Origin of the sequence: Spiroplasma monobiae MQ-1 (assembly GCF_002865545.1) — a bacterium.
In the GTDB taxonomy this organism is placed as follows: domain Bacteria; phylum Bacillota_I; class Bacilli_A; order Mycoplasmatales; family Mycoplasmataceae; genus Spiroplasma_A; species Spiroplasma_A monobiae.
The window spans coordinates 807,401-865,071 of the sequence record NZ_CP025543.1; the positions used below are offsets into that span (position 1 = coordinate 807,401).

General features: G+C 29.8%; 59 protein-coding genes and 1 pseudogene (2 of these 60 running past the window's edge). 2 read left to right on the forward strand and 58 right to left on the reverse strand.

The genetic code is table 4. From position 1 onward, the window contains the following. The 24 genes and pseudogenes from rpsE to SMONO_RS03935 form a co-directional block, all read right to left on the reverse strand. Nucleotides 1-85: the start of a 30S ribosomal protein S5 gene (gene rpsE / locus SMONO_RS03820; RefSeq protein ID WP_101781021.1), read on the reverse strand. Its footprint begins 572 nt before the window's first position; 85 of the gene's 657 nt are visible here — the first part of the coding sequence; the start codon lies at nucleotides 83-85; its stop codon lies beyond the left edge, outside the window. A 17-nt stretch (nucleotides 86-102) separates the two neighbouring features. Further along, nucleotides 103-453 (reverse strand): 50S ribosomal protein L18, encoded by a 351-nt coding sequence (gene rplR, locus SMONO_RS03825; protein ID WP_101781022.1) that lies wholly within the window; start codon nucleotides 451-453, stop codon nucleotides 103-105. 23 nt (nucleotides 454-476) lie between these two features. Further along, complete coding sequence (gene rplF / locus SMONO_RS03830) at nucleotides 477-1,019, reverse strand: 50S ribosomal protein L6 (protein WP_101781023.1); 543 nt, start codon at nucleotides 1,017-1,019, stop codon at nucleotides 477-479. A 16-nt stretch (nucleotides 1,020-1,035) separates the two neighbouring features. Continuing rightward, nucleotides 1,036-1,425 carry a 30S ribosomal protein S8 gene (gene rpsH, locus SMONO_RS03835; RefSeq protein ID WP_101781024.1) on the reverse strand — a complete coding sequence of 130 codons (390 nt, stop codon included), beginning with the start codon at nucleotides 1,423-1,425 and terminating at the stop codon, nucleotides 1,036-1,038. Nucleotides 1,426-1,443: 18 nt separating this feature from the next. After that, nucleotides 1,444-1,629: a type Z 30S ribosomal protein S14 gene (locus SMONO_RS03840; RefSeq protein ID WP_020834740.1), complete on the reverse strand. Its 186-nt coding sequence runs from the start codon at nucleotides 1,627-1,629 to the stop codon at nucleotides 1,444-1,446. A 19-nt stretch (nucleotides 1,630-1,648) separates the two neighbouring features. Then, complete coding sequence (gene rplE / locus SMONO_RS03845) at nucleotides 1,649-2,188, reverse strand: 50S ribosomal protein L5 (RefSeq protein WP_169918219.1); 540 nt, start codon at nucleotides 2,186-2,188, stop codon at nucleotides 1,649-1,651. Nucleotides 2,189-2,220: 32 nt separating this feature from the next. Further along, nucleotides 2,221-2,538 (reverse strand): 50S ribosomal protein L24, encoded by a 318-nt coding sequence (gene rplX, locus SMONO_RS03850; protein WP_101781026.1) that lies wholly within the window; start codon nucleotides 2,536-2,538, stop codon nucleotides 2,221-2,223. Nucleotides 2,539-2,552: 14 nt separating this feature from the next. Further along, nucleotides 2,553-2,921, reverse strand: a complete 369-nt coding sequence (gene rplN / locus SMONO_RS03855) for a 50S ribosomal protein L14 (RefSeq protein WP_101781027.1) — start codon at nucleotides 2,919-2,921, stop codon at nucleotides 2,553-2,555. A gap of 18 nt (nucleotides 2,922-2,939) precedes the next feature. Beyond that, the gene (gene rpsQ / locus SMONO_RS03860) at nucleotides 2,940-3,197 is read right to left on the reverse strand and encodes a 30S ribosomal protein S17 (protein ID WP_101781028.1); all 258 of its coding nucleotides are present in this window, start codon (nucleotides 3,195-3,197) and stop codon (nucleotides 2,940-2,942) included. A 533-nt stretch (nucleotides 3,198-3,730) separates the two neighbouring features. Continuing rightward, nucleotides 3,731-4,111, reverse strand: a pseudogene (gene rpmC, locus SMONO_RS04395) (50S ribosomal protein L29); the annotation flags it as partial. Between the two features lie 20 nt (nucleotides 4,112-4,131). After that, nucleotides 4,132-4,545: a 50S ribosomal protein L16 gene (gene rplP, locus SMONO_RS03870; RefSeq protein WP_100917037.1), complete on the reverse strand. Its 414-nt coding sequence runs from the start codon at nucleotides 4,543-4,545 to the stop codon at nucleotides 4,132-4,134. Nucleotides 4,546-4,547: 2 nt separating this feature from the next. Beyond that, the gene (gene rpsC / locus SMONO_RS03875; RefSeq protein WP_101781030.1) at nucleotides 4,548-5,258 is read right to left on the reverse strand and encodes a 30S ribosomal protein S3; all 711 of its coding nucleotides are present in this window, start codon (nucleotides 5,256-5,258) and stop codon (nucleotides 4,548-4,550) included. Nucleotides 5,259-5,274: 16 nt separating this feature from the next. Beyond that, on the reverse strand, nucleotides 5,275-5,610 hold the full coding sequence (gene rplV / locus SMONO_RS03880) for a 50S ribosomal protein L22 (RefSeq protein ID WP_101781031.1): 336 nt from the start codon (nucleotides 5,608-5,610) through the stop codon (nucleotides 5,275-5,277). A gap of 26 nt (nucleotides 5,611-5,636) precedes the next feature. Further along, a complete protein-coding gene (rpsS, locus tag SMONO_RS03885) occupies nucleotides 5,637-5,906 on the reverse strand; it encodes a 30S ribosomal protein S19 (RefSeq protein WP_020836709.1) in 270 nt (89 codons plus the stop codon). A gap of 14 nt (nucleotides 5,907-5,920) precedes the next feature. Next, the gene (gene rplB / locus SMONO_RS03890) at nucleotides 5,921-6,763 is read right to left on the reverse strand and encodes a 50S ribosomal protein L2 (protein WP_101781032.1); all 843 of its coding nucleotides are present in this window, start codon (nucleotides 6,761-6,763) and stop codon (nucleotides 5,921-5,923) included. 59 nt (nucleotides 6,764-6,822) lie between these two features. After that, on the reverse strand, nucleotides 6,823-7,107 hold the full coding sequence (gene rplW / locus SMONO_RS03895; RefSeq protein WP_101781033.1) for a 50S ribosomal protein L23: 285 nt from the start codon (nucleotides 7,105-7,107) through the stop codon (nucleotides 6,823-6,825). Then, nucleotides 7,107-7,733, reverse strand: a complete 627-nt coding sequence (rplD, locus tag SMONO_RS03900) for a 50S ribosomal protein L4 (RefSeq protein WP_101781034.1) — start codon at nucleotides 7,731-7,733, stop codon at nucleotides 7,107-7,109. The genes rplW and rplD overlap by 1 nt, the downstream gene beginning before the upstream one ends. 20 nt (nucleotides 7,734-7,753) lie before the next feature. Continuing rightward, on the reverse strand, nucleotides 7,754-8,479 hold the full coding sequence (gene rplC, locus SMONO_RS03905) for a 50S ribosomal protein L3 (protein ID WP_101781035.1): 726 nt from the start codon (nucleotides 8,477-8,479) through the stop codon (nucleotides 7,754-7,756). 52 nt (nucleotides 8,480-8,531) lie between these two features. Continuing rightward, nucleotides 8,532-8,840 carry a 30S ribosomal protein S10 gene (rpsJ, locus tag SMONO_RS03910; RefSeq protein WP_020834754.1) on the reverse strand — a complete coding sequence of 103 codons (309 nt, stop codon included), beginning with the start codon at nucleotides 8,838-8,840 and terminating at the stop codon, nucleotides 8,532-8,534. Nucleotides 8,841-8,990: 150 nt separating this feature from the next. Continuing rightward, nucleotides 8,991-13,949 (reverse strand): ABC transporter permease, encoded by a 4,959-nt coding sequence (locus tag SMONO_RS03915; RefSeq protein ID WP_101781036.1) that lies wholly within the window; start codon nucleotides 13,947-13,949, stop codon nucleotides 8,991-8,993. 41 nt (nucleotides 13,950-13,990) lie between these two features. Next, nucleotides 13,991-14,719: a hypothetical protein gene (locus SMONO_RS03920; protein WP_101781037.1), complete on the reverse strand. Its 729-nt coding sequence runs from the start codon at nucleotides 14,717-14,719 to the stop codon at nucleotides 13,991-13,993. A gap of 70 nt (nucleotides 14,720-14,789) precedes the next feature. Beyond that, complete coding sequence (locus tag SMONO_RS03925) at nucleotides 14,790-15,803, reverse strand: acyltransferase family protein (protein ID WP_101781038.1); 1,014 nt, start codon at nucleotides 15,801-15,803, stop codon at nucleotides 14,790-14,792. A gap of 39 nt (nucleotides 15,804-15,842) precedes the next feature. Further along, entirely contained in the window at nucleotides 15,843-18,518 is a 2,676-nt protein-coding gene (gene alaS / locus SMONO_RS03930) for an alanine--tRNA ligase (RefSeq protein WP_101781039.1), read from the reverse strand. Between the two features lie 52 nt (nucleotides 18,519-18,570). Further along, nucleotides 18,571-18,831, reverse strand: a complete 261-nt coding sequence (locus tag SMONO_RS03935; protein ID WP_101781040.1) for a hypothetical protein — start codon at nucleotides 18,829-18,831, stop codon at nucleotides 18,571-18,573. A gap of 128 nt (nucleotides 18,832-18,959) precedes the next feature. On the opposite strand from SMONO_RS03935, the gene SMONO_RS03940 reads away from it, so the two are divergent. Continuing rightward, nucleotides 18,960-19,832 carry a Cof-type HAD-IIB family hydrolase gene (locus SMONO_RS03940; protein ID WP_101781041.1) on the forward strand — a complete coding sequence of 291 codons (873 nt, stop codon included), beginning with the start codon at nucleotides 18,960-18,962 and terminating at the stop codon, nucleotides 19,830-19,832. Between the two features lie 22 nt (nucleotides 19,833-19,854). Here the strand turns inward: SMONO_RS03940 and pepF are convergent, their stop codons facing one another. From pepF to SMONO_RS03980, 8 genes are all read right to left on the reverse strand, one after another. Beyond that, nucleotides 19,855-21,633, reverse strand: coding sequence for an oligoendopeptidase F (gene pepF, locus SMONO_RS03945; protein WP_101781042.1), 1,779 nt, complete (start codon nucleotides 21,631-21,633; stop codon nucleotides 19,855-19,857). Between the two features lie 47 nt (nucleotides 21,634-21,680). Then, nucleotides 21,681-23,018 (reverse strand): M17 family metallopeptidase, encoded by a 1,338-nt coding sequence (locus SMONO_RS03950; RefSeq protein ID WP_101781043.1) that lies wholly within the window; start codon nucleotides 23,016-23,018, stop codon nucleotides 21,681-21,683. A gap of 46 nt (nucleotides 23,019-23,064) precedes the next feature. Further along, nucleotides 23,065-23,652: a GIY-YIG nuclease family protein gene (locus tag SMONO_RS03955; RefSeq protein WP_101781044.1), complete on the reverse strand. Its 588-nt coding sequence runs from the start codon at nucleotides 23,650-23,652 to the stop codon at nucleotides 23,065-23,067. Between the two features lie 74 nt (nucleotides 23,653-23,726). Further along, nucleotides 23,727-24,914 (reverse strand): elongation factor Tu, encoded by a 1,188-nt coding sequence (gene tuf, locus SMONO_RS03960; RefSeq protein WP_101781045.1) that lies wholly within the window; start codon nucleotides 24,912-24,914, stop codon nucleotides 23,727-23,729. A gap of 115 nt (nucleotides 24,915-25,029) precedes the next feature. Further along, nucleotides 25,030-27,099 (reverse strand): elongation factor G, encoded by a 2,070-nt coding sequence (gene fusA / locus SMONO_RS03965; protein WP_101781046.1) that lies wholly within the window; start codon nucleotides 27,097-27,099, stop codon nucleotides 25,030-25,032. Nucleotides 27,100-27,122: 23 nt separating this feature from the next. Beyond that, nucleotides 27,123-27,590: a 30S ribosomal protein S7 gene (gene rpsG, locus SMONO_RS03970; protein WP_101781047.1), complete on the reverse strand. Its 468-nt coding sequence runs from the start codon at nucleotides 27,588-27,590 to the stop codon at nucleotides 27,123-27,125. A 51-nt stretch (nucleotides 27,591-27,641) separates the two neighbouring features. Beyond that, nucleotides 27,642-28,061, reverse strand: a complete 420-nt coding sequence (gene rpsL, locus SMONO_RS03975; RefSeq protein ID WP_101781048.1) for a 30S ribosomal protein S12 — start codon at nucleotides 28,059-28,061, stop codon at nucleotides 27,642-27,644. 109 nt (nucleotides 28,062-28,170) lie between these two features. Then, nucleotides 28,171-28,929, reverse strand: coding sequence for a hypothetical protein (locus tag SMONO_RS03980; protein WP_101781049.1), 759 nt, complete (start codon nucleotides 28,927-28,929; stop codon nucleotides 28,171-28,173). 83 nt (nucleotides 28,930-29,012) lie between these two features. Here SMONO_RS03980 and SMONO_RS03985 point away from each other — a divergent pair, with 83 nt between their 5' ends. Next, nucleotides 29,013-30,146, forward strand: coding sequence for a hypothetical protein (locus SMONO_RS03985; RefSeq protein ID WP_101781050.1), 1,134 nt, complete (start codon nucleotides 29,013-29,015; stop codon nucleotides 30,144-30,146). Between the two features lie 23 nt (nucleotides 30,147-30,169). Here the strand turns inward: SMONO_RS03985 and SMONO_RS03990 are convergent, their stop codons facing one another. The 26 genes from SMONO_RS03990 to SMONO_RS04110 all read right to left on the reverse strand — a co-directional run. Continuing rightward, complete coding sequence (locus tag SMONO_RS03990) at nucleotides 30,170-30,364, reverse strand: hypothetical protein (protein ID WP_101781051.1); 195 nt, start codon at nucleotides 30,362-30,364, stop codon at nucleotides 30,170-30,172. Nucleotides 30,365-30,425: 61 nt separating this feature from the next. Beyond that, nucleotides 30,426-31,121 (reverse strand): PD-(D/E)XK nuclease family protein, encoded by a 696-nt coding sequence (locus SMONO_RS03995; RefSeq protein ID WP_101781052.1) that lies wholly within the window; start codon nucleotides 31,119-31,121, stop codon nucleotides 30,426-30,428. 41 nt (nucleotides 31,122-31,162) lie between these two features. Further along, nucleotides 31,163-33,808 (reverse strand): hypothetical protein, encoded by a 2,646-nt coding sequence (locus SMONO_RS04000; RefSeq protein WP_101781053.1) that lies wholly within the window; start codon nucleotides 33,806-33,808, stop codon nucleotides 31,163-31,165. A 12-nt stretch (nucleotides 33,809-33,820) separates the two neighbouring features. Beyond that, nucleotides 33,821-35,929, reverse strand: coding sequence for a hypothetical protein (locus SMONO_RS04005; RefSeq protein WP_101781054.1), 2,109 nt, complete (start codon nucleotides 35,927-35,929; stop codon nucleotides 33,821-33,823). A gap of 317 nt (nucleotides 35,930-36,246) precedes the next feature. Continuing rightward, nucleotides 36,247-37,545 carry a hypothetical protein gene (locus tag SMONO_RS04010; protein WP_101781055.1) on the reverse strand — a complete coding sequence of 433 codons (1,299 nt, stop codon included), beginning with the start codon at nucleotides 37,543-37,545 and terminating at the stop codon, nucleotides 36,247-36,249. A 1-nt stretch (nucleotide 37,546) separates the two neighbouring features. Next, nucleotides 37,547-38,374 carry a peptide chain release factor N(5)-glutamine methyltransferase gene (prmC, locus tag SMONO_RS04015; protein ID WP_101781056.1) on the reverse strand — a complete coding sequence of 276 codons (828 nt, stop codon included), beginning with the start codon at nucleotides 38,372-38,374 and terminating at the stop codon, nucleotides 37,547-37,549. 2 nt (nucleotides 38,375-38,376) lie between these two features. Then, nucleotides 38,377-39,462: a peptide chain release factor 1 gene (gene prfA / locus SMONO_RS04020; RefSeq protein ID WP_101781057.1), complete on the reverse strand. Its 1,086-nt coding sequence runs from the start codon at nucleotides 39,460-39,462 to the stop codon at nucleotides 38,377-38,379. A gap of 9 nt (nucleotides 39,463-39,471) precedes the next feature. Continuing rightward, nucleotides 39,472-40,074, reverse strand: a complete 603-nt coding sequence (locus tag SMONO_RS04025; protein WP_101781058.1) for a thymidine kinase — start codon at nucleotides 40,072-40,074, stop codon at nucleotides 39,472-39,474. Nucleotides 40,075-40,086: 12 nt separating this feature from the next. Continuing rightward, nucleotides 40,087-41,034: a DHH family phosphoesterase gene (locus tag SMONO_RS04030; RefSeq protein WP_101781059.1), complete on the reverse strand. Its 948-nt coding sequence runs from the start codon at nucleotides 41,032-41,034 to the stop codon at nucleotides 40,087-40,089. A gap of 8 nt (nucleotides 41,035-41,042) precedes the next feature. Beyond that, complete coding sequence (locus SMONO_RS04035) at nucleotides 41,043-42,893, reverse strand: hypothetical protein (RefSeq protein ID WP_101781060.1); 1,851 nt, start codon at nucleotides 42,891-42,893, stop codon at nucleotides 41,043-41,045. A gap of 88 nt (nucleotides 42,894-42,981) precedes the next feature. Next, nucleotides 42,982-43,272: a 50S ribosomal protein L31 gene (rpmE, locus tag SMONO_RS04040; protein WP_101781061.1), complete on the reverse strand. Its 291-nt coding sequence runs from the start codon at nucleotides 43,270-43,272 to the stop codon at nucleotides 42,982-42,984. A 108-nt stretch (nucleotides 43,273-43,380) separates the two neighbouring features. Further along, nucleotides 43,381-44,862 (reverse strand): NCS2 family permease, encoded by a 1,482-nt coding sequence (locus SMONO_RS04045; protein ID WP_101781062.1) that lies wholly within the window; start codon nucleotides 44,860-44,862, stop codon nucleotides 43,381-43,383. A gap of 140 nt (nucleotides 44,863-45,002) precedes the next feature. Further along, complete coding sequence (locus SMONO_RS04050; RefSeq protein ID WP_101781063.1) at nucleotides 45,003-45,833, reverse strand: SPE_1075/MLC_0560 family membrane protein; 831 nt, start codon at nucleotides 45,831-45,833, stop codon at nucleotides 45,003-45,005. 47 nt (nucleotides 45,834-45,880) lie between these two features. Continuing rightward, the gene (locus SMONO_RS04285; RefSeq protein ID WP_158637913.1) at nucleotides 45,881-46,054 is read right to left on the reverse strand and encodes a helix-turn-helix domain-containing protein; all 174 of its coding nucleotides are present in this window, start codon (nucleotides 46,052-46,054) and stop codon (nucleotides 45,881-45,883) included. Nucleotides 46,055-46,092: 38 nt separating this feature from the next. Beyond that, a complete protein-coding gene (gene fba, locus SMONO_RS04055) occupies nucleotides 46,093-46,986 on the reverse strand; it encodes a class II fructose-1,6-bisphosphate aldolase (protein ID WP_101781064.1) in 894 nt (297 codons plus the stop codon). A gap of 130 nt (nucleotides 46,987-47,116) precedes the next feature. Further along, on the reverse strand, nucleotides 47,117-48,709 hold the full coding sequence (locus SMONO_RS04060; protein ID WP_101781065.1) for a CTP synthase: 1,593 nt from the start codon (nucleotides 48,707-48,709) through the stop codon (nucleotides 47,117-47,119). A 63-nt stretch (nucleotides 48,710-48,772) separates the two neighbouring features. Next, on the reverse strand, nucleotides 48,773-49,237 hold the full coding sequence (gene rpoE / locus SMONO_RS04325; RefSeq protein WP_211277582.1) for a DNA-directed RNA polymerase subunit delta: 465 nt from the start codon (nucleotides 49,235-49,237) through the stop codon (nucleotides 48,773-48,775). Between the two features lie 19 nt (nucleotides 49,238-49,256). Further along, complete coding sequence (locus tag SMONO_RS04070; protein WP_101781066.1) at nucleotides 49,257-50,447, reverse strand: HD domain-containing protein; 1,191 nt, start codon at nucleotides 50,445-50,447, stop codon at nucleotides 49,257-49,259. 12 nt (nucleotides 50,448-50,459) lie between these two features. Beyond that, a complete protein-coding gene (gene gltX, locus SMONO_RS04075) occupies nucleotides 50,460-51,887 on the reverse strand; it encodes a glutamate--tRNA ligase (protein WP_101781067.1) in 1,428 nt (475 codons plus the stop codon). A gap of 1 nt (nucleotide 51,888) precedes the next feature. Then, nucleotides 51,889-52,362, reverse strand: coding sequence for a 2-C-methyl-D-erythritol 2,4-cyclodiphosphate synthase (gene ispF / locus SMONO_RS04080; RefSeq protein WP_101781068.1), 474 nt, complete (start codon nucleotides 52,360-52,362; stop codon nucleotides 51,889-51,891). A gap of 75 nt (nucleotides 52,363-52,437) precedes the next feature. Beyond that, the gene (gene ychF, locus SMONO_RS04085; RefSeq protein WP_101781069.1) at nucleotides 52,438-53,535 is read right to left on the reverse strand and encodes a redox-regulated ATPase YchF; all 1,098 of its coding nucleotides are present in this window, start codon (nucleotides 53,533-53,535) and stop codon (nucleotides 52,438-52,440) included. Nucleotide 53,536: 1 nt separating this feature from the next. Then, nucleotides 53,537-53,722: a DUF951 family protein gene (locus SMONO_RS04405; RefSeq protein ID WP_101781070.1), complete on the reverse strand. Its 186-nt coding sequence runs from the start codon at nucleotides 53,720-53,722 to the stop codon at nucleotides 53,537-53,539. After that, on the reverse strand, nucleotides 53,712-54,584 hold the full coding sequence (locus SMONO_RS04095) for a ParB/RepB/Spo0J family partition protein (RefSeq protein WP_101781071.1): 873 nt from the start codon (nucleotides 54,582-54,584) through the stop codon (nucleotides 53,712-53,714). Before SMONO_RS04095 ends, SMONO_RS04405 begins: the two co-directional genes overlap by 11 nt. Continuing rightward, nucleotides 54,571-55,344 (reverse strand): ParA family protein, encoded by a 774-nt coding sequence (locus SMONO_RS04100; RefSeq protein WP_101781072.1) that lies wholly within the window; start codon nucleotides 55,342-55,344, stop codon nucleotides 54,571-54,573. Before SMONO_RS04100 ends, SMONO_RS04095 begins: the two co-directional genes overlap by 14 nt. Before the next feature lie 40 nt (nucleotides 55,345-55,384). Then, entirely contained in the window at nucleotides 55,385-56,080 is a 696-nt protein-coding gene (gene rsmG, locus SMONO_RS04105) for a 16S rRNA (guanine(527)-N(7))-methyltransferase RsmG (protein ID WP_101781073.1), read from the reverse strand. A gap of 40 nt (nucleotides 56,081-56,120) precedes the next feature. Further along, nucleotides 56,121-57,671: the 3' portion of an APC family permease gene (locus SMONO_RS04110; RefSeq protein ID WP_101781074.1), read on the reverse strand. Its footprint extends 27 nt past the window's final position; only the last 1,551 of its 1,578 coding nucleotides appear in the window; its start codon lies off the right edge, out of view; the stop codon is at nucleotides 56,121-56,123.

Below are 57,671 nucleotides of genomic sequence, written 5' to 3' on the forward strand. Positions count from 1 at the left end.
TTGTTCTGTCTTGGTTGTTTGCTTCAACTTTTGAATCTGCTTTTGGAGCTGATTCAGCGTTAACAACTTTTGTTTCTTCTGCCATTTTTTCCTATCTCCTTCTTAGAATTTCATACCATTTTCTTTTGCAGATTCTGCAAAAGCTTTTACTTTACCATGGAATAAATATCCACCTCTATCAAATACTACATCAGTGATTTTTTTACTTTTTGCTTTTTCAGCAATATCTTTACCTACAGCTTTAGCTGCATCGATATTACGTCCGTTTTTTAATCCCATTTTGATTGAAGATGATGATACTAATGTAACACCAGTTACGTCATCAATTATTTGAGCATAGAAGTATGAGTTTGATTTAAATACATTTAATCTTGGTCTAGCACTTGTTCCAGACACTTTATTTCTAACTCTATAGTGTCTTCTTTTTCTTGCTTCTGCTTTAGTGTATTTCATATTTACTTCTCCTTAGCAACAGCCTACTTACCAGCTGCTTTACCTTCTTTTCTAATGATTTTCTCATCTTTGTATTTAACCCCTTTACCTTTATAAGGTTCAGGTCTTCTGTATGCTCTAATATTTGCCGCTACTTCTCCAACTAATTGTTTATCAATTCCTGATATCTTAATTTCAGTTGGTTTTGGGATTTCTACAGTAATTCCTTTTGGAACTTCGTATTCCACTGGGTGTGAAAACCCTAGTGATAGGTTGATTTTGTTACCTGCTAATGCAGCTCTGTAACCAACCCCAACAATTTCAAGTTCTTTAACAAAACCATCACTAACCCCAGTTAACATACCTTGAATTAATGAGTTTGTTGTTCCATGTAATTGTTTTGTGTGTTTATTTTCATTTTGTCTTAAAGTTTTTAGTTCTGCACCTTCAACTTTGATTTCGATTAATGGACTAAAAGCTTGAGTTAATTCACCTTTTGATCCTTTTATAGTTACAACGTTATTTGCTTCAACTTTTACTTCTACCCCAGCAGGAATTGCTAATATTCTGTTTCCTATACGTGACATATATTAATTCCTCCTATTATCAAACAAATGCCAGAACTTCTCCACCGATGTTTTGGTGACGAGCTTCTTTATCTGTCATGATTCCGTTTGAAGTTGAAACGATTGCAATACCTAACCCATTTAATACTTGAGGTAAGTCGTGAGAATTTGAGTAAACTCTTAATCCTGGTTTTGAAATTCTTTTTAATCCTTTAATAACTCTAATTTTCCCTTTGTATTTTAAGCTTATAGTAATGTCTTTCTTAAAGTCATCTGCAACTTTGAAGTCTTCGATGAAACCTTCTTTTTTAAGAATGTTTGCTATTTCTAATTTTACTTTGCTTCCTGGAATTAGAACTTCTTTGTGATAACGTTGGTTAGCATTTCTAATTCTAGTAAGCATATCTGCGATTACATCTGTTGTCATAATTTCTTTTTCCTTTCACTATCATGAAGCTTTCTTAATACCAGGGATTTGTCCTTTGTATGCTAGATCTCTGAAGCATACACGACATAGATTAAATTTTCTCAAAACTGAATGAGGTCTACCACAATTTCCACAACGTGTGTATTCTCTAACTTTGAATTTTTGGACTTTTGCTTGTTTTACTTTTAGTGATTTTTTTGCCATTTTATCCTATTCTCCTCAATTACTTAACGAAAGGCATTCCTATTTTTTGTAGTAATGCAAATGATTCGTCCTTGTTAGTTGCTGTTGTAACGATTGTTATGTCCATCCCACGAACTTTTTTTACTTTATCATAATCAATTTCTGGGAAGATAATTTGTTCTTTAATACCCATTGTGTAGTTTCCTTGTTTATCAAAACTAGTTTTAGGTACCCCTCTAAAGTCACGCACACGTGGTAACGCAACTGATATTAATTTGTCTAAGAATTCATACATTCTTTTACCTCTTAAAGTAACTTTTGCTCCAATTGGCATACCTTCACGCAATTTGAACACAGCTAAAGATTTTTTAGCTTTAGTTACTAGAGGTTTTTGACCTGTGATTTGTTGTAATTCAAGAACTGCATCGTCTAATTTCTTAGTATCGTGTACAGCTTCTCCAATTCCCATGTTGATAACTACTTTTGTGATTTTTGGAACTTGCATGATTGATTTATATTGCTTTTCTTTAAATAATTCTGGGATGATTTTATCTTTATATTGTTTTTCTAATCTATTAATATTTGCTTTTGCCATACTAACTTATCCCTTTCCTATTTAACTTCTGTTCCAGATTTTTTAGCAATTCTAACTTTTTTTCCATCTGCAATTTTGTATCCAACTCTTGTAGCGTTATCTTTCGCTTTTGGATCAACAAGTGAAACGTTTGAAGCATCGATTGATGCAGGAATTTCTCTAATTCCACCTTCTTGATCAGTTTGTGAAGGTTTTGCATGTTTAATTGCTACGATTCCTTCAACGTAAACTCTTTTTTTATCTTTTGATAATTTAACTACTGGTCCAACTTTACCTTTGTGACTTCCGGCGATAACTTTTACAACATCTCCTCTTAAGATTTTTGATTTATTCATAAAAGCTTCCCTTCCTATAACACTTCAGGAGCTAGAGATGCTATTTTAGCAAATCCAGCGTCCTTTACTTCACGTGCGATTGGACCAAAGATACGAGTACCTCTTGGTGATTTATCATCTTTGATGATTACTGCTGCGTTTTCTGAAAACTTAATGTATGTTCCATCAGCTCTTCTTAAACCTCTAACAGTTCTAACAATAACAGCTTTAATAACCTGTCCTTTTTTAACAGCTCCACCAGGTGATGCTGATTTAACAGTTGCAACAACAATATCTCCAATGTTTGTGAACTTTCTAACACTTCCACCTAAATTACGTATAACTAAAATTTCTTTAGCACCTGAGTTATCAGCGACTTTTAATCTTGATTCATTTTGTATCATTCTGTTGTACCTCTGAAATTAGATAATTGCTTTTTCAACAACTCTAACAAGTCTAAAGTTTTTAGTTTTACTCATTGGGCGAGTTTCCATAATTTCAACTCTGTCTCCCATTTGAGCTTGTGAATTTTCATCGTGTGCTTTGTATTTTTTTGAATACTTAACACGTTTTTTGTAAATTGGGTGGTTTTTGTATGTTTCAACTAAAACAGTGATAGTTTTATCCATTTTGTCTGAAACTACTCTACCAGTGTAAGTTTTTCTTAAATTTCTTTCCATGGTTATTTAGCTCCTTTTGTTGTTGTAGATTTTGCTGCTTTTTTTTCTGCTAGTTTTTTGTTAGCTTCTTCGATTTGTTTTTTAGCTTCTTCAGCGTTTGATCCGAATGTATATGTTTTAGCATCTTTTGGTTTCCCAGTAAGTTTTAAATCAATACCTTCGATATCTTCACCTTTAGCTACACCAACTTTCATAGGTTTTACTTCAACACCTTTAAGTGCTTCTTTTCCTTTTCCGGTTGCTTTTGCTTCACCAGCCTCTACTGCTTTCACAGTAGTTTTTGGTGCTGCAGGTTTTTTAACTTCAGCAGTAGTTTTACCTGCTGCTTTAGGAGCAGCTTTTGGTGCTGCTTCTGCTTTAGGAGCAGCTTCTTTTTTAGGAGCTGCTGCTTTAGTTGTAGTTGATTTAGCTGCTGCTTTTGGTGCTGCTGCTTTTTCTTCTACTTTTGCTTCAGCTTTTGGTGCTGCTGCTTTAGTTGTAGTTGCTTTAGGAGCAGCTTCTTTTTTAGGAGCAGCTTCTAATTCTACAGGAGCTTCAGTTGATTCTGAAGTTGCATTTTGCATTGCTGCCATAATTGCATCTTCTGAAACACCTGTGTCTGCTCCGAATTGTTCTTGTTGAAGTTTTTCAATCATTTCTTTGTGTTTTTGACGAACTTCTTTTCCAGCTTTTTCAGCTTCTGAAACAGCTTTTGAGTAATCTGCTTTAATAGTTTTATTAACATCTTCTCCAGCTTTTTTTCTTTCACTCAATAACATTTCAATTCTTGCTATGTCTTTTTTAAGTGAAGGAATTCTGTGAGTTTGTTCTAAACTACCTACTGCAGCTTGGAATTTTAGTGCGAATAATTCAGCACGACGATCTTCACCAAGTTTGATTAAATCTTCAACTGATTTTGTTCTTAATTCCATCATGAAGTCAACTGCTTTAGACATTATTCATCACCTCTCTTAACGATTTTACAACGCACAGGTAATTTGTGCATTGCTAGACGTAAGGCTTCACGAGCAACTTCTTCTGAAACTCCGCCAATTTCAAACATAAATTGACCAGTTTTAACTACTGCCACTCATTCTTCAGGAGATCCTTTACCTGAACCCATACGTACTTCTAATGGTTTTTTAGTTTTAGCCATGTGAGGGAATATTCTAATTCAAACTTTTCCAAAACGTTTCATATAACGTGTCATAGCAATACGAGCTGCCTCAATTTGTCTTGAAGTAATTCAAGCACCATCTAAAGACATTAATCCGTATTCACCAAACGCTATAAATTTTCCACCTTTTGCTTTTCCTTCATAACTCACTCTGTGAGGACGACGGAATTTAACTCTTTTGGGCATTAACATAACTATTTAACCTCCCTTGGTGTTCTTTGTTGAGGTTTTTTATCCTCAATAACTTTTGAATTGTTTTGATTTTGTTTTCCAATAATTTCCCCGTGGTTAATTCAAACTTTAACCCCGATTTGTCCATATGTAGTTCTTGCTTCATATAGAGCATAATCGATATCACTTCTTAAAGTTGATAATGGCACTGAACCTTCTAGGTATCCTTCAGTACGAGCCATCTCAACTCCTCCAAGTCTTCCAGAAACTGAAGTTTTAATCCCTTTAGCTCCTGCTTTTAATGCTTTTCTAATTGCTAATTTTTGTACAGTTCTAAATGATGCACGGTTTGTAATTTGTTCACCGATAAATGTTGCAACTAATTTTGCATCAACATCTGGGTTTTTAATTTCTATTACTTTGACTTTTACATCAGCTTTTCTGTCTTTGATTGTTTTTCTTACTGTTAAAACGATATTTTCAACATTTTTACCTTCTTGTCCAAGAACGATTGCTGGACGAGCAGAACGAATTACTAGAGTGATTTCTTTTTTAGTTCTTTCGATTTCAACTTTTGAAATTGCTGCGTTTCTTAATTGTTTTTCAACAGCTTTTCTAATTTTGATATCTTGGTGTAATCACTTAACATATTCACCTTTTTCAGCGTATCAACGGTTATCTCAACCTCTAATAACACCTATACGTAAAACGTTTGGAGATACTTTTTGTCCCATACTCTATAATTCCTTCCTATCTTTCGTCGCTAACCACGATTGTAATGTGGCTAGTTCTTTTTAAAATTTCATATGCTCTACCATGAGCTCTTGGTCTAAAACGTTTTAATGTTGGTCCTTCGTTAACGAAGATTGTTTTAACAAATAATTGGTCAGCTTCCATACCGTTGTTGTTAACGGCATTTGCTACAGCTGAGTTTAATAATTTTAATACTGGTTCTGAAGATCTTTTGTCTTGGTTTTGAAGAATTGCTACAGCTTCTGATATTTTTTTTGTTCTGATAGAGTCGGCTACTAGTCTAACTTTTCTAGGTGATATTCTAATCATTGTTAATTTTGCTTTTGCTTCCATATTTTGAAACTCCTATTTCCTAATGATTATTTTTTCTTTTTCTTGTCATCACCGTGTCCACCAAACTTACGTGTTGGTGAAAATTCTCCTAATTTGTGACCTACCATATCTTCTGTAACATAAACTGGGATAAATTCTTTTCCGTTGTAAACTCCAAATGTGTGACCAACGAAACTTGGAAAGATTGTTGAACGACGTGATCAAGTTTTAATTGTTTCTTTTTTTTCACCTAATGCTTCTACTTTTTTAATTAAGTAGTCATCAGCAAAAGGTCCTTTTTTTAATGATCTAGACATTTATTCAAATCCTCCTATTTGTTATCGTTTCTTCTTCTTACTATTAATTTAGTAGAAGCTTTCTTTTTATCACGTGTTTTAACACCAAGAGCTTTTTTACCTCATGGTGTTAATGGAGCTTTACGCCCGATTGGAGCACGACCTTCTCCCCCTCCGTGAGGGTGATCGATTGGGTTCATAACTGACCCACGAACTGTTGGTCTAATTCCTCTTCAACGGTTTCTTCCAGCTTTTCCTCAGTTTACTAAGTTGTATTCTTCATTTCCTACTTCACCTATTGTTGCATAACATTCGGCAAGCACTTTTCTAACTTCTCCTGAACCTAAACGTAAAGTGATGTATTTTCCATCTTCATCTTTACCTAAGATTTGTACTGAACTTCCTGCACTACGTGCGATTTGTCCACCTTTTCCTGGTCTTAATTCAACGTTGTGAATTAATGTTCCTTCAGGAATGTTTTTCATTGGTGCTGCATTACCAATTTTGATATCTGCATTTTCACCAGCAATAATTTCTTGTCCTACTTGCATACCTTTTGCAAATAAGATGTATCTTTTTTCTCCATCGATATAGTTAACTAAACAGATAAATGAGTTTCTGTTTGGGTCATATTCGATAGTTGCAATTTTTCCGGCAATATCTAATTTATTACGTTTGAAATCAATGATACGATATTTTCTTTTGTGTCCTCCACCTTTATGGCGAGTAGTTATTTGACCGTGATTATTTCTTCCAGCCTTTTCATTTAGTTTTGAAACCAATGAACCTTCAGGCTTTGAAGTTGTAAGGATACTATAATCTAAGCTGGTCATGTTTCTACGACCATTGGTCGTAGGCTTATATTTTTTGATTGGCATAATATATCCTCCTGTTTTCGCCTAATCTTGTTTCTTTCTTAGTGATTAATTTCTTAATTCTATAAGTCTGATAAGATATCTAATGTTTCTCCATCTTTCAATACGATGATGGCTTTTTTGAAACCTGCTGTTTTACCAACAAATTTTCCCATTCTTTTATCTTTTCCATCATAGTTCATAGTTCTAACATCCTTAACTTTGACTTGGAAAATTTCTTCGAATGTTTTTTTAATTAATGTTTTGTTTGCTTTTTTATCAACAACAAATGTGTACGCACCATTTTGTTGACCTAAGTAAGTCTTTTCAGTTAACAAAGGTTTTTTAATAACTTGTGTTAAATGCATTATGCATACACCTCCTCGATTTTGTTTACAGTATCTTCAGTAACAACTAATTTAGTTGCATTTAATAAATCAAAGATGTTCATTTTTTGGAAGTCTAATGTTTTAACTCCTGGAATGTTTCCTGCTGATTTAACAACTAATTCTTCGTGTTCTTTAGTTACTATTAATGTTTTTTGATCTTCAACTTTAATGTTTTTCATAATTGCTAACATTTCTTTTGTTGAAGGTTTTGAGAATGCAAATTTGTCTAATACAACTAAGTTTGCTTCTTTTGCTTTAATACTTAAAGCACTTCTGATAGCTAATTGTCTAACTTTTTTATTAACCGCTTTTTTGTAGTTAATGTTTGGTGTAGGACCAAAAGTTACTCCCCCACCTCTTCATTGTGGAGCTCTAATAGAACCTTGACGGGCACGTCCTGTACCTTTTTGTCTTCAAGGTTTTCTACCTCCACCACGAACTTCAGCTCTAGTTTTTGTTTTTCTTGTTCCTTGTCTTAATGCAGCTTGTTGTGAAACAACTGTATCAAAGATTGCTTGTTGATGAGGTTCAATACCTCAAACTTTATCGTTTAATGTAATTTCTTTAAGAGATGTTCCCTTAACATCTAAAACTTGTGCTTTCATGTTAAATTGTATCCTCCTAATTATTCAGCTGCAGGAGCTGTTTCTTCTACCACTGGAGCTGGAGTTGGTTCAACTACAGCTTTAGTAGCAGTGTTTCTTGATAACAATGAAACTGCTTCTTGCGCTTTTCTACCTTTAACGTTTTGTTTAATTACAACAAAGCCTTTTCTTGGACCAGGAACTGATCCTTTAACTAAAACTAAATTTCTTTCAGTATCGATTTTTATTACTTCTAAGTTTTGGATTGTCACTTGTTCATGTCCCATGTGACCTGCCATTTTTTTAGATTTGAAGATTCTGTTGATAATTGCTCCCATTGATCCAATACCTCTGTGGTATCCTGACCCGTGACCCATAGGTCCTCTTGAGTAATTATGTCTTTTGATTGCTCCTGCAAATCCTTTACCTTTTGATATACCTGTAACGTCCACAAATTCACCAGCGTTGAATACGTCGGCTGCATTAAATGATGCACCTATTTCGTATCCTTCCATATCTCTGATTTCTTTTACGAAGCGCTTAGGTTCTGAGTTAACTTTTTTAAATTGACCCATATCTGGTTTATTTAATAAGTTAGCTCTTTTATTGATTGTTCCCAATTTTAGTGCTTGGTATCCATCTTTTTCAACTGATTTTACTTGTAAAACTGTATTTGGTTCTACTGCAATAACAGTAACTGGAATTAATTTACCGTTTTCACTAAAGATTTGAGTCATCTCTAACTTACGTCCTAAGATTCCTTTCATGATATTTCCTCCTGTATTTTTTTATGTTGTTCATGTATATCTTGATTGTTTACTATAATTTAATTTCGATGTTAACACCAGTAGGCAATTGAACTCTTGTTAATGAGTCCATTGTTTTAGGTGTTGGTTCAACTATCTCAAGTATTCTTTTATGTGTTCTCATTTCGAACTGCTCTCTACTATCTTTGTATTTATGAGTAGCTCTTAATATTGTAATAATTTGTTTTTCTGTTGGTAATGGAATAGGTCCACGAACTTTAGCTCCAGTTGACTCAGCTGCTTCAATAATTTTAGCAATTGATTGGTCAACAATAGCGTGATCGTAACCTTTAAGTTTGATTTTAATTTTTTGTTGAGCCATTTGGTCCTCCTTCAACATTGACAACCCTTTTCAGTGTGTTGTCTTAATGAACACAAGATGTACATGCCTTTCAATTATCACACAACGATATTTAAAAAGCAAGGAAATAAATAAAAAAATCAACTTTTTAGTCGATTTAGTTATTTATAATTATTTCATCAATGAAACGGGTGATTCTTTTCTTATTTTATAAGTTGTAATTAATATAGAAGTTATATAACTGGTTACAACCATTATAGTTGAAGCTAATAATGCTCATCAACTTAATCCCAAAGGAATTGAACCAACATTATTTTTAATGAATATTCCAGATACAGTCACTAGTACTGCACTACCTGAAATTCCTAATATCATAGCAATTCCAGCAAGTATTGTTAATGTTCCAAATGAATATTTGATAACTTTTCAGTTTGAATATCCAAGAGATTTCATAACAACCATAAATTTTCTATATTGATTTACATATAAATCTGTAATTATTATCATCGATAAAGTTGCTGTAATAACAATAACAACAATAAATGCTAGAGCTATTGTTAATACTAGATTTGCAATTTGATTTATTAATGCCTTTTGTTCGGAAAGGAACTCAACATTTTTCATTTCTAAAGTATCGTAGTATTGACTTCCACCACTAAGGGTATATTCTCCAGTTCTAACAGATTTAGAAAATGATGCTTGACTAGTTAGGAAGTAAGGCTCTTTTGATTGAGACATAATTCCACTAAACCAGCTATTTGGTTTATAAGTTTTTTGCTCATCATTACCTCAAATTTGATCTTCTATTGATCTTCGATTTTCATCTACCAAATCCTTAGGACTATTTCAATTATATGTATCTATTTTCTTATCCCCCACCATATAACTTCCAGCTTTTTCATATTCATAAACATAGTTATAAGGTGTGTATTTACTTGTTGAATAACCATGAACCAAATTAGTAAGTCCTTGATCTGCTAAAATAATGTTGCTCCCATAAACATCAACAGTAGAAACAGGAACTAAATTTATATCAGAAATTGCAAACTTCATGTCAATATCTCTATCGATAAATCCAGGTTTTGATTCTAATAAATTTTGTCTTAGGAAAGAGTTGTTTCAAGAAAGTAAGTTACCTAACTCAGAGCCAACTTCCGCTTCTTCTGGTTTATATGTTTCATCATAAGTCAATGAATAAGGTCTTATTCAAATATAATCACCATCATATTTAGAATTCATAGCTCTATTTCAATCTTCTTTTATTTTTTGAGGGACTTTGTTTGAACCAACCACACCATGTCAACCCTGTTTTCCCCCTTTTTCAGACCCTTTTGATAGTGCCGTTAAGTCTTTTTCGTATTTTGATGGTATAAACATTAATAAGTTATCATATCCATAGTAAGGTCTAATTACACCAGTACCAGAAGAAATATCAGCAAAAGCCATAGCCATATCTGACAATTCTATAACATTTTTTGTTCCTTGTAATGTCATATCCTTTTCACCTAAATAATTATATGTATTTGCAAATGTAAACTTAGAAGTATCTAAACTTGAAGGATCCAAATAATTTTCAATACTTCATTCTTTCGTTTTGCTTGTAGAATTCTTTGAATTAATGATTGCTCAATCATTATCATCATAAACTCAAGCACTATTAGGTATATCAACACCATCACTTGACATAACAAATCTTTTAGCTTTGAAACTACCAATAGGTATTGAGTTTCCTTTTGACTTATTTAATACAAACTTTGCTTGGTCATTCATAGTTACTGGTATATTCAAAGTTCCAGTTCCTTTAGAATAAAGTTTGAAACCACCATCAGTCACTATATCTTCTGCGATTTCCTCCCCGTTTAATAGAAGGCTTAAATCTTTTATATTTTTGTCGCTTAAAAACATTTTTTTAGCATCTGATTTTAAGTTGTATGCCTTTTGATTGGATTGAATTCCAGTCAATAGCATATCTTTTGCTTCGGTCGTGAATTCTGTATTTGTATAGAAATCATCTTCTCCTGGTACATAATTAGAAAATGTTCAACCGAAAGTATATTGATTATATCTGTTTTCACTTTTGCTCAAGAAACTCTTCACATAACTAGGTGTTTGACTTAATATAGCAGCCATTATAGCTTCTTTTCATCCATCACTCTCTTCACTGCTTATTTCACCAGGGAAAATTGCACTTAATATTGGGGGCAACCCCTTAGAAAGAACAGCTGATAAATCATCAACTTTTGATATTCTATCTTGAGCGGTTTTGTTGCTATTATCATGTATCACATATTCCAATATTCTTTGAATATCTGCCATACTAATTGCTCTACCCAAAGTTTGAGGAATATTATTACCAAAAATATAACCTATCATTTTTAATAATGAATCACTTGATAATTTATCTAATGCTCAGTCAAATTGTTTAGTATCTTTATTATAGAAGAACTTTGGAATTATTGAATAATCGTTAATTCCTGTTACATCAGTTACCGATGTGCTCATATAATTAGTTTCTCCAAAGCTTCCAGTAACATTATTTAAGAATTGATCATAATAATCGACTCCATTTCAAGCTGATAAACTTGTTTTAGATAAAGGAGAGTTACCTATTGGTTCTAAATTTTCAATTTTGTTAGCATATTTAACATTTTTATAATATGAGGTAACAGCAGTATTAACCATTCCAGGAATAGACATTGATGATGTTATTAATAAAGAGGAAATTAAAATTGTAAATGTAGATATTAGAGTTGGTTTCATACCACTTATTGCCAACTCTATACTAAATTTAGTTGTAAATTTAGTATTTTTAGTCATTTTAAGTTTAAGATTATCAATTCATTGAATTCTCTTTACAGTCTCTTTTTTATTTATAATTTCTAAAACTGGTCTATTTATTAATAAAATTGCAGTTATATAAGAAACTATTATTGTAAATCCACCGAACAGCAACATTAAAGCTCCCAGTGATCAACCATTAAATCTAGCTTGATTGTATGCCCCGCCAGTATAAGAAAGGAAAAGTCTACAAAATGATTCTTGAGCATATCCTCCAATAAACCAAGATAAAGGAACTACAAACAATAACAATATTAGCCCGTATGAAATATATGAAAAAGCTATTTGACTATTTTTAGTACCCAAAGCCTTCATAATACCTATTTCTCCAGCATTAAATTGAATAGTTTTTTTAATAGCTATTAACATTGTTGTTAAACAAATTGCCAAAATAACTATACAAACCACATATGAAACAGAAGAAAAAGTTTTTAAAACCATTGGAGTTAGTTCTCAATTCATAGATAAAGCACTACCCTTATAACTTGTAAAATCTTTATTTACTTGAGAAATATTTCCATTACCATTAAGTGTAATATTTTTTAAATCCTCTTTTATATTATCTGTTTTATCAAAATTTAATGAGTTAAAAAGGCTTATATTTTTTTCAACAGCATTTTTGTCATTAACAGTTAAAAACCTGTAAACATTTGTTGTTGTTACCTTCGCCTCATTTGTTGTAAGTATTTTTTCAACAATATTTCTATTAACATAAACAATTGCACCCTTTTTGTTATTGGGGAAAGGAACTGTTAAATCAGCTATTGGAAAGTTTGTATAAGGGTCCGCCGCAAAACCAGATACAGTTAAATTCGCATCACCTATTTTTATGTTTGAGCCTATTTTTATACCGTTTGCCTTTGCATATTGAGGGTTTAGTAATACTTCATTTCTTGTTCTAGGCTTATTACCTTCATAAACAGTCATGTTTCCTTCTGTTCATTCGTCCATAAGTATCATTCTGTAATGTTTTTCTGAAGAGTTATCTGAGTAAATAGATTCAATTCTTGAATAAACATTTACACTTGAAGCAATTCCAAGTAATTTTTGTCTTATAAAGTATGTAGATGCTATATCTGCATTTTCTCAATTATATTGATCTTTTTTAATAAATCCCTTTTTATCTTTTAGTTCATTTTCTAAAAATCTTCCTGTATCAATTATCTTTAATCCATCTGCAGGAACTATTTTTCCATTAGATTCAAAATGAGCTAATTGACCATTTGCGCCAGTTTCATAAAAGCTTTTATCTTTTTCGGGAGACGCACCAAATAATCATTTATAAAGAGTTTTTGCATTCTTGTTATCTGGGTTTGATTCATTTAGTTGGCTCTTAATTTCGAAATTAGTTTTTACAGCTTCTTGTCCTTGTTCAAAACTTTCTGCAATTGCATTTTCCATATGATATTGAACATAATCATGAATCATTTTATTTATTTGTATAACTATTGAAAGAAAAGCCAAATCCATATAGGTATTTAACTCTCTATCAAAGTCAGACAATCCATCATAATTAAAGTTATCTACTTTAATATTTTTTTCCGAAATTTGATTATTTTTAACCATTATTCCAAACATAGAATTTTGACCAGATATATCTTTAATACTTTCAACAAAACTCTTTTTTAATTCTGATATTGTGTATAGAGAAAATTCAGAAATTTGTTTTGCCAAATAAGATTGAGATTCATCAGTATAAATTTTTAAGGGGGGTAGATTTCTTTCAAAACCTTCACTATCTTCTTCTAAAAATTGACTTCAATAGTTAGTTTTATTTTTATTAGATCCTTTAGAATCCATTCCATAAGCATTAAAATATCTAGCTTCCTCACCAGAACCAATTTCGATTTTATAATCAAATCAAGACTTGTTGTAATCTTCTTTATTTATAAGTTTTGTAAATTCATTTTTGAAATCTTCAGACTCAAAAACGTTTGTTATAAATGTTTTATTTTCTGGATCAGAGGCACTTGAAACATTTACATTATAAGTTAATGTTCCGTCACTACTTTCAATATATTCGTTAGATATAAAATCCATTATAGGTACCATTGTTTTGGAATTTAGTGCATTTGATGTTTCTAAAGATTTTTCATCATAAAAGTCAAACTTATCTACTTTTTCCATAGTTCTATTGTATTCACTGGTCATTCTGTCATTTATTGAATTTGTAACACTCAAAATAAGTGATGCAAAAAAACCTAAAATAACTATTAATGTAAATTGCGTTTTATATCTAAATACACCTTTAATTCCTTGTTTTATCAACAAGAAAAAATTACTTTTTTTCATTTTTTTCCTTCTCTTTTCTAATTATTTATTTATTTTAAAAATTAAAAAAGTTCAGGAGGTGTATTTCCTTTTTTGATTGTTTTAAGTTCTTCAGACTCGATATTGCTAATCAATATAATTTTATCTTTTCAAGTTTTTTCAATAGACTCTATTTTTAGGTTGGCTTGAGCCATTTTTTGCATTAATTTTTTAATTATAAAGCTTAAGACGATTGATTTTTTATAAATTTTTTCAATAAAGACTCTATTTGAAGTGAATACAATTTTCATTATTGAATAAATAAATAGACAAGAAACTATGTAACCAACTGCATATAGAAACAATATATTTATTAATAACATTAAGCAAAAAAACGCTATGTTAAAATAATCAAAATTTAAGTATTTGTATAATTGATTTTTATTTCATCATTCAATTTCTCCAGCCAATTTATCTGTATAAGATAGTGAACTGTATGTTGAAATTATAGAAATGGTAAACAAAGCTAAAATTGTAAACATTGTAATATAAAATCTAAAATTTCTATTTAACGAGTTAATATTTTCTAAGTTACCTTTTGACAATTCAAAATTATAATCTTCTGCATGCTTTAAAAATTTTGAAGAGAATGCAGTTACGAAATAAAATGATATTAATATTAGTATTACATTTATGAATAATGAAATAGATACAACAACAGTTTTATTTTCAAATAAGTTTTGAATTGGAAATGACAAAAAAATTATTGTAAAAAATATTATTAAATTTTTATTTTCCCTAATTTTTTTCATACTTTTTTTATCTTTCTCACTTAAAAATAATTATAATTTAAAAAAAAAAAAAAAAGCACAAAATTTAAATTTAAAATGCGTTTATTTGTGCCTTCATTTTATTTAAAGTTATTTTATACAGTATGTCTGTATTTTTTATTACTCACTCCACGGGATATAAAAGCAAAAACGATATAAATAAAGTAACTGCAAAATCTATTGTTGAAATTAATAGAAAATTAAATTCATTAGATGTAGTTATTCCTATAGTAAATAATTTTATTAAATCAATTAAAGATCAGTGTATAAAATAAATTGGAATAGACAGTCTACCAAGAAATAGTAAAAATTTATTATCCTTTATATTAAGTTTATTAAAAAGATAAAAAATTGAAATAGCACTAAAAACTGAACTAAAATTGCTATTGCCGAAAAATGTGTTTTTACCTGGACCAACCAATATAATTATTAATGTGTTTATAATCATGATACTACTCAATCAAACCCAAGCAAGTAAATTAAGTAAGTCAAAATTTTTAAATTTTAAACTATTAGAATGTAACTTCAATCAGCCACCAAACATATAAACCATGGTTAAGTAAAAAATATTAGATAATGAGAAATTTTTATAATATTGTAAATAAACAACTAAAAACATAAATATAAGATACAAAACAAATATGTATGATAAAGAAATTCACTTATTTGTTCTTTTCAAAAACCTATTAATACCAAAAGAAATTAAGTATACAAACAATAATGCTCATATGTATCACATATTTATTGTTCCATGATGTATTAGTCAACCGTTTTTGCCATATCTACTTTCAAAACCATCAACAACCGCTATAAAAGCGTATTCCAACAATAAGTTTAAAGCAATGACAATAAAAAGATAATAAAATATTGTTATTATAAGTCTTGAAATGTTGGGGGATTTTTTATCCACCATCATATAACCAGATATAAGACCAAAAACAAGGACACCACTACCTATTATTGGAGAAAAAACAGAAAAAACATAAGAAGAGTCAATTCTTGTGTGATATAAAACAACAGTTATACACATTATAAACCTTAGCAATTCAATATTTGTTTTTCTCATAAGTGTCCTTAATTGGGATTAGTACCCCTAATGTATTTTTTAAACTATTTTTCCTTGAGCGAAGGTATTATTACCCCCACCTTTCACTTCATGTTTTCCATTATTTTTAAATATATCAATAGCTTTGTTTTCATTTGAAATATTTTCACTGACAGAAACTATAAATACTTTATCTTTTGTATTTGCAAATTTGATTACTAAATTTTCAAATTTATTTTGTAATTTATCTGAAAGAGCTTTTAAACCTTTCATTTCAAGATCATTTATTTCAACATCTATTAAATTAATACCATTTGATTCTACCGGCTCTAATTGTGAGTATTTGGCCAAACTTTCCTCTATCAATATATCTTCAACTTCTTTTTGATAAAGTTTAAATGAATTTTTTAAGTCATTTACTTTTTCTTTTATGCTAATTAGATTATCTTTTGTTACTTCCATAGAAATAATTGAATTGATTTCATTTTCAATGAAGTCATTCTTAACTCTGGTTTTAAAGTTATTGAATTTATCTATAATTGAAGATATTTCTGTTTTCTGTTTTCTAAATTGCTCATTTAAATAATTTGCAACTTCCTTATGACTTGTAACGGCATGATACCTAAATACACCACTACCTTTTGATTCAACACTTGTTATTAATAGATCTTCTATGTCCCTTGTATTTTCAACATGCGTTCCACCACAAAGTTCACATGAAAAAGTTCCAAATTTAATAACTCTTACTGTTCCACCATATTTCTCAGTAAATAAAGCTAAAGCATTGTGTTTTTCAATGGCCTCATCAAGCGAACAGTAAATCACTTCTCTTGGTATTGATTTTCTTATTTCTCTTGCTATTGCATTATGAATTTTATCCAACTCTTCTTGGCTTGGTAATCTGTTGTAAGAAATATCAATTCTTAAACCATTTTCATCATTATAACTACCACTTTGTAGAGCATCTTTTCCAAGCACTTCTTGAATTCCAGCTTGTAAAATATGAGTACCTGAATGATTTTTCATTGTGTAGAAACGTTTTTCACCATTAATCTCTGCATTTACTGTATCTAATACATTTAAAGTTCCATTCACTTGTACCTTGTGAATGTGTTGCCCATTTGGTCCTGTTTGTACATCTATAACCAAATGGCGATTTTCGTTTTTATCAACCAAATAACCATTGTCCGATGCTTGACCTCCCTTTTCTGCATAAAAAGGAGTTTTTTCTAAAGTTACAAACACAACTTTATCACTAGCTGATTTCAATTCTATTTCATCTTCAAATATGAAGTTAACTTTTGTTTGAATTTCTTCAACATCGTAACCAACAAATTCACTTTCAACTTTTAATCCAGTCAATATGGCCGATTGTTTATTTCATGCCTTATCATCTTTTCTTGAGTTTCTTGCGATTTCTTTTGTTTGTTCTAATAAAGTTTCATAACCTTCTAAATCAACTTCTACATTTGATTCATTTGCAATTTCAACAGTTAATTCAATAGGAAAACCAAATGATTCAAATAATAACAATGCATTTTTAGCAGTTATTTTATTTTCTGTTTTGATCATATTTTCTAAGTTTTCAAAACCTTTTGAAAGAGTTTTTAAGAATCTCAATTCTTCTTGTTTAATTATTTCTTTTACAGAATCTGCTTTTTCTATTAAATATGGATAAAAATTTTTCATAGCCTCTATAACTTTATCAACAAGTTTGTATAAGAAAGCTTCTTGAATTCCTAGTTTTCTTCCATAAACAGAGCTTCTTCTAATTAATCTTCTAATTATATATCCTCTATCTTTATTGCCAGGAAAAACCCCATCACTTATCGCAAAAACAACCGCTCTAACGTGATCTGCAATAACTTTAAATCCAGTATTAATTTTAGTTTGTTCTTTATCTTCGTTGTAATAATTTTCAATTGAATATTTGAAATCGGAATTACATAGTTTTTCAACTTCTTTAATTGTTGGAAAAAATATATCTGTTTCAAAGTTTGTTGGAGCATCTTGAAAAATTGATACAAGCCTTTCAAATCCGGCACCTGTATCTATATTTTTCCTTGGAAGTTCTGCATAATTATTGTTTCCATCATTATTGAATTGTGAAAATACTATGTTTCAAATTTCAATATATCTGTCGTTCTCAATATCATCTTCCAATAATTTTGGTCCGATGTTTTCTGGATCTCATTTAATTCCACGATCAAAAAAGATTTCTGTATTTGGTCCGCAAGGTCCTTGACCAACATCTCAGAAATTTGTATCTCTTGTTCCTTTAAAAATATGGTCTTCTTTTATACCAATTATCTTTGTTCAAACATCATAAGCTTCTTGATCTTCATTAAATACAGTTATGTATAATAGTTCTGGATCAATATCAAATCACTCTTTTGAAGTCAATAACTCTCAAGCAAATTCTATTGCTTCTTTTTTAAAGTAATCACCTATCGAAAAGTTACCTAGCATTTCAAACATTGTTTGGTGTCTTGCAGTAACACCCACATTTTCAATATCGTTTGTTCTAATTGATTTTTGTGAGTTAGTTAATCTTGGTGAAGGAGGATTCATTCTACCATCGAAGTATGGTTTTAAAGTTGCAACTCCAGAATTTATTCACAATAAACTTGGATCATCAACGGGAACTAAACTAGCTGGTTCCAAAAAATAGTGATTTTTTGATTTAAAAAATTCTAATCACATTTGTCTAATTTCATTTGCAGAAAGTTTTTTCATTTATATTTTCTCCTTACAGATAACAAAATAATTTTAGCATATAAGCGTTTATTTATTTTATAAAACACCCTTTATGAACTGCCATTGTTATTCCGCTAAATTCAACTTCATTGTAATTTTCGTTATTATAAAATTTTATATTTCAAGATTTACTATCATTTAATTTTGAATAGTGTTCATTATAATTCATTGGTTCTAAACAAACTATGCATAATCTGTGAATATCATGTTTATCCTCTTCTTTTCCACATTCACAAAGAAGTGCGTTGCTTCAGGCGTTTGTCGCTATTTCATCTAATAAAATTTTTTGCATATTAATTTCCTCTAATAATTATTTTAAAACAAAAAACATCTCATATCTAGGAGATTTTTATAACTAAATTAAATACTTTAAATACTAATTTAAAAACATATATAATTATATGTAAAGGAGTGAATTATATGCAATTACAACACTTATCTAAAAAAAGGCTTATTTTAATAGATTTAGATGGGACAACTTTAATGTCTAATGGTGAGGAAATTCACCAATTAACAAAAGATGCTTTAATTAAAGCCAAAGATCAAGGACACGAAGTTTGCATAATAACTGGTCGTCCACACAGAGCAAGTATTCGTTTTTACAACGAACTTGGTTTAAAAACTTTATTAACAAACTTTGATGGTGCTCATATACATGACCCAATAACTAAAAAATTCAAAAGAATAGTATTTCCAATAAGTGAGGAAATCGTTACAGAAATAATGAACCACCCAAAAATAAAAAGTTCTATCTCAAACATTCTTGTAGAATCATACAATAAAGCAATGGTAAGAGAAAGAGATGAATTTGTTGAAAACTTTTTCCACTTGGATGACGTGGCTGATGATGAATATAAAGTTATTGATCCTTATGAACATTGAGAGGGAGCTGCAACAAATGTTGTTCTTTTTATAGATACAGAAGATAACAAAGATGAAGTTTTAAGAGTTTTAGAAAAATTTAAAAACACCATAAAAATACAATCAGGAAATGTTTATGGTAATTTAAGTAAAAATTCAAAATTAATGGTTACATTAACAAATAAAATTGTTAACAAGGGTTTTGTTACTGACATTTTAGCTCAATATTACAATAAAGATATAAGAGACGTAATAGCATTTGGAGATCAAATGAATGACTATGAAATGATTCAAAAAGTCGGTTATGGAGTTGCTATGAAAAATGGAAATGACGAACTTAAAAATATAGCAGATGGTATTACAAACCTAACAAATAATGAAGGTGGAGTAGGAGAATACTTGGACAAACTTCTAAATGGTTTAGAAGTTTAAAAAAACTGGCAAAGCCAGTTTTTTATTTTGTTAATTCCTCTAGTTGATTTACAAGATTTTCAATTTCTAAAATCAAAGGCATGTAGGTTTCTTCTTTGGTGAAATTTATCCCAACTTCTTTTAGTATTTCTAAAGGTTCTTTTGAACCTCCACTTTTTAAAAAGTTTAATACATTATGCTTATTTCCTTTTTTGAAATCATTGTAAAGTTTGTAACTTGCAACTAAATCTATTGCATATTTATAAACATAGAATGGAGATTGAAAAAAATGTGAAATGTATGGTCATGAGTAATTATCTTCTTCACTATCTTCAAACTCATCATAACCAAATTCATTTTGCTTTTTAACGAACAATTCCTTTAAAATTTCTGTTGTAATTGGTTTGTCTTCTTCAATTAACTTATGTGCACTGTATTCAAAATCTGCAAATTGTATTTGTCTATAGAATGTTGATATTAAGTCGAATAGTCTTTGTTGTAATAAATATTTTTTTTCTTCAACATCGTTTGTATTTGAATATAAATAATCAAACAATAAGTGTTCATTAAATGTAGAAGCAACTTCAGCTAAAATGATTGGATAATTATTTAATGGATAAGTCTGTTCTTCATCTGAAAAAAGAGTATGTACAGAATGACCAATTTCATGTGCTAATGTACTTACCGAACCCAGTTTGTTGTCTCAATTCATCAAAATTATTGGTTCAACTCCATTTCCACCAGAAGAATATGCTCCATCAGATTTGTTGTTATCTTCATAGTAATCTATTAAATTATCCTTAAAAGCAATATCTACTTTTTCTAAGTATTGTTCTCCCAAAACTTTTAAGGAATTTTTTACTATATTTATACCTTCTTCAACTGAAAATTTTTTACTATAATTTTTTGTAATTTTTAATAGTCTATCTGTAGAATAGAATTTATCTAATTTGCAAATCTTTTTTATAAGTCTGTTGTACTTTTTGAATGGTTCTATATTATTCTTACCAAACTCAATGAATTTAATATAAATTTCTAAATCTACTTGATCTTCGAATAGATTCATTTCTAGTATTGACTTATAGTTTCTAACTAATTTATTTTCATATTGTTCTTGAATTATTGCTTCATATATTTTTGCAAAACTGTGTTTTCTTGATATAAAATTTTTAAAATATAGACTTTGAGCTTCTCTTCTTTTTAATTGGTCTTCTGCAGGTTTTGAATCTTCCATTATCTCTTTATACAAGGAAGATGTTAATTCTCTTTCTTCACAATTTCATATAATTTTTTCAGATTTTCTATCAGCATATGCAAGGGAATCATATAAATTGCCCACTGCATTTCTACTTCTTTCAAGTTTGCTCATTAATTCTTCTTCATTTTTAGATAATATAAAATTTGATGATTTAAAAAAAGTCCTAAAGTAATACTTATAACTTGTTTTTCCGGTTTCTTCTAATCATTTTAAAATACTTTCTTCACCCACTTCTTTTAGTTCATTTGAAATAAAAGAAGTCTTGACTTTAATCTTTTGATAAAAGTTATCTAACATAGAGCTAATTTCTTGATTTTCATTATTTGTTTGGTCTATGTCTATTAAGTGAGCATATTGATTTAGCTTTGTTAAAATAAAATCCTTTTTCTTATCTAATTCTAAGTAATTAATAAAGCTCTCCTTTTGATTTAATTTTCCTTTCATGTTTTCAATTTCTTTACAAATACTTTTTGCTTTAAGTAAATCTTCTTTCCATTCGCCAAAGTTTTTGTATAGATGAGAAAAATCTCATTTGTATTTTTTTTCTGCTTGTTTTCTTTTCATAAAAATATTATATAAAATAAAAAATCTCTTAACGAGATTTTTAGATTTTATTTATTTAATAATTCAAACATAGTTCTTAGCATTGGTGCTCTACCACGCTTGTCAGTATCTGCTGTTGCAGCTATGTCTAAATGAATATATTCCTTGTCTTCAGCAAATGAATTTAAGAATGCTGCTGCAGTTGAAGATCCAGCAGATCTTCCTGGTTCTGAGTTTGCTAAGTCAGCAACTTTTGAACACTGCATTGCTTTTAAATGTTCATCAATCATCGGTAATCTTCAAACAGGTTCTTGAGCTTTTTTAGCAGCCTCTTCAAATTCTGTATAGAAATCGTCACTTGGTGAGAAAGTTCCTGTGAATCAGCTACCCAAAGCAACCCCTATAGCTCCTGTTAAAGTGGCAACAGTAATTGCTTTATCAGCTTTGGCAACTCTAGTTGCAAAAGTAAGACCATCAGCCAATACCAATCTTCCTTCAGCATCCGTATTTGTTATTTCTACAGTTTTACCATTCATTGATTTAATAACTGATTCTGTAAGAGTGGCATGTCCACCGATTCTGTTATCTGTTAATAAAGCAATTGATATAACATTAACTTTTGCTTTTGCTTTTGCTAATGCAAAAACTGTTGAAGAAACTATTGCAGCTCCAGACATATCAAACTTCATGTTTTCAATAAAGTTTGATGGTTTTAAATTATATCCACCTGTATCAAAAGTTATCCCTTTACCTACTAAAGCTGTTTTCTTTTTAGAAGTATCTGTAGTGTACTCTACAGTAACAACTCTAGGTTCAACATGGCTTCCTGCGTTTACAGAAAGTAATAAGCCCATACCCATATCTTCAATTTGTTTTTTGTCATATACAGTAACTTTTACATTAGGTACATCTTTAGCTTTTTCAACTATTCTATTTGCAATTTCAACTGATGTACCAATGTTTGGTGGTAGATCTTGTAGATCTCTTGCAAAGTTCATATATTCAACTTTGATCATTGATGCTTCAAACAATGGTGTGTATTCTTCATCAAACATAAAGTTAATTGATTTTGGTGTTGAAGAACTTTCTTTGTAATCAAGTTCTTTGTGTGAAGCAAAAACTACTGATTCAATAATTTTTTGGAAAGCTTCTTCAGGTTCAAGGAAAGCATTTACAAATGAATCAACATCAATATTTAATTCATATTTGTTTGATTTAACAATTTTTTCTAAATTTTTTCCTAAATCATTTAAACATTTTTTGTCTCCAATGTAATAGTAAAGAATTTTATCTTCACTTATTAAAGTTGTAGCGCCATCTTCTTTTATAACTAAGTCGTTAACTGTGTTTTTTGAGTCAACGGCTTTTAAAGTTAATAGAAATTTTGGTCCGTTATTAGTTATCATTTTGTTTTCTCCTTTAAATACAAGAATATAATATCACTTTTTTTCATTAGTTTATAACAAAGGTCATTTTGCAGATTTTATTTCTGCACTTTCCATAAATAATTAGCTTTAAATCTTTTGCATTTTTATCGTATGTCATAAATGTTCTAACCATACCATGACCACTTGGACATCTAAGTCTTCTGTTTGCTAATTTAGAATTTAAAGAAAAGAATTTAGATTTCATTGTGTAAATATAATAAGTTTCTTTTTTAAGTCTGTTATTTTGATCTTCAATTTCATCTAAAACAACAAAACTAATTTCTTTTATATCTTTAATTTTTTTTCTCATTTTAGAGTATAAACTGTCTTTTCCTCTTAAAAACCCATTTATGTGTTGCTTAAATCTTTCAAATACATTTGTAGATTCTCCAATATAACAAAACTTTAACTTTCCATTAGAAATTGAATACAACAAATATGTTCCAGCAACCCTGTCTTTTATTTGTCTTATATCTTCTAAATTTAAAACTGTTCTTGTTTTTAAAAATTTTGAAATTCTATGCATTAAATAATCCTCGGAGAAAGATTTTACCCTAGGATCTCTTGAGTTTTTAATTTTGTTAACTAATTTGAATTGATTACTTAATTCCATTTTTTTGTACCTTTATAACTAGATTATAAATTAAAAAAATTCCCAAAGGGAATTCTTATTTTTATATTGTTTAATTATTCAACGATTGAAACAACTGTTCCGGCACCAATAGTTCTTCCACCTTCACGGATTGAGAATTTTGTTCCTTGTTCAACAGCGATTGGTTTGATTAATTCAACAACTAATTCTACGTTATCTCCAGGCATAACCATGTCTGTTCCACTTGGTAAGTGAACTTCTCCAGTAACGTCTGTAGTTCTAAAGTAAAATTGTGGACGGTATTTGTTGAAGAATGGTTTGTGTCTTCCACCTTCTTCTTGTGTTAAAGCATAAACTGATGCATTTAATTTTGTATGAGGTTTGATTGTTCCTGGTTTTGCAAGAACTTGTCCACGTTCGATGTCGCTTCTGTCAACCCCTCTTAATAATGCTCCTACATTATCTCCAGCTTCAGCAAAGTCTAATAATTTTCTAAACATTTCTAATGCTGTAACAACGATTTTTTTACTTTCTTCAACTAATCCAACGATTTCAACTTCGTCGTTAACTCTAACAACTCCACGTTCAACTCTACCAGTTGCAACTGTTCCACGTCCTGTAATTGTAAATACATCTTCTACAGGCATTAGGAAAGTTTTATCTGTATCACGAGTTGGAGTTGGGATGTATTCGTCAACTGCTTTCATTAATTCTTCAACTTGAGCTACTCATTTAGCATCTCCATTTAAAGCTCCTAAAGCAGATCCACGAACAACTGGTGCTCCGTCTCCGTCAAAGTCATAAGCTGATAATAAGTCTCTAACTTCCATTTCAACTAAGTCGATTAATTCTTCGTCATCAACCATGTCACATTTATTTAAGAAAACAACGATTGAAGGTACTCCAACTTGTCTTGATAATAAGATGTGTTCTCTTGTTTGTGGCATTGGCCCGTCAGTTGCAGCAACAACTAGGATTCCACCATCCATTTGTGCAGCTCCTGTGATCATGTTTTTAACATAATCGGCATGTCCAGGACAGTCTACGTGTGCGTAGTGTCTGTTTTCTGTTTTATATTCAACGTGAGAAGTATTAATTGTAATACCTCTTTCTCTTTCTTCTGGTGCATTATCAATATTTGCGTAATCTTTGAATTCTGCTCCACCTTTTTCTGCTAATACTTTTGTAATTGCAGCTGTTAAAGTAGTTTTACCGTGGTCAACGTGTCCGATTGTTCCAATGTTAACGTGAGGTAAACTACGGTCAAATGCTTCTTTTGCCATGTTTTTTGTTTCCTTCCATTTGGTTCTTATTTATTTTTATTGCGACCAAGTGTCCTAATAATTATAAATAGATTTTCTTTAAAGTACAATACTTTTTTAATTTGATAAGCAGGTATTATTTACCTTGTTTTTTGATAATTTCTTCAGCAATGTTTTTTGGTGCTTCATTATAGTGACTGAAAATCATTGTATAGTTTCCACGTCCTTGTGTAAATGAACGCAACTCTGTTGCATAACCAAACATTTCTGATAAAGGAACCTTAGACTTAATAGTTTGTGCATTCCCTCTTTGTTCTGATCCTTCGATTAGACCACGTTTTGATGAAATGTTACCCATTACATCCCCATAGTATTCATCAGGCACAGTTACTTCAACTGACATAATAGGCTCTAAAAGAACTGGATTAACTTTTTTAGCAGCTTCTTTTAATGCCATTGATGCAGCAATTTTATATGCCATCTCGTTTGAGTCGACATCGTGGTATGATCCATCAACGATTGTTGCTTTAACGTCTATCATTGGGAATCCAGCGATAACACCGTTTTGTAATGAGTTTTCAAGTCCAACTCTAGCAGCATTGATGTATTCTTTTGAGATTTTACCCCCAACAATTTTATCAACTCATTCAAACCCTTTGTCGTGGTTTGGTTCGAATTCAATCACAACGTGACCATATTGTCCACGTCCTCCTGATTGTTTAACATATTTACCTTCAACTTTTGCTGATCCTTTAATTGTTTCACGGTATGAAACTTGAGGAGCTCCAACGTTTGTTTCAACTTTGAATTCTCTTTTTAGACGGTCAACAATGATGTCCAAGTGTAATTCACCCATTCCGGCGATAATTGTTTGTCCAGTTTCTTCATCTGTATAAGTTCTGAAAGTTGGATCTTCTTCTGATAATTTGTTCAATGATAACCCTAGTTTTTCTTGGTCAGCTTTAGTTTTTGGTTCTAACGCTAAGTGAATAACTGGTTCTGGGAATACCATTGATTCTAAGATAATTTCGTTTTTTTCATCTGTAAGAGTATCTCCAGTTGTTGTATCTTTTAAACCAACAGCTGCTGCGATATCTCCAGCATAAACTTCTTCGATTTCTTCACGGTTGTTGGCGTGCATTTTTAATAAACGTCCAACACGTTCTTTTTTATCTTTAGTTGCATTTAATACGTAACTTCCTTTTGTTAATACCCCTGAGTAAACTCTAAAGAATGTTAATTTACCAACGAATGGGTCAGTCATAATTTTAAATGCTAATGCGGCAAATGGTGCTTCATCTGCGGCAGGTCTTTCAGCTTCTTCTCCATTTGGTAATACCCCTTTAATAGCAGGTACATCTAATGGTGAAGGTAAGTAAGCAACAACTGCGTCTAATAATAATTTAACACCTTTGTTTTTGAATGCTGATCCAGCTAATACTGGGAAGAATTCTGCTGAAATAACACCTTTACGAATTGCTGATTTTAATTCTGGGATTGTGATTTCTCCACCATCTAAGAATTTCATCATTAATTCTTCATCGTATTCAACAGCCATTTCAACTAATTGAGCTCTTAACTCTTCAGCTTTATCTTTTAAATCAGCTGGGATTTCGATTTCTTTTGCAATTTCATCTGCAGCTCCATCAAATCCTCATGCTTTCATTTCAACTAAATCAATGATTCCGCTGAATTGATCTTCTGCTCCAATTGGTAATTGAATAGGTGCGGCTTTTGCTCCCAATCTATCTCCGATTGTTTTTACTGAGTATAAAAAGTCAGCTCCTGTTTTATCCATTTTGTTAACAAAAACAACTCTTGGTACTCTATATGTTGTTGCTTGTCTTCAAACAGTTTCAGTTTGAGGTTCAACCCCACTTTGACCGTCTAATACAGCAACCGCTCCATCAAGAACTCTTAATGATCTTTCAACTTCAACTGTGAAGTCAACGTGACCAGGAGTATCAATGATGTTAAATCTGTGGTCTGCTCAGAATGCTGTTGTTGCAGCAGAAGTAATAGTAATACCACGTTCTTGTTCTTGAGCCATTCAGTCCATTTGTGATTCACCTTCGTGAGTTTCACCAATTTTGTGAATTTTACCTGTATGGAATAAGATACGTTCTGTTGTAGTAGTTTTACCAGCATCAATGTGAGCCATAATACCAAAGTTACGAGTCATATCTAAACTATATTCTCTAGGCATATTCTTTTCTCCTTAATTTTCTATTATCAACGATAATGTGCGAATGCTTTATTAGCTTCAGCCATTTTGTGAGTATCCTCACGTTTTTTAACTGATCCACCAACTCCGTTAGATGCATCAATAATTTCGTTTGCTAATCTATCAACCATTTCTTTTTCGTTTCTTAATCTTGAATAATTGATTAATCATCTTAAAGCTAGAGTTACTTTTCTGTCTGTTGAAACTTCAACAGGAACTTGATAGTTTGCTCCCCCAATACGACGAACTTTTAATTCTAAATGAGGTTTAATGTTTTCAATAGCTTTATCAAAAACTTCAATTGGAGTAGTTCCAGTTTTTTCTTGAATTTTTTCGAAAGCTTTGTATAAGATGTGTTGAGCTGTTCCTCTTTTACCGTCTAACATAATTTTGTTAACTGCTCTTGTAACTAATTTTGAGTTATAAATTGGATCTGGTAACACGTCTCTTTTTTCTGCTTGATGTTTACGCATGGTAATTTGCTCCTTTCATATTTAAATTGATAAAATGTGAATTACACTCTACTATTTTTTATCTTTAGGTCTCTTTGTTCCATATAATGAACGAGATTGCATTCTTCCGTTAACTCCAGTTGTATCTAAAGTACCACGAATTATATGATAACGAACCCCAGGTAAGTCTTTTACCCTTCCCCCACGGATTAACACAACACTGTGTTCTTGTAAGTTGTGTCCTTCCCCTGGAATATAAGCTGTTACCTCCATACCGTTAGTCAATCTAACCCTTGCATACTTACGTAAAGCTGAGTTAGGTTTTTTAGGAGTCATAGTTGCAACCCTTGTACATACACCTCTTTTTTGTGGTGCTGAAACTCTAGTTACTTTTTTTAATAAAGTGTTAACTCCTCTATTTAAAGCAGGAGCTTTAGTTTTTCATGTTTTTGCTTTTCTTGGTTTTCTAACTAATTGATTAATTGTTGCCATTTTAAGGTTCCTCCTTTCCACAATACCGAGTGTATTGTAATCACACAAAATATATTATATATGAAAAAATGAGTTAAATTATAAAATTCAACTCATTTTAATTAATTTTTTAGTGGTACAAAGTTATATTTGGCATTATATTATCAAAAGCTTGCTGGTTCATCATACCTTCTTGAAGCGGATAAATCAGTATTAATTCTAATAAATATACCATTAAATAGTATGTATTCATGTATTCCATAAAAATTTCTATTCTTTGGTTTGAAAAACTATCTTCAGCAATTTTTGAAAGCCTATTATAAGTATTGTTGTAATTTTGATTAAATTCTAGTATGTTTTCCATTAATTTTGCAAAAGCCGCTTGAGCATCTTGTTGTGAAACTGTTTTTAAGAAATTATTTAGAGGTTTAAAAATTTCATTTGTGTCTTGATCAAGTTTTAAGTCTTTATATTTTTCTAATAATTCATTTGTTTTTACACCAAAAGCTTGAACCGCAGTTGCCACAATAATATCTATTCCTCTTGAATCATTTATTATTTCTTTTTCAATGTTTTCTTTTTCTAAGTTAACATCAATTGAAATTAATATAATTATTGAGTTTTGAAGAATTGACATTAGATGATTTAAAATGATAATTCTGTCTGAATTTTCATCCAACGGCACTCAATCACCAAAAGTTTTGTCGAACTCTTGTCCTAGTTTTTCAACATCTTCTCTTGTTAAAAGTTGATTATTTTCAGCCAAAAAATTCTCTATATTAGAAGGAACTTTAAACTCTTTTGAAACGTTAACTTTTAGATTTTCATATACTGTATTTACTCTTTTTATAATTATTTTTTCATAATTTATTGGTCTTATTGCTTTCATATAATGCTCTTTTCTATTTTTTTTATATATAAGATAATAATACTACATTTGATATTATTATAAATAATAAGGGGGATAAAAAAATGGTATGAGGAGAATCAAACTCAAGAGACTTTCTTGATTGAGCTGATTTTTGTAGAAATAACGCATTGAAAGAAAGGGGGATAAACTCTACTGCCGGGCCCAATTTTGCTTCTGACAAAAGTTCAGCACAATACAATAACGTAAAAAATACAATAATAAATACAATTCAAAATTATAAAAGTATAAGTGTACAACAACTTTATAATGTATTGCCAACAAATATAGTTTCAAACCCCACTTCTAAAAATGTTATTTTACAATTGTATTTTGAAGATAATTTGAAAATACAAGGACAAGCAAAAAATAATAATTCAAGAGAGTCTAATTTTGTTTTGGTTTTTGTTAAAAAACTTCAACCAAAACAACCCGCGCCCACTAAACCAAGTTCACCCCAACAAAGAGGACAATCAAATATTGAAGAATTAATTGATAATAATTGACAAGCAACAGGAAGAAAACTAAACTTCGATAAAATGGAGCGAGAAGATAGAAGTAATCTTAACATAAGTTTAAAGAGAGTTAATCCAACACAAATTAATAGACCTGCTGAAAAACCCAATATAGATGTAAGGCAAGCTATTAGAGAGAAGCCAATTGAAACACCAATACCAAGAGCAGAACCAAAAAGAGAAATACCTCCACAAATTCAATCTAATGTTACATATATTCAAATTCCAAAGCCAAAACCAGAGGTTTTAAAAGAGGAGGTAAATGCTCCTGTAAAAATGAATTTAGAATTTAGACCAACACCTAACTTAAAAGAGATTGTAATTGAAGATAGAGTCTTTTATGGTCTTAGTGCTTATGATCTTTATTATATTGAAGCATTTCTAATTGATGCATCAATAAAAGACAAATCTGCTCAAAGCACAATCAAAATAACAAGAGATATAGTCAGGGTTAGAGGAGATATAAAATACGCGGAAGAGAAAAGTGATTCTAGCGCAATTAAAACAATATTTTGCTTCTTGGGTTGTCTTACAATCATTGGAATACCATTTGTTATTTCAGCAAACGCAAATAAAGTGAGAAAAAAGGCAAACAAAATATACAGGGGTCAATTAAAGGTGAGAGGTTATGAATCATTAAAAGAAGAATTGAAAAATCTACACCCAAAAATAATTGAGTTTTAAAAAAGAACCTTTCGGTTCTTTTTTTACATTTCTTGTTTTTTGTAACTACTTTTTAGAATTTTTGCTTCACTAATAATGTTTTTTAGTTCATTCTTTTTAATTTTAATTTCTAAATTAGTTTGTTTAATTGTTTCTTTACATTTTTCAATTTCTGTTTCTTTAGCATCTCTTTGAATTTTGAATTCTGCTAACTTTTCTTTTAGAGCTTCTTTTGTCATTTTTTTGTTTCTCCTTAATAGATAAGATTTCTACTTATACATATTAGTTTAATTTAAAAGATTAGTCTTGTCAAATAGGTTTAAGTTCCTTTATTTTAGAAAAGATTCTTGAAATTTCTTGATTATTTAGTCTTTCATAAGTCATTAAAACCCTGTCTTCTCTCGGGTTTAAAATAAAACATTCATCAACAATTTTTCCAGAAGCATTTTCAAACATTTTTTTATACAGAAACAATTGTGCATTGTATTTTTCAACATAATTAACTCTACTTGTTTTTATATCCATGATATAAAATTTATCTTTTGATTTTAGAATTAGATCAATTGTTCCCAAATAATTACAGTCATAACCCGAATAGAAAAATGTTTTTTCTGAATATATTTGATCGATATCATACTTATAAATGAATGAATTTAATTCCGTTATTAATCTCTTTGCAATATTTAAATGATTTGAATTCTTACAATCTTTTACAACTAGATTAAGTTTGAATTCCTTTCTTTCATTTATAGAATCAGATATTATTTTGTGAACGCAAACACCTTGTTTCACAGAGTTTTCAATAACTTCTTTTTTAATAAATTTATTGTGTAAAAAAGGGTAACATTCTTCTAAGATCATACTTACAAATGGTAAATTTATTTTACTTCCGTCTAAAAATTCTGCTAATTCATATGGAATATCTTTTACATCTTCTTTTAATTTGTAATTAAATTTGTCATCTCTTTCAATTATTTTTGATATATCGTAAAGCATATTTTTTCTCCTATTTATAACATTAACAAAAAAAATAATGGTTACCCATTATTTTTGTTATAGTTTGCTCTTGTAGTTAATGAATCAATAATGGTTCTTGGACTATTATGTTCTAATTCATTTACCACTTTAGATATTGAGTCTAATTGATTTGTGATTTTTGTGAAGTCCTGATTTAATTGGTTTGAACCTAACTTACTTCCTAAACCTTCAATTAAGTTTTCTAATTTAGCCATTCTTTCTTCGATTGAGTTTAGTTTTTGAACATCAACCGAGTTCATAACAACTTCTTGTTTTGCTTGTTCTCTTTGATAAGTATTATCATAACTTTCAAAAGAATGATCCTTATCTTGATTTTCCAAGTTTTCTGGAACTGATGGTTCCACTTTATTAGAGTTTGTTAATTGGAATGTAGATTCATTTGAATTTGGAGTTTTGGTTGCTGGATTTGATCCAAATATAGGACTATTTCCTCCTGATAAACCGTATTCTTCTTCATACTCAACTTCTGGAGCGAATGAAATTGGTTCATCAATTAAACTTTCACTTCCCATTAAATTTGCATTGAATGATGGAGGTGCAGAAACAGTAGTTCCTGGTGCTGCATTAGCAATTGCCGCTTGCTTTTCTTGTGCTTTTTTCATGTCTTTCATCATAACTTGAGCAGCCAAGTCTGGTTGTTCAAAGTTAAAGTCAGAATATATTGTATTTTTGTCAGCATCAGGTCTATCTGATTCAGCTAATTGGTTTAAATCCATGTTAACAGCTCTAGCAAGTTTTTGTCTTAAGAATTCCTCTTCTAAACCACCAGGTTCTGGCTTTTTAGTACCATGAACAATTGTTTGTGGTGCAATGAATTCATTTCTTCTTGCTTCTCTTGCTTCTTCTAGGGCTTTTTCATCAAAGTCTAAAATCACATTTGTTTGGAATACCGGAAGAGTTGAAACTGTAGTTCCCGGTGCTCCTTTTGCAATAGCTTCTTGTTTTGCTTGTGCTTTTTTCATGTCTTTCATAATAACTTGAGCAGCCAAGTCTGGTTGTTCAAATTTAAAGTCAGCATATACTAATGCTTTATCAGCATCAGCTGGTGCATTTGCTTCTGGTAACTGATCTAAATCCATATTAACAGCTCTAAGCATTTTTTGTCTCATGAATTCAGCTTCAAGACCTTTATTAACTGGTTTTGTACCGTGAACCACAGTTTGTGGTGCAACAAATGTTCCAAGCACTTCAGGAGTTTTTGGTTCTTCAATCATAGCTTCAACTGTAGATGGCCCATCAAAAGTAAATGTTGGTGGGGCAGAAACAGTAGTTCCTGGTGCTGCATTGGCAATAGCGGTTTGTCTTTCTTGTGCTTTTTTCATGTCTTTCATCATAACTTGAGCAGCCAAGTCTGGTTGTTCAAATTTAAAGTCAGCATATACTAATGCTTTATCAGCATCAGCTGGTGCATTTGCTTCTGGTAACTGATCTAAATCCATATTAACAGCTCTAAGCATTTTTTGTCTCATGAATTCAGCTTCAAGACCTTTATTAACTGGTTTTGTACCGTGAACCACAGTTTGTGGTGCAACAAATGTTTGTGGTACTCCAGGTTTATTTCCACCTGAATATCTATCATGTAAACTTTCAATATCTTCATCGACAGATGTTGAGTCTTCTCCACCAAAAGCAGCTGTTGCTTCAGTAATTGAAGTTGATTTAAAGTTTGAGTTCATTGATTCAAGGCTATCTTGTGTATCGATAGTCATATAGTCTAAGTAGTAACTTTCAGGTATTTTTAATTTTTTAGCTAGTGAATTTACTTTCATTACATTAAAGTTAAATTTACTAATAATTTTAGCTTTTTCTTTTTCATTTAATGATGAAAGATTAGCTTCAATTTCTTTTCTTTTTAAAGTTAATTTTGCTTTATAAGTTTTTCATTTTAGATAATACTTTTTAGCCTTACCTTCTTTGTAAATGTTTTCTAACTGATCTTCAGTTAAATTTGGCAACGCAGAATTATCATTTACTTTTGTTTGATCATTTTCTTTTTGAAAATCCTTTTGCTGGTTTTTCAAATCTACGTTGCCAGTTAACTTTCCCTCTTTAGATACCTCTTTTTCAAATTTTCTTTCTTCTTTGTAAATTGAAATTAAGTTTCTTTCTTCTGCATAATTATTTAAAGCTTCTGAATCAAATAAGATTGCTTCTAATAAAATAAATGCAACTAATATTAAAGCAGATACAATTACCATTATCAATTGGAACGTTAATAATAACATTATTGCTGATACCACCATTATAACTTTAATAAATGGTTTTGATAATTTTTGATGTTTTCTTAATCTTACTAACTCCATAATAGAAATTGTAAGCATAGTAACACCAACTCCAAATATAACAACTAATCAAGCCAAAACCGCTATCATGTTTCCTGGGTTGTTAGCAAGTTCACTTGGTATTGTAGCACTATTTAAAATTCCTTTATCTCCATATATTGGTGATAAATTTCCAATACCACCAGATATTTGATTAAATAATTTATATAAAAATGATTGCATAAATGCTGGTGCAGAAGCTGGGTTTTTAGCAACTTGAGAACCAACCATAATATAAGCGACAGATGTTGATCCAAACAGTAGTAATCCAGCTGAAGCTGCTAATGTTAATGATCAAGCACATATAATAAATATTGCGAACATAATTTTTTCCTCCTAATTTTTAAGTTCTTCTCAATTTCCTGGAACGGAAATCAATTTTTTATCTTTATCTTTATTTTTATCATTGGCAAATGACTCTTCTATGTTAATAGGTCTTCTACCTGCCAAATTTGAATTCATTTCCTTTAATTTCCCTTCGATTTCATTCCTGGGTCTAGGATCTGCAAGCTTTTCATTCCTTGCGGATAATGGACTTTGTAGGTTCATACCTTCAAATGGGTTGGCATAAGGATTTAATACCACTTCTTTTTTAGAAATAATTGATGGATCAAATCCTGACTCACCTTTTCTTTCCAATCTATCTTGTTCCTCACGCTTTTCTTGTTCTAGAATCTCATTCTTTTTAGCTTCTAGCACTTGATCAACATGAATTCTTAGATTTGAATCAATTCCCGGATCGTAATCCTCTTCCTCTTCTTCAATCTGTTCTTGTTCTTGATGATTTTTTGCAAAACCTGGAAGTTGATTATTACTGTGAGTATCTGTAAAGTTACTGTTTGTAATTCCAGGTATATTTCCAGTAAAATTATTATCTTCTTTGTCATAAGTTAATGCTATATCATTTTCTTCTGGTCTTTCGAAAATATCAGAAGATAAACCTTTTAACTCTTCTCCAAAGAAGTTATCCAAACTACTTTCTTGTCTTGATTCCTTTACTGGTTCAGGACTTTCCCAACTTGGTTGTTGGAAAGTTTGTTGTTCTTGTTGGAAATTATTAATTTGTGGTTGAGATATAGGTTGTTGAATCTCTTGGAAATTATTAATTTGTGGTTCCTCATATTTTTGTTGTACCGGAACTTGTTCTTGAACAACCGGTTCTTGCAACACTATATCATCAGACACAACATAATCATAATTTTCTAAGATTTCTTCAATCCTCTTCATGTCAACTATTTGTGAATTAATACTTAATACACACGATACACCAGGTATATTCATTATTAAATTTGATATGAATTCATTTATAAATAACACTTGATCTATAGCTAATTCACCAGAGTTACTTAGCAATATGTTAATTTCTTCGTTGAAATTATATGATTCAAACAATGCCGAAAATTCATCTATAAACATCCCCATAGGGTCTGCTGTTAAGTTAAGTTCTTCAAGTATGTAATCTATTTCAGAACCAGTTTTCCCTCATTCTGTTGCCGCCAATAAAAGCGAAGCTCTTTCTCAAAGAGTTCTCTTATCATCTAAACTTATTATTTCCGGCAAATTATTAATGAATCTTTTTAACATAAATAAGCATGGTGAAGAATATAGTATTACTTTAGATAAATCTATTTCAATTATGTTTCTCATTTGTAACTCATTAATAAGATTTTGATTATCAATTAATAAGATGTTTTTAAAACTTAACTCATTTCGTTGATTCAATTCACTAAATTCATTTGTATTTATTATTTTTCCACCAAATATATCAACTTCATCTGTATCAAAGAAACTTTCAAATTTTTCATCAAAAGAGTTTTGTAATATTAAGTCATCATTATGTTGTGATGAGTTAATATATTGCTCTTGAGCAAAATTTTGTTGGTGGTTATTTTGTGGTGTTGAAATGTTTTCAAAGTCTGGCATTGCTGGTTGAGAAGATCCAAATGAATGATTGTTTTCAAACTCTGGCATTGCTGGTTGAGAAGATCCAAATGAATGATTGTTTTCAAAGTCTGGCATTGCTGGTTGAGAAGATCCAAACCCAGACAAACCATTTTGTTGGAATGTCATATTATTTTGTGACATTTCATTATTTCCAAACACAGGAGTAGAATTAAATGAGCTTTGTGATTCTGAAGAACCAAACTGTTTTTCAAAATCTTCCATTGTTCTATTTGAGGCTTGAGCAGTTGGTTGTGGACCATTGTCTGATTCTGGCATATTGTCAAAATCATTATCCATGGCCATACCAAATGGAGGTACCTTACTTTGGTTTGTTTCGCCAATAAGGGTTTTTATAAATGATGGCACTACAGCTTTATCGTCAGTGAACCCCATTTGAGCACCTAATCTAGCGTATTTTTCTCTCTCTTTTTCAAGCTCGTTTCGCTTTTTGTCTTCCTCTTCGCGTTGTTTTCTCATCCTTTCGAATGGATTTACATACATATAAGAGCACCCCCTAAACTTAATGTAATTATACCACATTTTTTCAAATTTTTACCCATAATTGATTGCAATGAAAGATATAGTTTGATATGATATATACTTTTTTTTAGTATCAAATTTAATAAATTAAAAAGAAGAAGTAAGTAAATTAGCTTATTTATACTGTTTAAAAACCTCGTCTTTTGCTTTATTAACTTTTACAAACATATTATAACATAAAAAAGTATATTATATTACACTAGTGTATATATAAAATCAAATTATTTTAGAAAAATAAACATTAAAAAAACCCTATTTATAAGGGTTTTAAAAGATTTTTAATTATTTTCATTTATTTTTTTAAATTTAACGCCCAATATTACATATATTGTTGCTAAAAAACTTAAACTAATAATTGTTTGAGAAATATATTTTAAACCAGACATTCACGGTTCGGTAACTGTATCTGATTGCCATTTTAATGATCCATAAGTTTTAATTAAATATTTAGATTCCAAGATCTCGCTACTAAATGATATTTTTCCACTATTTCACATGTCTGTTAATCTTTGTGATTCATGTGCTGAATAAGCAATAACTATAAGAACACACAATATCTCTATCAATAAGACACTAAACTCAAATGCAAATGTTTTATTTGAAGTTCTTCAATTTTGGATATAAGCAACAGAAGAAATTAATATATTAGCTATTAAGAAACCAGAAACAATTACAGGTAAGAATTTTATAGCAAAATAAGAACCCTTTGTAATGTTTGAAACATCGCCGTTTTCCAAAGTTTTATATAGGTCAGATATTATAAATGTTCAGTTTAATAATGAATTCATTTGAGAATTAATTAAACACATGTTTATTATAAATACCAAAGGAGTTATAAATACCAATGTGGTACCAACAATAAGTCAAAATAGAATATTTTTTCTACTATTTAACGAAAACTTATTTATAAAGTCTTTTATTTTTGATTGACTTAAACTTCTTGATGGTTGTTCTATAATAATTTTTTTATTATTATCATTTTTCAGTCAAATATTAAAACAAAGTATTACAGCTATTATTTTAAAAATAGCAAACCATCAAGTTAAAGTGTCTGTAGATCATTTATATTTAAACCCATTGCTATACATTTCCTTAAAATGTTCTTTCATAGATTCTAAGCTTCCACTAAAGTTTGAAGAGATTTCTTCTTGAACTAAAAATTCAAACAAATTATAAAACCTTGAATATCCATACTCAGATATAGCCTCAATAACAACTGCAAAAACCGCAAATGCAGCTATTGTAATTATGTAAGATAATTTGTAATTATTATTAAGCTTAGAATTTAAAAAAGGTTTTAAAAAAACTATCATAGAGAATCCAATTACAAATAGAGACAAAGACATCCAAGATAAAAATGTTATTTCGAAAGTTGAAGCCAAAACATTTACACCAAAAGCATCTTTTATTCCTTCATAATTATCTAAATAATATTTTAGCGAAGGATTTATGTTTAAAATAACCAGATATGTAACTACAGGTATTAATAATACAGTAAAAATTACAGAGAATTTTATCATCAAAGCATTTTTGTTTTTGTAGTTTTCAGCTATAAAGTTATTTTCTATTTTATTCATGTTACTCCTTAGATGTAATGATAAATAATCTTCAATTACTTGAATAATCTTTTTTGAAATCTATATTATATTTTACTATTTTTGATGAAAAAATCTTTTCCAATTCTTCTTTTTGTTCAAAACCAAATTCACAAACTATTACTAAGTTTTTATTTTTTGAATACAAATAATCTAATTGATTAAATAAATCCTTATAAAATTTTAGACCTCTATCTTCAGCATAAAGAGCCAGGTGCGGTTCATATTTTTTCACAAATTCCCCTACATTTGAATCGTTGTTATCAATATATGGGGGATTTATGGTTATGAAGTCTGGCACAATATCGGTTTGATTAAAAATCTTTAAAAAGTCAGAACAAAATATTTGCCCAGACTGTTTATGTTTTTCTAAATTAATTTTTACAACTTCAAGCGCTTCTTTTGATATATCACTTAATAATAAATTAACTTTACTATTTAAATTTTTAATAGTAATTCCAATACACCCGCTACCACAACAAATATCAAATAAGTTTTTGTTTTCTAAATCATATTTCATTATCTCATCAACCAGCAACTCAGTTTCGGGTCTTGGAATTAATACATTTTCATTTACATAAAAATCAAAGTTATAGAAATATTTGTTATTAATCAAATATGCAATAGGTTTTTTTGTTTCTTTAAACTCTTTTACAATTTTTAAAAATGAATCTGATTCAATCTTTGATAATTCTTTTTCAATTACAAAGTTATAGTCAGATTCATTTGTTATTTTAATAATAATTTCTTTAAACTCGCTTAATGTAAATAAATCAGGAACATATTCTTCTCTTAATTTATTTATTTCCATAATTAACCCTCTATGTGTTCGATCATTTTGTTTTTTTGTTCATCATTAACTAGTTCTACAATAATTTCATCCAGGTTACCTTCCATAACTTGGTCTAATTTATTTAAAGTTAAGTTGACTCTGTGATCAGTCACTCTGTTTTGTGCGTAATTATAAGTTCTAATTTTTTCACTTCTAGCTCCAGTTCCAACTGCATTTTTTCTTAAACTTGCAGCTTCACTTTGTTGCTTCTCTAATTCAGCTTCGTAAATTCTTGCTCTTAACAATGTCATTGCTTTATCTTTATTATCATGTTGACTTCGACCATCTTGTGAAGCTGCAACTATTCCAGTAGGAATATGAGTTATCCTTACAGCAGAATCTGTTGTATTAATGTGTTGCCCACCAGCACCAGATGCTCTGTAAGTATCAATTCTTAGGTCTGAATTTTTAATATCCACCTCAACATCAGTTACTTCAGGAAGAACAGCAACTGTTGCTGTAGAAGTTTGTATTCTTCCTTTTGAATCTGTTTTAGGTACCCTTTGCACCCTATGACTTCCAGATTCGAATTTCATTTTTGAATAAACTTTATCACCTTTAACCATGAAAGAAATTTGACTAAAACCACCAGCAGCAGATTCGTTCATATCCATTACATCAATTTTTCAGTTATTTTTTTCTGCAAACCTTGTGTAAAGTCTAAATAAATCTCCTGCAAAAATATTTGCCTCGTCTCCACCAGCAGCTCCTCTAATTTCAAAAATAACATTTTTATCATCATTTGGATCTTTTGGTAATAACAAAAGTTCTAATTGTTCTTCAATTATAACAATAGCTTCTTGAGCTTCTTCTAATTGAAGTTTTGCCAAACCTCTCATTTCTTCATCTTTTTCAGTCTCTAAAATTTCTTTAGCTTCTTCAATATCCTGGTCAACTCTTTTGAAGTCTTGATACTTTTCAACAACTTCTTGAAGATTTGCTCTCTCTTTGTTTAATTCTGTAAGAAGTTTTATATCTTTCAAAGTTTCTTCTTTTTGAAGTAACTGGTCAATAGAATTAACTCTATTTTCCATCACACTTAAGGCTTCTAAGGTTTTTTTATTCATAATTTTCTCCTATTCTGGTTTAATGTAACAATGTCTACATCTTGCCTCATATTTTTCATTTGCAGAGATAACAATAATTGGTTCGTTTGCCTTTGCAGGTTCTCCATTTATTATTCTTTGAGTTCTATTTGCATTCCCTCCACAAGAATGACAAATTGAAGTTAGTTTATCTACATATTCAGCTTCAACTAAAAGTCTATCCACATTTTGAAATGGATTATTTTTGAAGTCTTTATCTAATCCATTAACAATTACAATAACACCCTCTGCTGCTATATTTGAAATAATATCAACAACATCAGTATCCAAGAATTGAACTTCATCTATACCTATTATATCAATTTTTTCTTTTGCATTTTCTTCATTAAAAATATCAAATAACTGTTTACTGTTTTTAACAGGTATTGATTCAATGCTCATACCAGAGTGAGAAAAAATATCCTTTTTTGAATATCTATCATCAATAGCTGGTTTAAAAACTATGACATTTTGTTTTGCATATTTGTATCTTTTTAATCTTCTAATAAATTCTTCAGTTTTACCAGCAAACATACATCCTGTAATTAATTCAATTCAACCTTTTTTGCTTTTAGGGTTTATTCTATAACTCATACTTTTTCTCCTCTATTCAATAAGATCTTGAAGATCTGTAATAAGATTATCTAATTCATTTCAACTATTTAATTTTGCTCCAGAAGCTAATTTGTGACCACCACCATTGTAATTGGTTGCAACAGAGTTGATGTTAAAGTCTCTACTTCTTATTGATACTTTAACATTTTCATTACCAGGAGTTTGATAAGCTAATGCCCATATTTTAATTTCCTTAATTCCAGATAAAACTGTCAATGCACTTTTAACTTCTTCTTCACCCAAATTAAGAGTTTCAAAGAAATCACTTGTAACTTTAATGTACGCTATCTCATTATTGTTTTTAAACTCCGCCATAGAAAATGCCTTATTGTGTCATTTAGCAAGCTCTAATTTTTTTAAAAACAATTCCGAGTAGACCTCTGTAATTATAACACCAGCTTCAACAAGAATCTTAGCCGCTAGAAATGTTTTCCCGTTTGTTTTTTCAAAAAGAAATCTTCCAGAATCTGTTATTAAACCAAAGTAAAGATAAGTTGCTCCTAGTTTAGTTAGTTTAAGGTTGCAATTATTTGATCACAAAGTAATAACCTGTGTACAAGCAATCGCTGATGGGTCAACCAACTTTCCTTTACCAAAGTTATCAACCTCTAAATGATGATCAACTTTAAAAACTTCTTTAACTTTTTCTTTAAACTCAAAATCAACTCTTTCAAAATTGGCTACATCAACAGTTATTAAGAGAGAAGTTGAAATAATTCCTTCTGTTAATTTTGATTCATCTTCTTCTCTTGTTCCAAAATTCATCTTTTCTCCAACCACATAGACATTTTTATTATTGAAGTTATTTAATATTATTTCCCTTAGTGCATATGCACTACCTTGTGTGTCTCAATCCGGAGAAACGTGTTTAGCAATAATTATATTTTCATATTGCTCTATAACTTTTAATAAAGCTAACTCATTACTTTTATTTTCCATACTTCTCCTTATAAAACTTTTAATATTGATTCTTCAGAAATATATAATTTAACTTTTTCATTTTCCTCAAACCTTTTTGTAGAATAGAAGTAAATTCTTAAATCTGTTTCTTTAACTACTGCTTCATGCATATTTGTGTCAGCAAAATCTTTATTAAGACTTATCCTTCCACTCAATTCAAGAATTGAGTTCTTATTTTCTTTTTTACTTGTATAAATTTTCATAGGATTAATTATTAATTGTCCTACTTCTTCAAACATAGTGCTTTGAATTTTAGTTGTTTCATTCATTGTTTCCAACTTTTTACCATCATACTTGTAATTAAATCTATTATTCTTAGAGAAGAATTCTCCGCCATAAGTTGATCAGTGCTTTTCCAAAATTTCTTCTATAGAGTTTTCATTTGTTTCATGCTCATTTATTAAGTAAATATTTTTATCCATTTCAGGAACTTCATAAATACTTTCGTCGATAATAACTGAAGAAAATTTAGAATCAAAAACTTTTAAATTATTTAAAACAGTTAACAATTCATTTTTCTCGGTATCAGACATTTTTGAAAAAACATTATAAAAGACTAAATTATATTGTTTTGAATATATTGCACTAAGTAATTGAAATCATATACCTTCCATCTTACTTAATTTTAGTGAGAGCAAACTAAATTCAAATCCAAGTTGTTCAGCCGTTTCATCAATGTATGTTAGTGATTGTTTATATATTGTTGATATATTATTTTTAAGTTGTGCTCTTTTTATTCTAAACTCTTCAATGTCGCCTTTTTCACAATCATCATTTAAAACCCTTTTATGGTATTTGTGCATTACTTCTACAATTTTACCCCTCAAAGTAACTGCTTCATCTGATAATCCTTCAAAAAACATTTTCTCTTGTTTCTTTTTGAATTCAAATCTTTGATCATTAGAAGCTTTTCTTCAAACGAACATTTCATCTAAATTTGAAACTTTTTTCTTGTGAGTTTCTGATTTGCTCAATTCAAAGATTATTTGCTTTTTCAAATTCTTTATTATGAAATTGTTTTTAGCAATTTTTCTTTTTACATCACTTACTTTTAAATCAATAATTCTAAGTTGCTTTCTTGTAACAAAATTGATTTGATGAAAGTCTAACTCTTTTGATAACTTTCTAACTTGTTTGTCTTTTGATTTTTTTGCATTGTACTCGCAAGTACATAAAGAAGAAAGTTCCATAAACGAATAAACTTTGTCTCATAAAGTTTGTAAAAATGTTTGAACCAGTTCTAAATTTTGTGTTTTTTCTACCAAGTAGTAATAATCTTTAATTATAATTCTAATGTGTTCTTCTAAAGTTCCGTAGTTTTTTAAAAGGTTCTTATCATTAAATTCTACAATTTGATCTAGAAATTCAGATACTCATTGTTCTTCTATTTCAACAGAGTTGTCTATAAACTTAGAAATCATTACTTCTAATTTGTCCCTCATTTCTAAATCTGTTTTATTATTTTTAGATGTTGAGAAAGATAAAAAAGAATATTTTTGATTAATGTAATTTATCTTAGCTTGACTGTAAAAATTCTTATTCAACAATAGAGAAGTATATAATCAAAATTTTTCTGGCCACCTTCTAAATAATATGTTTGATTTAATAACAGCAACTTTTCTTTTAGTTCACTGTTTATTAACTTTATCATAACCATCAATTTTAAAAACACCATTTTTAACAAGATACTTACCTTGCAAAATATTTTTAAAACTCTTTCTCAAATTTCTATCTTGAGAAAGAACTGCAGTTTTCTCAGAATCCTTATTTTTAAAAGTTACACTTTTTGGAAAAACTTTTCTGTTAACAAATTTAGCATTTTGAATTGTAAAACTCATATAAGAACCCCCATAACTCTATTATTGTATAACATTTTATATAAAAATAATAAAACTAGACTATATTAGTCTAGTTGTTTGTATTAAATTATTTTTTAGCTTCTTTTGATTTTTTTTCGTTTTCAGCTTTTTGAGCTACTGAAGCTTTTTCAACTTCAGCAATCTTAGCATCTTTTTTAGCAAATTTTTCTTTGAATTTTTCAACACGTCCCTCTGCGTTTGCAAAGTTTTGTTTTCCAGTGTAGAAAGGATGACAATTTGAACAAGTATCAATTCTTACTTCTTCACCTTTTGTTGATCCTGACATGAATTCATTGCTGCAAGTTGTACAAACAAATTTAGCTTCAAAATATTGTGGATGTATGTTTGCTTTTGGCATGTTTTCACCGTCCTTTATTTAAAGTCTTTCTAATACAAATTAAATAATACCATATTTTTTTAAAATGTTATTTATTTTAGTTATTTATTCAAACTTTTTTGTCTTTTTCTACAAGAAGGCGTGAGCCACAAAGTAGAGTATAAATACAACATTAAGAACTCACATAACAGGGTGTATTTGTTTAACTTTTCCTGTTGCAAGTGATCCAACAGTATATGCAAATATCGTAAATGCAATACCATTTGAAATATTGTAAGTTGTAACCATCAACAGTATTGAGAAGAATGCTGCAAGACCCATTTCTGGTTTTTCTCACTCAATTCCTGTAATTGATTTAATCATTACAGTACCGATAAATACAGTTGCAGCACCAGTTATACATGAAGGCATCATTTGGAATATTGGGAATATAGCAATACTAATTAAGAATCCTATTGAAGTAATTATGGAAGCAAACCCGGTTCTTGCACCCTGTGATATACCAACGCAACTTTCTGCAAAACTCCCCACATTTGAAACCCCCATAAGTGATGCGGCAATTGTTGCACCACCATCAACCATAAGTGCTCTATGCGGTATTTCCGTTTCGATACCTGACTCTCTTGATATTTCAACATTAACAGCAGTGATTGTTCCTGTTGCATCAAAGAAAGTTAATATTAAGAATACAAATATTGAGATATACATTGTTGGGTTTGTTCATATTGCTGAATTACCAACTTGTTTTCAAGTAGATGATATATTAAATGCAAAACCATAGAAAAGAGCATTATAATCTCATTTGCTTGAATCTCATTTAGCCATTCCAAATGATTTTTGAATAACATCTGAGTTGGGTATTGAGTTTGCCAATATAATAGCAATTATGAAACCAATTAACATAACAACAGCTACTGGTGCAAAGAATTTTTTAAAACTTAATAATATTGCAACAAACATTGCAATAGTCCCCAAAATAATTGCAGGATATTCTCCTTTTAGATCTCCTAATTGAGCAACAGGAACGCCTTGTCCCTTGTCAACTCAACCAATGTTTGAAAGCCCAACATAAGCAACAAAGAAACCTATTCCAACACCAATTGCCAAGTGTAAAGATTTTGGCATACTCTTCATAATTTCTTTTCTAAGTTTTGTTACAGAAATTATACAAAAAAATAAACCAGAGATAAAGGTTGCTATTAAGGCCCCTTCAAACCCAATACCTCCGTGATTAGCAACGGAGAATGTGAACATTGCATTCACACCCATGCTGGGAGCTAGAGATATGGGAACATTTGCTGATAAACCCATAATAAATGAGGCTAAAAATGACATTAGGGCTGTCGCCAAGAATACACCGTTAATATTCATTTTAACTTCATCACCAAGAATACTATTGGCACCCGTTTCTCCAGCTAATATTTGAGGTTCTACAGACAATATATATAACATTGAAAGAAACGTTGAGATCCCTCCAATTATTTCTTTTTTGAAAGTTGTGTTCATATTGCTAAATTTAAAAAACTTAGCAATAAAACTATTAGAAGCAACTAGTGCATCTTTACTTTTTTCACCTTCAAAGTTATTTTCATTTTTTTTATTGATATTCATGATTTTTCCTTTTCCGATTATTTAATATTCTATTCTTACAAAATAAATTTGCAAGGCAGACCAACATCTCTATTGACCTATAAATTTATTCCTTAAATATTTTATAGTAATAAAAATATTTTTATATTACTTATTTTAAATTAAACTTCAAAAACACTTTTTGTAGTTAAACTATTCATTTTTTCAAAATTAAGTATTTTATCTAGTAGTTTGAATATTTCGTTTACAATTGGTCCTACCAAAAAGGTAAAACAGATTGTTCCTAATCCAAAGTTTGTTAATAAAAATTGTGTTTTGTGGTCACCCTTTATAAAAGGAAAAAATATAAATCCAATTGCAAACACAGCTCCGTCAATTATTAACCTACTTGCAGAATAATTTAGATTTGTTGATTTAACCAATTGTGTGCAAATATTGTTGAACGGACCTAAAAATCATCCAGTTTTAACTCATAATGCAGTTCCTATTAAAAAGCAAATAAAACCTGCCATAAAAATTAAGTTTCTAATTGAGGTATCTTTTTCTTCAACACCCAAGCCTTTGGCTCATGGTAGAAATAATCCAACAACAGAAGGCACAACAAGAGTGACCAAAATATCAGAAATGATCATTCAAGTAAAAGAAAATCAAATAATTTTCTTTTTTGAATTTTTATAATCTTTTAATGTTGGTTTGATTGACAAAGCAATTGCTCCAATCATTAAAAACAAATACATTAATTTTAACGAGTTTGGATAATATTTCAACATAAAGTCATGATCCATTAAACCATTTTCATCAGGCTTGTTAAATAATGCCAAAACATTATAAATTGTTCAATCAATTTGACTGCCCCCAACAGCGGCTTGTTGATATAATGCCAAACCAAAAGAACAAATAACAACCCCTGAGGCACACATGAAAAATTTAACTAAAATAGATAATCAATGATTTGTTATATTGCTAGAAAATTCTCTTAATATTTTTTTCATTTTATTTTCTCCATTTAACAATTTTACAAAAAAAATAGGCAAAAAACCTATTTTTCATATTTTGTTTTTAAAGCTTCAGCTCCGCCTTGTTCATATTTTTTAACTCAGTTTCTTAGAGAAACTACACTAACATTTCTAGTTGGTGCAAATTGAGTTGCAGTAACACCACTATTTTTGAAATCTTTTATAATTTTAATTTTTTCATCAACTGTTAAATGCATTTTTTCATCTCCAATAACTAATAATAAACAGGTTTAAACTATTTAGCTTTTCCTTGACATCCAAATACTTTTGTTAAGTCTAAGAATGTTTGTTTTAAAGCTTTGAATCCAGGTGCTAATAATTTACGTGGATCAAATCCTTTTGCTTCATCATCTAAGTCTTTTTTAGCTTCGATATATTCTCTAGTTGCATCTCTAAATGCTAATTGTAATTCTGTATTAACGTTAATTTTTGAAATTCCTAATTTAATTGCTTTTTCAACTTGATCTTGAGGAATTCCTGAACCACCATGTAGTACCATTGGTAATTTACATGCTTCTTGCAATTCTTCTAATGTATCAAATGATAATGATTTTCATCATTCTGGGTATTTTCCGTGGATGTTTCCGATTCCAGCAGCTAACATAGTAATACCTGTAGTTGCCATTTCTGCTGCTTGGTTAGGGTCTCCTAATTCACCTTCTCCAACAACACCATCTTCTTCTCCTCCAATTGAACCAATTTCAGCTTCAACTGAAACTTCATGAGCATTTGCAAAGTCCATTAACTCTTTAACTTTTGCAATGTTTTCTTCATATGGTAAGTGTGACCCATCAAACATAACTGATGAATATCCACCTTCTATACATTTTTTAGCCATTTCAACTGATTGACCGTGGTCTAGGTGTAAAGCTACAGGCACAGTTATGTCTAATGCTTCTAATAAACCATTAACCATACCAACAACAACTTTAACTCCTCCCATATATTTTAAAGCTCCTTCTGAAGTAGCAATAATAACTGGTGTATTTGATTCTTGAGCCGCTTCTAAAATAGCTTTAGTTCATTCTAGATTATTAATGTTAAAGTGACCAATTGCATATTTATTTGCGTGTGCTTCTTTAACCATTTGTGTAGAATTAACTAATTTTGAATGATAAATTCTTGACATATTTTTATTTCCTCCTGTTAACAAGTTTTATACTTTAAGATTATACCCCTTATTTTTAGTTAGACAATATTTTTATTAGTTAATTGTGAATTTTTGTATTTTGGTAGTGCAAAATAAAAAAGATAATAAATTATCTTTTGTTAATTGCGTTTATAAACCCCATGAATAAAGGATTTGGTTTGTTTGGTCTAGATGTAAATTCTGGATGATATTGAGCAGCAACAAAGAAGTCGTTTTTAGGGTATTCTATTATTTCTACCAAATCTTGTTCTGGATATAAACCAGAGAAAACAATACCATTTTTTTCAAATATTTCTCTATATTTATTGTTGAATTCATATCTATGTCTATGTCTTTCAACAGCAACTTTGTCTTTATAAAGTTCACTAGCCTTTGTCCCTTCTTTTAATGAAGTTACATATCTACCCAACCTTAAAGTTCCACCGATATTTTCTCTGTTTTTACCCTCCATAATATCAATGATTGGGTTTTGAGTTTTTGAATCAATTTCAGTTGTGTGTGCATCTTTTAAATTAAGTACATTTCTCGCAAACTCTATACAAGCAATTTGCATTCCTAAACATATTCCTAAATAAGGTATGTTGTTTTCTCTCGCATATTGCGCTGCAAGTATTTTACCTTGAACACCATCTTCACCAAAACCGCCAGGGACCAATATACCAGTTGACCCAGATAACTCTTCTTTGATGTTTTGTTCGGTTAATTTTCTAGCATTTACTCAATGTATCTTAATTTTTTTATTTATTTCATAACCTGCAAATTTAAGTGACTCAATTACAGAAAGATATGCATCACTCAACTCAACATATTTACCAACAATATGGACTGTAAGTACTTCTTTTGAATTTTCAATGTTATTTACAAGTTTATTTCAGTCTTCTAGTTTAGAATCATTTAATTTTAAATCTAATTGTTTGGCTGCAATTTTGTGTAAGTTACTTTTTTCAATAACCAATGGAACTTTGTAAATTGAGTCACTATCAGGACAACTGACCACATTTTCTGAAGGTATACTACATAGAAGTGATATTTTATCCTTTAGTTTTTGATCAAAGTCAAATTCACTTCTTGCAACAATAACATCTGGTTGTATACCCAAATTCAACAACTCTTTAACTGAATGTTGAATTGGTTTAGTTTTAAACTCCCCAGAAACTTTTAAATATGGTAAAAGAGCAACGTGAACGAACATAACGTTTTCTTTACCTTTTTCCATTCTAACTTGTCTAAGAGCTTCTAAAAATGGTTGGGATTCAATATCTCCAACAGTTCCACCAATTTCTGTAATAACAACATCGGCTTTACTTTCTAATTCCGCTTTATAAATTCTTTGCTTAATTTCGTTAGTGATGTGGGGAATAACTTGAACAGTTTTCCCCCCATACTTACCATTTCTTTCTTTTTCTAAAGCTTCATAGTAAATTCTTCCTGCAGAGGTTGAGGAATGTTTGGAAAGGTTAATGTCAATGAATCTTTCATAATGTCCTAAATCAAGATCAGTTTCTGCTCCGTCATCAGTTACATAAACTTCTCCATGTTCGATCGGATTAATTGTTCCGGGATCAATATTTAAATAAGGGTCAAATTTTTGCATAAAGATTTTTAATCCCCCGCTTTTTAAAAGCACCCCTAATGAACTTCCTGTAATTCCTTTACCTAAGCCAGAAACAACTCCACCAGTAATAAAAATGTGTTTTGCCATAATATATGTCTCCTCCAAAAATAAAAAGTAGTTGATAAAAACTACTTATAATTAAGTTAAATTCTAATAATCGTCATCGTCATCAAAGTCATCATCGTCGATTTCGTCATCGTCATCGTCATCCAAAGTTGAATCGATTGAATCATCATCTAGGTTTCGGTCTAATAATTTTTTGATTTTACCAACACTTTCACCTGTGTCGTCATCAAAAGTGTCTAAACCAAGTATTGATTCTGGGTCTAGATCTTCAAATTCTTCTGTTGTTTCAAATTTATCAACATATTCATATTGCTTTTTAACATCATCAAATTTAAGATAATCTCTTAATCCTCATTTACCATCTGATGTTAATGCAAATCTATTATCTAAAACCAAATCACTGTAAAGTTCAGCTATGATTTCATTCTTGCTATCGTTATCTCCGCTTATTTCTTTTGAAATAGTGTTTCATATATCTTCAAATGAAGCATTATCTTTGCATTCATTTAAATAATCATAAGCCAAATTAATTGGTGATAGTTTACTCATAACATTTCCTCCATAATTTCTATTCTACATTATACTTTGGAAAAATATAAACTTTTTTTATATTATTCTTTCAATCAATATTTAGTATTTCTGATAAGTCCTTTAAATTATTTAGTTTGTTATTTTTTAAAATATAAATTGTTTCATCTTTTTTACCATTTACATCTTTATAAATGAATATATCCTTTATTGTAACTTCATCGAAATAGTAACTTGTGTTACCCTTAAATTCAGATTTCATTTTTTCAAATTCTTTTTCTTCCATATCATAAGATACTTTCAAGAACTTTCTATTTAGTAGTCTATCAGATAGATCTTTTAGTATTTCATCATCTTCTGTTTTTAAAATTTTAAACAAATTAAACATACTATAGTCATCTAGATAGATGTACTTAACTAAAGGCATTGGTTTATTTTCAAAAACCTCTTTAAATAAATCAACAGATTCAATATTTTTGAAATTATATCCTTCATTATATAAATCCTTAAATCTCTTAAATCACATTTTAAATGTATTATCAAAAGCTGTAGATATTTTATGTTCATATACTTGTCTAAACATATGATATCTTCCTAGTAAAAAATTTTCTATCGCATTCATAGTTTTGCTTGCAAAAACAATTTTACCTTCAACCACTTTTGCATTCCTAATTATTCAATCAATGTCCGGTTTTGAATAATTAACTCCAGCTCCAATTGAATCTCTTTGTAAGTAATCAAGTCTATCTGCATCCAACTGACTTGAAACAAGGGAATTGACTATTTGGTTATCGTGTCTACCCTCAATAACAGAAATAACTTCTTCTGGGTCAATATTATGTTTTAGTAAGACCTTATTAATTTGGGTATTACCTTTTATCAAATCAACTGTGTAATCTTCGTGGTGTCTAGTTGTTACTAATTCAAATGTGTGTGAGAATGGCCCGTGACCAATATCGTGAAGTAATCCAGATATCTTTAAAACCTTTTTATCTTTTTCTGATATGTGTTTGTCAATTTCGCTATTCTCTAAAAATTTACAAATTACATGATAGACCCCTATACAATGTGAGAATCTTGTATGATTTGCACTTGGGAAAACAAATTGTCCTCCTCCAAGTTGGATTATTCTTCTTAATCTTTGGAATTCATCTGTATCAATTAAGTCAGTAAAAACTGAATCTTCAATATAGACTTCTCCGTGAACATTATCTCTTATAAATTTTTCCATGTTGCACCTCTTTTATTTAATGCTATTAATGTTTTCTAAAACTTTTTCTTTACCAATTAAAGAAATTGTTTTAGCTAATTCAGGACCATGCTCACTTAAAGTTGTATATATTCTAACTGGCATAAATAAATCTCTACCCTTTTTACCAGAATTGTTACCAGCCTCTTTTATTAAAGTTTTGATGTTATCTTCACTAAAGTCTTCCATAACTTCAATTTCTTTTTTTAAGAAATCTATCATTTCTTTTAAATCATCAAATTCTTTTAAAACTTCTCTTGTTTTGTCATCAATTTGTTTTTCAAAAAATATATCTAGGTGGTCATTAATTTGAACTCCAAACTCAAGTTCTTTTTTAAACAGCAACAGGACTGATTCAACTCATTTTTGATCTCTATTTGATAAATCAAACTTAGTTTGATCAACAAAGTTGATTACAAATTTAGTAAAGTCTTCTTCTGACATTTTTTTAATTCATTGACTGTTGATTCATTTCATTTTAACCATATCGAAAGTACTTGGAGATTTAGTGAATCTCTTTTCATCAAATATTTTTACTAAATCATCTTTTGTAAAAATTTCTTGCTCATTGTTAGGACTTCATCCCAATAAAGAAATGTAGTTAAAGATTGCTTCTGGTAGGTATCCTTGTTCTCTGTATTGAGAAATAAAGAACACTGCATTTCCACTTCTTTTTGAAAGCTTTTTCTTAGTTTCATCAACAATTAAAGTTAAGTGACAGAATCTTGGTTCTTCTCAACCAAAAGCCTCATAAATCATACACTGTCTTGGTGTATTAGAGATGTGTTCTTCACCACGAACAACATGAGTTATTTTCATTTCATAATCATCAACCACAACCGCAAAGTTATAAGTTGCAATCCCGTTTGATTTTAGAATAACGAAATCACCAATTTCTTTTGAATTAAATTCAACATCTCCACGAACAATATCATTTATTTTATAAATTTTATTTTCCGGAACTTTAAATCTAATATTATACGGTTTTGTTTCGTCTTCAACTTTGTTCAGCAAACATTTTCTGTTGTATTGAGGTGCTACAATCCCTTTTTCCAATTGAGCTTCACGATCTCTTTCTAACTCTTCTGGTGTACAGTAGCATTTATAAGCTTTACCTTGTTTGATTAGTTTGTTTGAATAATCTTTATAAACATCAAACTTTTGAGATTGCATGTATTTACCGTAGCCATCTTTTGGAGCTCTAAATGATTCGTCAGGAATTATCCCCAATCACTCCATATTATCAAATTGAGATTCTATTGCACCGTCAACATTTCTTTCCACATCGGTATCTTCAATTCTTAAAATGAAATCTCCACCAAAGTGTTTTGCAAATAAATAATTCATCAATGCAGTTCTCGTATTACCAATGTGCAGGTGTCCAGTTGGGCTTGGTGCGTATCTTAATCTAATTTTACTCATTTTATTTTCCCTCTTCTTTGTAAATTAATACATTACTATAACTAGTTATTATATTTGTGAAGTTTCCTTCTGTTGTTGTTGCTTTTACAGATATTTTATCTATTTCTATATTTAAAACATTTGAAATGTTTTCTTTGATTTTAATCTTTCAATCAGTTAATTTAGGAGAATCTAATTCTATCAGTAAATCTATATTTGATATTTTAAAGCCTCTTTCTGAAAGGATTTTATTTGCTTCAATCACCATTGTTGATGAATCAAAGTTTTCTTCCATTGTCTTTTGATTGTAATTTTGCCCAAGATCTTCAAGACCTAAGGCACCAAATATTGATTCTGCAAGAGAATGAAAAATTACATCGCCATCACTGTAAGCCTGAACCCCTTTATCGCAAGGGATATTAATTCCACCAAGAATAATTTTGTTCCCATCAATTAAGTTGTGTGTGTCTTTTGAAAATCCAACTTTGAATATCATATTTACTCCTTATAACAAATTGATTATAAAATAAAAAACGATTTATAACTAATTAAGTTAATAAATCATTCATTTTTATCTATTAAATTTGAAGAAACATACATCGCCATCTTGAACAATATAGTTTTTACCTTCTAATTTTATTTTTCCACTATTTTTTAATGATTGTTCATCGCCAAGTTCAAAGATGTCTTCACATCTGTAAACATCTGCTTTAATAAATCCTTTTTCAAAGTCTGTATGGATGATTCCGGCACATTGAGGTGCGGTTGAACCCTCTTTAAATTGTCACCCTCTTGCTTCTTGGGGACCACAAGTGAAGTAAGTTTTTAAACCCAAAGTTGAATAAGCAGCTCTAATTAATTGTTCTAATCCAGATGTTTCAATTCCGGCATCACTCAAGAAAACTTCTTTATCATCTTTGTCCAGTTCGCTCAATTCTTCTTCTATCTTTGCAGATATTTTAACAACTGGCGAATTACATGATGCTCCATATTCTTTTACCAATTTAACATATTGATTATCTTCTCTAACTTCATCTTCTCCAACATTTGCTACATAAATAAATTTCTTAGTAGTTAATAATTGGAATGATTTAATAGCTATTTTTTCTTCTTCGTCAAATTCTAATTTATTTAATAATTTACCTTCTGATAGTTGAGTTTCGAGTCTTTTTAATAAGTTGTATTCAAATACAGTATCTTTATCTTTTCCTGATTTAAATTTTGGTTCAACTTTAGCTAGTCTTTTTTTAACACTTGATTCATCAGCTAAGATTAATTCTAATTCTATTATTTCAATATCTCTAATAGGATCAACACTACCTTCAACGTGAGTTATCTCTTTTGAATCAAAACATCTAATAACCTCACAAATCGCATCAGTTTCTCTGATGTTGGCAAGGAAAGCATTCCCTAAACCCTCACCTTTACTTGCCCCCGCAATTAGACCGGCAATATCAACGAACTCAATTGTTGTATAAATAGTTTTTTTAGAACTAAATATAGTTGCTAGTTGGTCTAATCTTGAATCGGGAACTTCTACAACACCAACATTTGGTTCAATTGTTGCAAAAGGATAGTTTGCAGCTTCAACTTTTGAGTTTGTAATTGCATTAAATAATGTTGACTTACCAACATTTGGTAAACCCACTATTCCTACTTGTAATCCCATATTAATCTCCACTTTCTATTCTTTTAATATTTTTAATAAGATTTTCTTTTTTAAATTCTACAATTAAATTACTCTCAAGGTTAGATTGCAATTTATATATAGTACCAACCCTCAAAACAGTTCAATAAATTGTTTTGCTGGGGTGTGACTTCTTTAGATAAATTTTATCACCAACATTAATCGTCATCTGTTAGTCCTAAAATTTCTAAAACCCTGTTTAGATCTTCGTCATCTGAATATCTAATTGTCAATTTTCCATTATCAATTGAAACTTTAGTTCCAAGCCTTCTCATCATTTTGTTTTCCATATATACAACCGATGGTTTTTTGTTAACTATTTTCTTTTCGCTTGGATCAGCTTCACCTTTTTTGATCATTTCTTCAACTTGTCTTGCTGTGATATCATTTTCTAAAATTAATTTAAAAATTGAATCTAACAATTTTTCATTATTAACAATTGAAAGCAAAGGTTTCGCTTGACCCATAGTCACTTTTCTTTGTAACATTGCGTCTTGAACTTTTTGAGGCAAATTTAAAAGCCTCATAATATTTGCAACATGAGATCTTGATTTACCAACTCTTGTTGCGATTTCTTCTTGTTTCAACTTCAAGTTTGTTGATAATTGTTTGTAAGCAACAGCTTCTTCAATATCAAGCAAGTCTACCCTTTGAATGTTTTCAATTATGGCAAACTCTTCCATTTGTTCTGAAGTTAATTCCAAAACAACTGCAGGAATTTCTTTTAATCCAGCAATTTTGGCAGCTCTGGTTCTTCTTTCCCCTGCTATTATTTCGTTTTTATTATTAATAATAACTGGTTGAATAATTCCGTGGATTTTAATTGAAGATGCAAGTTCATTTAACTCCTCATCTTCAAAAGTTTTTCTTGGTTGATATGGGTTTGGTTTTAATAAATTTACATCAACTAAAGTTTTTTTACTATTAGCTTTTTCTTTATCATTTTCAATTACACCAACTATATCTGAAACTGATTCTCCAAAAATATCGTCCAACCCTTTAAAGTTATATTTTGATTTAGCTTTGGCCATTTTCTTTTAGCACCTCTTTTACAAATTCAATGTAAGCAATTGATCCTGCTCCATTTTTGTCATATTCAAAAATTGATTTACCTTCAATTGAAGATTCTGATATTCTAATATTTCTTGGTATAACTGATTTATAAACTTTTGGTCCAAATGTTTTCATAATTTCTTCTAAAACATCGTGAGCCAATTTTGTACGTGAATCAAACATTGTTACAAGAACACCTTCGATTGTTAAATCTGGATTTAATGTTTCTTTCACTTTTTTAATAGTTCTTAAAAGTTGTGCAACCCCGTGCATTGCGTAGTGCTCTGCTTGGATTGGAATTAATACAGTGTCAGAAATAGCTAGACCATTTCTATTAATTAATCCTAAACTTGGCGGACAATCTATTATTATGAAATCATAGTTGTCTGTTATTTTTTTTATTTCATCTCTTAGAACATTTTGATTATTAGTTTTTTGTTCTAATAAAATTAAATCTACCGCAGCTACATCTATTGAGCTGGGTGCTAAGTCAATATTTGGTTTAATGTCTTTTACTATTACTTCAGAAAGTTGCTTTTCCCCAACAAAGACATGATACATACTTAATGAATCGCTATCTATCTCAAAACCCACACCAGTTGTTGCATTGAATTGAGGATCCATATCTATAAGTAAAACCCTTTTGTTGGCAAGCGCTAAACCACATGCCAAGTTAACAGATGTTGTTGTTTTACCAACTCCACCCTTTTGATTTGAAACTGAAATTACTTTTGCCATAAATTACCTCTCATAATGATTATTATATCTTAATTATCCACTATTTTCCTAGTGGTCTTTTTCTTATTTGACTATAAAGTCTTGGGTATTCCAAAGGAGTAGGTTTATTCTTTTTATAAAATAAATTATTTCTTTCACCTAGAACTTCATCTCGTAATTCTTGTTTACCCTTAAGAACTAATCCAATTTTCTTTTCTTTACCATTTAAGTCATCTAATTCGTTGTTAACATTTTTTGATTTTAAACAAATGAATGTCCCTTCAACCTTAAGCGCTTGAACACCAACTTCCAATAATATGTTTAGTGGTGCCATTGCTCTTGATATTATTACATCAAACTTTTCTCTATTTTCAACACTATATTCTTCAGCTCTTACGTTTAGAGTTCAAATGTCCTTTAGACTTAGTTCTTTAATAACCTTCTTTAAGAAGTTAATCTTTTTACCATTTGATTCAACTAAGTATATTTTTGCAGAAGGAAACATAATTTTTAACACCATTCCAGGAAACCCCGCTCCAGTACCAATATCCAATATAGACAATCCTCCTGGATTAAATTCATTTGTGAAAATCAATGAATCATAGAAATGTTTATCTATAATTTCCTGATCTTCAGTAATTGCTGTAAGGTTATGAATCTTATTTTCTTCTTGAAGAATGTTTTTGTATTTAATTAGATTTTCTTTTTGCTTTTCATTAAGCTCAATTTTCAAATCTTTAAATCTATCTCAATTCATGATGCCTCCATATAAAAAATAAAAAAAGCTTGCGCCTTTTTTATTTTACATTACTTTTTCTTTTAAATTTTTCAATTTCTAATTCTTTATTATATTTAAATCAATTTTTAGGATTCAGCCTTAAAACAAAATCATTTGTTTCAATATCTTGTTTAGATATTAAACACTCATTTACCACCCAAACCACAAATATAATTATCGAGAATACAATTAAAAGCATTGGATCAATAAATTCTTTTTGAAGAAATCTATCAATCAAGAATACATAATAAATATATCCAACCATAACAGTTACTAATATTGTGGTTATTATACCAATAACAAATCCACCTTTAATCTTTCTGACCTCTACCTTTCCTGATTTTCTATTTTTTAAAACACCAATCATTATTATTAAATAAGCAGTAAATGCAAATATAACCGTAGTGCTCGAAGCTAGGTCAGCAACCAAAAAGTAATTTATTTCTGTTGTTCCATCAGGATTAGAGGCATAACCAATAGCTATTGAAATAGCCAAAAATAAAATATATACAGATAAAGTTATTGACATCGAGATATATCCGGACTTAATCAAACTAATTTTTGCTTGTTTAGCTTTATTAAAAATAAAACCTTCTTCAACTGCGGATTGAACTGTTTTTGGCATTAAAGTTGTATATCCATTAACAACAGTAAATAAAGTGCAAGTTATTATTATTTTAAATAACAAAGCAACTCAAGGTGTATCTCGGAATAAATTGTTAAAGAAGCCAAATATATCTCCATCCTCAGCACCAAAGAAAATTCCAACAGTTATTAATAAGTAGAATATTGTGACTGCAATAATTGCAGTTAACATTGCCGGAGCAACAACTTCTTTGTGTTCGCAATCCTTTTGTAATGTAGCAGCATATATAAATCCATCGAAAGCAAATAATATTGGAACAGCAGTTGCGAAAAACAAATTAAAAACATTTGAATTGTTTTCTGGCCATTCTTCGCTAGGATTAAATGAATTTGCTCCACTTGGATCTTTTATAAAAATTGCAAAACCACCAACAACAACACACATTAAAGGAATAAATTTAATAAAGGTGAATACACTTTGTATTAATTTGCTTGGCTTGCTTGTATATGTGTTCATTAATGAAAAACCAACAAGAATAACTGTAGAAATAAATATTTTAAGAGCCATAAACCCTTCTCTACCCATTGTTTCAACAAATTTATTACCCGTGAATGATTCAATTCCCTCAAAGAAAGTTTTTACTATAAAAAGAGCACCTATGCTTGTTAAAATTGGTAAATACATGCATACATACATTATTGAAAACAATGATGCAGTTTTTCTATTTACAAATGTGTTTGCTCAACTTTGAGCTGTTGAGTGTCCTGATTTTGTTTTGGAAGATGCAGCCTCTATAAAAGTCAACATCATCAAAGAACAAAGAACACCAATAAAAACTCAAACAGCCAAAGCTAAATATGGATTTCCATTGGCTTGAGCCAATACACCATTTGGTCCAGAATTTTTTAAATAAATTCCTCCACCAACAACAACTCCGAAAACCATTGAAAAGATAGTTAAAAATTCAAAAGTTTTGTTTTTTGC